This is a genomic window from Xanthobacter sp. DMC12, assembly GCF_056314105.1.
Window position 1 is genome coordinate 1,017,393 of record NZ_JBQUYZ010000002.1, and the last position, 57,671, is coordinate 1,075,063.

46 protein-coding genes and 1 tRNA gene (2 of these 47 cut by a window edge) are annotated in these 57,671 nt (G+C 68.4%); 26 read left to right on the plus strand and 21 right to left on the minus strand.

Translation table 11 applies throughout. The features are described from left to right. From ACT535_RS12850 to ACT535_RS12865, 4 genes are all read left to right on the plus strand, one after another. Positions 1-336, plus strand: partial view of an ABC transporter ATP-binding protein gene (locus tag ACT535_RS12850; protein WP_476324866.1) — the 3' portion only. It extends 489 nt beyond the left edge of the window; 336 of the gene's 825 nt are visible here — the last part of the coding sequence; the start codon falls outside the window, past its left edge; its stop codon occupies positions 334-336. Positions 337-369: 33 nt separating this feature from the next. After that, entirely contained in the window at positions 370-1,782 is a 1,413-nt protein-coding gene (locus ACT535_RS12855) for an enolase-like domain-containing protein (protein WP_476364661.1), read from the plus strand. Between the two features lie 30 nt (positions 1,783-1,812). Then, a complete protein-coding gene (locus ACT535_RS12860) occupies positions 1,813-3,006 on the plus strand; it encodes a dihydrodipicolinate synthase family protein (protein ID WP_476364662.1) in 1,194 nt (397 codons plus the stop codon). Positions 3,007-3,089: 83 nt separating this feature from the next. Further along, positions 3,090-4,058 (plus strand): hypothetical protein, encoded by a 969-nt coding sequence (locus ACT535_RS12865; RefSeq protein ID WP_476364663.1) that lies wholly within the window; start codon positions 3,090-3,092, stop codon positions 4,056-4,058. Positions 4,059-4,066: 8 nt separating this feature from the next. Here ACT535_RS12865 and ACT535_RS12870 read toward each other — a convergent pair whose 3' ends face one another. Beyond that, positions 4,067-4,783 (minus strand): SGNH/GDSL hydrolase family protein, encoded by a 717-nt coding sequence (locus ACT535_RS12870; protein ID WP_476364664.1) that lies wholly within the window; start codon positions 4,781-4,783, stop codon positions 4,067-4,069. A gap of 342 nt (positions 4,784-5,125) precedes the next feature. Here ACT535_RS12870 and ACT535_RS12875 point away from each other — a divergent pair, with 342 nt between their 5' ends. Further along, positions 5,126-5,557, plus strand: a complete 432-nt coding sequence (locus ACT535_RS12875) for an OsmC family protein (RefSeq protein WP_476324856.1) — start codon at positions 5,126-5,128, stop codon at positions 5,555-5,557. A gap of 62 nt (positions 5,558-5,619) precedes the next feature. Here the strand turns inward: ACT535_RS12875 and ACT535_RS12880 are convergent, their stop codons facing one another. Continuing rightward, complete coding sequence (locus ACT535_RS12880) at positions 5,620-7,260, minus strand: GMC family oxidoreductase (RefSeq protein WP_476364665.1); 1,641 nt, start codon at positions 7,258-7,260, stop codon at positions 5,620-5,622. A gap of 130 nt (positions 7,261-7,390) precedes the next feature. Between ACT535_RS12880 and ACT535_RS12885 the strand changes: the two genes are divergently transcribed. Further along, a complete protein-coding gene (locus ACT535_RS12885) occupies positions 7,391-8,284 on the plus strand; it encodes a LysR family transcriptional regulator (protein WP_476364666.1) in 894 nt (297 codons plus the stop codon). Here the strand turns inward: ACT535_RS12885 and ACT535_RS12890 are convergent. Next, positions 8,271-9,173 (minus strand): LysR family transcriptional regulator, encoded by a 903-nt coding sequence (locus tag ACT535_RS12890; RefSeq protein ID WP_476364667.1) that lies wholly within the window; start codon positions 9,171-9,173, stop codon positions 8,271-8,273. The genes ACT535_RS12885 and ACT535_RS12890 overlap by 14 nt on opposite strands. A 97-nt stretch (positions 9,174-9,270) precedes the next feature. Between ACT535_RS12890 and ACT535_RS12895 the strand changes: the two genes are divergently transcribed. The 3 genes from ACT535_RS12895 to ACT535_RS12905 all read left to right on the plus strand — a co-directional run bounded on the left by ACT535_RS12895 (position 9,271) and on the right by ACT535_RS12905 (position 12,013). Then, positions 9,271-10,770 carry a CoA-acylating methylmalonate-semialdehyde dehydrogenase gene (locus tag ACT535_RS12895; protein ID WP_476364668.1) on the plus strand — a complete coding sequence of 500 codons (1,500 nt, stop codon included), beginning with the start codon at positions 9,271-9,273 and terminating at the stop codon, positions 10,768-10,770. A gap of 255 nt (positions 10,771-11,025) precedes the next feature. After that, complete coding sequence (locus ACT535_RS12900; RefSeq protein WP_476364669.1) at positions 11,026-11,379, plus strand: hypothetical protein; 354 nt, start codon at positions 11,026-11,028, stop codon at positions 11,377-11,379. 88 nt (positions 11,380-11,467) lie between these two features. Continuing rightward, the gene (locus ACT535_RS12905; RefSeq protein ID WP_476324846.1) at positions 11,468-12,013 is read left to right on the plus strand and encodes a copper chaperone PCu(A)C; all 546 of its coding nucleotides are present in this window, start codon (positions 11,468-11,470) and stop codon (positions 12,011-12,013) included. A 15-nt stretch (positions 12,014-12,028) separates the two neighbouring features. On the opposite strand, the gene ACT535_RS12910 is transcribed toward ACT535_RS12905, so the two are convergent. The 7 genes from ACT535_RS12910 to ACT535_RS12940 form a co-directional block, all read right to left on the minus strand. Then, complete coding sequence (locus ACT535_RS12910) at positions 12,029-12,430, minus strand: VanZ family protein (protein WP_476364670.1); 402 nt, start codon at positions 12,428-12,430, stop codon at positions 12,029-12,031. A gap of 77 nt (positions 12,431-12,507) precedes the next feature. Continuing rightward, entirely contained in the window at positions 12,508-13,806 is a 1,299-nt protein-coding gene (locus tag ACT535_RS12915) for an LLM class flavin-dependent oxidoreductase (protein WP_476364671.1), read from the minus strand. A gap of 5 nt (positions 13,807-13,811) precedes the next feature. Next, the gene (locus ACT535_RS12920; protein WP_476324840.1) at positions 13,812-14,564 is read right to left on the minus strand and encodes an ABC transporter permease; all 753 of its coding nucleotides are present in this window, start codon (positions 14,562-14,564) and stop codon (positions 13,812-13,814) included. Next, positions 14,561-15,367, minus strand: coding sequence for an ABC transporter permease (locus ACT535_RS12925; protein ID WP_476364672.1), 807 nt, complete (start codon positions 15,365-15,367; stop codon positions 14,561-14,563). The genes ACT535_RS12920 and ACT535_RS12925 overlap by 4 nt, the downstream gene beginning before the upstream one ends. Next, positions 15,364-16,401 carry an ABC transporter substrate-binding protein gene (locus ACT535_RS12930; RefSeq protein ID WP_476364673.1) on the minus strand — a complete coding sequence of 346 codons (1,038 nt, stop codon included), beginning with the start codon at positions 16,399-16,401 and terminating at the stop codon, positions 15,364-15,366. Before ACT535_RS12930 ends, ACT535_RS12925 begins: the two co-directional genes overlap by 4 nt. A gap of 211 nt (positions 16,402-16,612) precedes the next feature. Next, positions 16,613-17,392: a class II aldolase/adducin family protein gene (locus ACT535_RS12935; RefSeq protein WP_168461334.1), complete on the minus strand. Its 780-nt coding sequence runs from the start codon at positions 17,390-17,392 to the stop codon at positions 16,613-16,615. Further along, complete coding sequence (locus tag ACT535_RS12940; RefSeq protein ID WP_476364674.1) at positions 17,389-18,240, minus strand: ABC transporter ATP-binding protein; 852 nt, start codon at positions 18,238-18,240, stop codon at positions 17,389-17,391. The genes ACT535_RS12935 and ACT535_RS12940 overlap by 4 nt, the downstream gene beginning before the upstream one ends. Positions 18,241-18,480: 240 nt before the next feature. On the opposite strand from ACT535_RS12940, the gene ACT535_RS12945 reads away from it, so the two are divergent. From ACT535_RS12945 to ACT535_RS12970, 6 genes are all read left to right on the plus strand, one after another. Further along, a complete protein-coding gene (locus ACT535_RS12945) occupies positions 18,481-19,185 on the plus strand; it encodes a GntR family transcriptional regulator (protein WP_168461331.1) in 705 nt (234 codons plus the stop codon). 93 nt (positions 19,186-19,278) lie between these two features. Then, positions 19,279-20,058, plus strand: a complete 780-nt coding sequence (locus ACT535_RS12950) for an SDR family oxidoreductase (RefSeq protein ID WP_168461329.1) — start codon at positions 19,279-19,281, stop codon at positions 20,056-20,058. Positions 20,059-20,121: 63 nt separating this feature from the next. Next, positions 20,122-21,255: a pyridoxal phosphate-dependent aminotransferase gene (locus tag ACT535_RS12955; RefSeq protein WP_476364675.1), complete on the plus strand. Its 1,134-nt coding sequence runs from the start codon at positions 20,122-20,124 to the stop codon at positions 21,253-21,255. A 166-nt stretch (positions 21,256-21,421) separates the two neighbouring features. Further along, positions 21,422-22,327 carry an alpha/beta fold hydrolase gene (locus ACT535_RS12960; RefSeq protein ID WP_476364676.1) on the plus strand — a complete coding sequence of 302 codons (906 nt, stop codon included), beginning with the start codon at positions 21,422-21,424 and terminating at the stop codon, positions 22,325-22,327. Between the two features lie 201 nt (positions 22,328-22,528). Next, entirely contained in the window at positions 22,529-23,779 is a 1,251-nt protein-coding gene (locus ACT535_RS12965; RefSeq protein WP_476364677.1) for a Zn-dependent hydrolase, read from the plus strand. Beyond that, complete coding sequence (locus ACT535_RS12970) at positions 23,776-24,729, plus strand: cupin domain-containing protein (protein WP_476364678.1); 954 nt, start codon at positions 23,776-23,778, stop codon at positions 24,727-24,729. Before ACT535_RS12965 ends, ACT535_RS12970 begins: the two co-directional genes overlap by 4 nt. On the opposite strand, the gene ACT535_RS12975 is transcribed toward ACT535_RS12970, so the two are convergent. Together ACT535_RS12975 and ACT535_RS12980 are read right to left on the minus strand one after the other, a co-directional pair. Further along, positions 24,713-25,342 carry a glycosyltransferase gene (locus ACT535_RS12975; protein ID WP_476364679.1) on the minus strand — a complete coding sequence of 210 codons (630 nt, stop codon included), beginning with the start codon at positions 25,340-25,342 and terminating at the stop codon, positions 24,713-24,715. The genes ACT535_RS12970 and ACT535_RS12975 overlap by 17 nt on opposite strands. A gap of 103 nt (positions 25,343-25,445) precedes the next feature. Next, positions 25,446-25,634 (minus strand): hypothetical protein, encoded by a 189-nt coding sequence (locus ACT535_RS12980; protein WP_168461308.1) that lies wholly within the window; start codon positions 25,632-25,634, stop codon positions 25,446-25,448. A 136-nt stretch (positions 25,635-25,770) separates the two neighbouring features. Here ACT535_RS12980 and ACT535_RS12985 point away from each other — a divergent pair, with 136 nt between their 5' ends. From ACT535_RS12985 to pbpC, 8 genes are all read left to right on the plus strand, one after another. Further along, entirely contained in the window at positions 25,771-26,844 is a 1,074-nt protein-coding gene (locus ACT535_RS12985) for an HAD family hydrolase (protein ID WP_476364680.1), read from the plus strand. Between the two features lie 298 nt (positions 26,845-27,142). Beyond that, complete coding sequence (locus ACT535_RS12990) at positions 27,143-28,135, plus strand: phosphate acetyltransferase (RefSeq protein ID WP_210254663.1); 993 nt, start codon at positions 27,143-27,145, stop codon at positions 28,133-28,135. A 2-nt stretch (positions 28,136-28,137) separates the two neighbouring features. Then, positions 28,138-29,337 carry an acetate/propionate family kinase gene (locus ACT535_RS12995; RefSeq protein WP_476364681.1) on the plus strand — a complete coding sequence of 400 codons (1,200 nt, stop codon included), beginning with the start codon at positions 28,138-28,140 and terminating at the stop codon, positions 29,335-29,337. Between the two features lie 10 nt (positions 29,338-29,347). Next, positions 29,348-31,642 carry a DUF3141 domain-containing protein gene (locus ACT535_RS13000; RefSeq protein ID WP_476364682.1) on the plus strand — a complete coding sequence of 765 codons (2,295 nt, stop codon included), beginning with the start codon at positions 29,348-29,350 and terminating at the stop codon, positions 31,640-31,642. 225 nt (positions 31,643-31,867) lie between these two features. Next, positions 31,868-32,995 carry an efflux RND transporter periplasmic adaptor subunit gene (locus ACT535_RS13005; RefSeq protein WP_476364683.1) on the plus strand — a complete coding sequence of 376 codons (1,128 nt, stop codon included), beginning with the start codon at positions 31,868-31,870 and terminating at the stop codon, positions 32,993-32,995. Between the two features lie 4 nt (positions 32,996-32,999). Then, positions 33,000-36,167 (plus strand): efflux RND transporter permease subunit, encoded by a 3,168-nt coding sequence (locus ACT535_RS13010; protein ID WP_476364684.1) that lies wholly within the window; start codon positions 33,000-33,002, stop codon positions 36,165-36,167. A gap of 451 nt (positions 36,168-36,618) precedes the next feature. Beyond that, positions 36,619-41,937 carry an alpha-2-macroglobulin family protein gene (locus ACT535_RS13015; protein WP_476364685.1) on the plus strand — a complete coding sequence of 1,773 codons (5,319 nt, stop codon included), beginning with the start codon at positions 36,619-36,621 and terminating at the stop codon, positions 41,935-41,937. After that, positions 41,934-44,018 carry a penicillin-binding protein 1C gene (gene pbpC / locus ACT535_RS13020; RefSeq protein WP_476364686.1) on the plus strand — a complete coding sequence of 695 codons (2,085 nt, stop codon included), beginning with the start codon at positions 41,934-41,936 and terminating at the stop codon, positions 44,016-44,018. The genes ACT535_RS13015 and pbpC overlap by 4 nt, the downstream gene beginning before the upstream one ends. Positions 44,019-44,136: 118 nt before the next feature. Here pbpC and ACT535_RS13025 read toward each other — a convergent pair whose 3' ends face one another. Continuing rightward, positions 44,137-44,343, minus strand: a complete 207-nt coding sequence (locus ACT535_RS13025) for a hypothetical protein (RefSeq protein ID WP_024277617.1) — start codon at positions 44,341-44,343, stop codon at positions 44,137-44,139. A 268-nt stretch (positions 44,344-44,611) separates the two neighbouring features. On the opposite strand from ACT535_RS13025, the gene ACT535_RS13030 reads away from it, so the two are divergent. After that, positions 44,612-44,685, plus strand: a tRNA-Gln gene (locus ACT535_RS13030). 1,683 nt (positions 44,686-46,368) lie between these two features. Next, positions 46,369-47,580, plus strand: coding sequence for an ABC transporter substrate-binding protein (locus tag ACT535_RS13035; protein WP_476364687.1), 1,212 nt, complete (start codon positions 46,369-46,371; stop codon positions 47,578-47,580). Between the two features lie 76 nt (positions 47,581-47,656). Here ACT535_RS13035 and ACT535_RS13040 read toward each other — a convergent pair whose 3' ends face one another. The 3 genes from ACT535_RS13040 to ACT535_RS13050 form a co-directional block, all read right to left on the minus strand. Continuing rightward, positions 47,657-48,547 (minus strand): MBL fold metallo-hydrolase, encoded by an 891-nt coding sequence (locus ACT535_RS13040; protein ID WP_168461294.1) that lies wholly within the window; start codon positions 48,545-48,547, stop codon positions 47,657-47,659. Beyond that, positions 48,544-49,701, minus strand: a complete 1,158-nt coding sequence (locus ACT535_RS13045; RefSeq protein WP_168461292.1) for an NADH:flavin oxidoreductase/NADH oxidase — start codon at positions 49,699-49,701, stop codon at positions 48,544-48,546. The genes ACT535_RS13040 and ACT535_RS13045 overlap by 4 nt, the downstream gene beginning before the upstream one ends. A 94-nt stretch (positions 49,702-49,795) precedes the next feature. Beyond that, entirely contained in the window at positions 49,796-50,938 is a 1,143-nt protein-coding gene (locus ACT535_RS13050; protein WP_168461290.1) for a zinc-binding dehydrogenase, read from the minus strand. Positions 50,939-51,218: 280 nt separating this feature from the next. Between ACT535_RS13050 and ACT535_RS13055 the strand changes: the two genes are divergently transcribed. Then, positions 51,219-52,673: an NAD-dependent succinate-semialdehyde dehydrogenase gene (locus ACT535_RS13055; protein ID WP_168461288.1), complete on the plus strand. Its 1,455-nt coding sequence runs from the start codon at positions 51,219-51,221 to the stop codon at positions 52,671-52,673. Here the strand turns inward: ACT535_RS13055 and ACT535_RS13060 are convergent. The 5 genes from ACT535_RS13060 to ACT535_RS13080 form a co-directional block, all read right to left on the minus strand. After that, positions 52,661-53,647: a LysR substrate-binding domain-containing protein gene (locus ACT535_RS13060; RefSeq protein ID WP_476364688.1), complete on the minus strand. Its 987-nt coding sequence runs from the start codon at positions 53,645-53,647 to the stop codon at positions 52,661-52,663. The genes ACT535_RS13055 and ACT535_RS13060 overlap by 13 nt on opposite strands. A gap of 110 nt (positions 53,648-53,757) precedes the next feature. Beyond that, positions 53,758-54,564 (minus strand): N-acyl homoserine lactonase family protein, encoded by an 807-nt coding sequence (locus ACT535_RS13065; RefSeq protein ID WP_168461286.1) that lies wholly within the window; start codon positions 54,562-54,564, stop codon positions 53,758-53,760. Next, positions 54,561-55,976: an MmgE/PrpD family protein gene (locus tag ACT535_RS13070; RefSeq protein ID WP_168461284.1), complete on the minus strand. Its 1,416-nt coding sequence runs from the start codon at positions 55,974-55,976 to the stop codon at positions 54,561-54,563. Before ACT535_RS13070 ends, ACT535_RS13065 begins: the two co-directional genes overlap by 4 nt. 10 nt (positions 55,977-55,986) lie before the next feature. Continuing rightward, the gene (locus ACT535_RS13075) at positions 55,987-56,877 is read right to left on the minus strand and encodes an NAD(P)-dependent oxidoreductase (RefSeq protein WP_476364689.1); all 891 of its coding nucleotides are present in this window, start codon (positions 56,875-56,877) and stop codon (positions 55,987-55,989) included. Between the two features lie 75 nt (positions 56,878-56,952). Continuing rightward, positions 56,953-57,671 carry the 3' portion of an ABC transporter substrate-binding protein gene (locus tag ACT535_RS13080; RefSeq protein WP_476364690.1) on the minus strand. 490 nt of this gene lie beyond the right edge of the window, so the window shows 719 of its 1,209 coding nt (coding positions 491-1,209); its start codon lies beyond the right edge, outside the window; its stop codon occupies positions 56,953-56,955.

Sequence of the window (57,671 nt, forward strand, 5' to 3'; positions counted from 1 at the left end):
ATCTGCCGGGCGCTGGTGCACGACCCGAAGATCGTGCTCATGGACGAGCCGTTCGGCGCGCTCGACGCCATGACGCGCGAGAAGATGAACCTGGAGCTCCAGCGCATCCAGTACGAGACGGGCAAGACCATCCTGCTCATCACCCACTCCATACCCGAGGCGATCTTCCTCGCCGACCGGGTGGTGGTGATGACCGATCGTCCCGGCTCGGTGGCCGCCATCTACGACGTGCCGCTGCCCCGCCCGCGCTCGCTCGACATGATGGCGAGCCCGGTGTTCGCCGAACTCGCCAAGACCATCCGCGGCCATTTCTACGCCCAGGGCCATCTGGACTGAAGTCTCAGGCTTCAGAGGATTGAGAGGACGAACATGCCCTTTCCGCGCGTCACCATCCGCGAGGTGGAGATCGGCGAGCGGCTGATGCCCTTCGTCCGCCCGTTCCGCTTCGGCCCCTCGGTGGTGGAGACGGCGCCGCAGGCCTTCGTGAAGGTGGCGGCGGAGGTGGAGGGCTTCGGCCCTGCGACCGGCATGGCCGCCGAGATGATGATGCCGCGCTGGTTCGACAAGGCGCCGGCGAAGAGCCCGCTCCACACGGTGGACGACCTGCGCCGGGGCCTCGCCCAGGCGGCACGCATCTATGCCAATGCGCTCCCGGCCAGCGCCTTCGGCCTGTCGGTAGCGGCGCGGGCGCCGCAGCTCATGTGGGGCAAGCGCGAGGGCGTGCCGCCGCTCGCCGCCGGCTTCGGCCCGGCGCTCCTCGACAAGGCGGTGCTGGACGCGCTGCTGCGCGCCATGAGGCTCGGCCTCGTCGCCGGCCTCAAGGCCAACGTGATGGGCCTCGATGCGCGTCTCTCGCCGGACCTCACCGCCGGCCAGATCGGCGCCTTCCTCTCGGCGCTGGTGCCCGCCCCGGCGGTGGCGCTGCGCCACACGGTGGGGCTCATGGACCCCCTCGACGGCCCGCACGGCCTCGCCGCCGAGATCGCCGCCGCGCGGCTCGCCTTCTTCAAGATCAAGATCGGCGGCGACCTTGCCGCCGACATCGCCCGGCTGGAGGAGATCGCCGCCATCCTCGCCTCATCGGCCCCCGGCTATGTGGCGACGCTCGACGCCAACGAGCAGTACGATCCCGACCGCCTCATGGCCCTCGCCGAAGCCCTGAACGGCCCGCGCCTCGCCGCCTTCCGCGCCCGGCTTCTCTACATCGAGCAACCCTTCGACCGCGCCGAGACCTTCGCCGCGCCCCTGCCGCCGCTGGATGGCCTGCCCGTCATCATCGACGAGGCGGACGACGCGCCGGATGCTTTCCCCCGCGCGGCGGCGCTGGGCTATCGCGGCGTGTCGTCGAAGAGCTGCAAGGGGCTCTACAAGGCCATCCTCAACGCGGCGCGGGTGAAGGCGTGGAATGCCGGCGGGGCGCGCGCGCCCTTCCTCATCTCGGCGGAAGACCTCACCTGCCAGCCGGGCCTCGGCATCGAGCAGGACACGGCCCTCGTCGCTGCTTTGGGCCTCGCCCATGGCGAGCGCAACGGCCACCATTATGTGGACGGCTTCGGCCCCGCGCCGGAGGGGGAGGCCCGCGCCTTCTTCGACGCCCATCCGGACCTCTACACCCAGCGCAACGGCCGCCTCGGCCTCGACGTCTCGCGCGGCCTCCTGCCCACCCGTAGCCTGCTGGAGGCGCCGGGCTTTGCCCGCGCGGCGGAGCCCGACTGGGCGAGCCTCACCCCCATCGCGCCGGCCGCGGTGCCCGAACCCATCCCGCACGGGACGCTCGCCTGAGCGCCCGCGCCGCCTTTTCAGGATCGCCCCATGAACGAGCACGCCCGCACCACCGCTTTGTCCCTGCGCCTGCCGGTCAGCGGCGGGGGGCTGGAGACCTTCCGCCTCTCCGCCCCGCGCGATTATCCCGCCCGCGCGTCCGGCCCCATGAACCGCATCGCCTTCTCCGCTGCCCATGTGGTGGCGGACCCGCTTAGGGACTGCGACCCGTGGCTCGATGCGGCCATCGACTGGGACAGGACCATCGCCTACCGCGCCCGCCTGTGGGACCTCGGCCTCGGCGTCGCGGAGGCCATGGACACGGCGCAGCGCGGCATGGGGCTCGACTGGCCGACCTCGCTGGAGCTGATCCGCCGCTCTGTCGAGGCCGCGAAGGCGCACGGGCCGGAGGCGCTGGTCTTCTCCGGCGCCGGCACCGACCATCTCGCGCCCGAGGTGGCGACCTCGCTGGACGACGTGATCCGCGCCTATGAGGAGCAGATCGCGGCGGTGGAGAAGGTGGGCGGGCGCATCATTCTCATGGCGTCTCGTGCGCTGGCCCGCGTGGCGAAATCGCCGGAGGACTATGAGCACGTCTATGCCCGCGTTCTCTCGCAGGTGTCGGCGCCGGTCATCATCCACTGGCTCGGCGACATGTTCGATCCCGCGCTTGCCGGCTACTGGGGCACGCGCGACCTCGACGCCGCCATGGACACGGCGGTGGCCGTCATCAACGCCAACACGGCGAAGATCGACGGGGTGAAGATTTCCCTCCTCGACAAGGACAAGGAGATCGCCATGCGCCGCCGGCTGGACCCGGCCGTGCGCATGTATACGGGCGACGATTTCAACTATGCGGAGCTGATCGCGGGGGACGCGCAGGGCCATTCGCACGCGCTGCTCGGCATCTTCGACGCCATCGCCCCGGCCGCCTCCGCCGCGCTCACCGCGCTGGCGGCGGGAGACACGGCGCGCTTCCACGACATCCTCGGGCCGACCGTGCCGCTGTCGCGGCACATCTTCAAGGCGCCGACGCGCTTCTACAAGACGGGCGTGGTCTTCATGGCCTATCTCAACGGCCATCAGGACCATTTCACCATGGTGGGCGGTCAGGAGAGTACCCGCTCCACGCTCCACCTCGCCGAGCTGTTCCGCCTCGCCGACGCGGCCGGGCTGCTCACCGATCCCGACCTCGCGGTGACCCGCATGAAGGCGGTGCTCGCGGTGCGCGGCGTCGCGGGCTAGCCCCGCTCCGCAAGCGCTTCCGCCGCGCTTGCGCTTGTGCCACCTTCCCCATCGCCATCGAAAGGCGCAGGGGAGGGAGCATCGTGCGCATCAACCTTGATGCGGATCAGCAGGACGCAGCGCTCGGCGCCATGCTCTGGGTGGCGCAGGCGAAGGGCTCCGGGGCCGTGACCGAGGCCGACCGTCACACCATCGCCGCCGCCGCGGAAGTGGTGTTCGGCCGATCGTCCGGCGGTCCGTTGCCAGGTCCCGTCGAGCCTGCCGGCCTCGCGGCGCGCCTCTCCGCCCCGGCCGCGGCTGAGGCCATGCGGCTCATCACCGTGGTGGCGCTGGTGGACGGCAGCATCGATGCCGCGCGCATCGACCGGCTCGTCGCCTGCGCGCAGGCCACCGGGCTGGGCGGCGCCGAATATGTGCGCGATCTCGCCGAGGCCGCCCATGGTCATCTTCACGCTGCGCTCGGGTGCATGATCCGGGCGAACATGGAGAGCGTCACCGGCCGTCCCTGGAACGGCAACGTCACGAGCGACGTCGCCGCCTATCTTCTGCCCTACAACGAAAAGCCGGACCCTGCGCTCGCCGCCCGCTTCCACGCGCTGGAGCAATTGCCGCCGGAGAGCTTCGGCAACCACTTCTTTCACCACTTCCGCGACAACGGGTACGCGTTTCCCGGCGAGCCCAACGGCCTTTCCGCCGTGTTCAGCGTGCCGCACGATTCCTGCCACGTCCTCGCCGGCTACGACACCACACCGCCCGGCGAAATCCTCGTCTCCACCTTCACCGCTGCCATGCACCCGAAGAATTCCATGGCGGCCCATGTGCTGCCGGTGATCGTGAGCTGGCACCTCGGCATCAAGCTGAATGACGTCGCCGCCTCGGCCACCGGCGCGCTCAAGCCCGGTGCCTTCTTCGAGGCGTGGCAGCGCGGGGCGGGCATGAACACGGACCTGTTCGCGCCGGGCTGGGACTTCTTCGCCGTGGCGGCGGAGGATCTCGAAGCCCTGCGGGCGCGCTACGCGATCGCGCCCCGCCGCTTCTCCCTGGACGCCTGAGCGCGCGCCTAGCGACACGCGGCCGAGAAGAGGCGGGCGCGCCACAGCAGGGCGCCGGCGCGGCTCGGGTGGATGCCGTCCGTGGTGGAGACCGATTGCGGCGCCGGCACCACCACGGCGCCGGTCTCGGCTCCGATGGCGCGGATGGCGGCGTTCTGCTGCGCGACGTAGGTCTGGTCCAGCATGTCCGCATAGGGCGAGCGGCCGTGCTCCACCGGGTTCACCTCCACCAGCACCAACTGGCTGCCGGGAAAGCGGGAGATGATCTCGCGATAGAGCGTGCGCCACTCGGCGATGGAATGCTTCGGCTTCACCGCATCGTTGGCGCCGATGGCGATCACCACGCGGGCGGGCTGGAGGTGGCTTTCGAGGGAGCCGGCGCGGGAGACGAGATCGTCGATCTTGTCGCCCGGCACCGCGGCGTTCAACACCTCTTCCCCGCACAGGCTGCGCGGGGCGGCCTGATAGGTGATGCTGTCGCCGATGGCGAGCACCGGGGCATTGCTGAAGCGGGCGCGCAGATCGGCCTCCAGGGCGATGCGGGCGCGCAGGGGAATCTGGTTGATGGCCAGCGCCACCAGAGCGGCCGCGCCACCCGCCACCGCGAGGGTCACGAGCCAGGGCTTGAGGCGCGCCCACTGGCGCTGCGAGAGCGCCGGCACCAGCCGTCGGAGGGCGGGCAGGCTGCCGGTGCCGGCGTCGGGCCGGCCGGGATAAAAGCTCATGGGGCTTCACCTTTCATCTGGAAGGCAACGCCCGGAACACCTTTCGGTGCCCGGTCGCAGCGCCGGGTGCCGCCCCTCGCTGTGGTCCGAACCAAGGTCCCTCTTTGGAACGCTCCTTTGCCCCGTGCCCTGCCGCAGCGCGCCGGGGACGTTGGCAATCTTCCCTCTCCGCATGTCGCAAATTGGACCGTGCTGCGTCTTTTGGTGTCACGGGCGTTAACAAGTGTTTCCGGGTTGCGTGCATCGGAAATGAACGTTTTTGCCCTTTCGGACGTTCCTGTCCTCGCATGCACTGCAAAGCCCAAGCGCCATTGCGCGGGCCATCAGACCGAGGAGACCACCATGGCGATCATCCGCAGCGGTTCGGCGGAGTGGAGCGGCGGCATCAAGGACGGGCGGGGCAAGATCTCCACCGAGAGCGGGGCGCTGGCCGGCTTCCCCTACGGCTTCGCCAGCCGCTTCGAGGGCCAGCGCGGCAGCAATCCCGAGGAGCTGCTCGGCGCCGCGCATGCCGCCTGCTTCACCATGGCGCTCTCCCTCATCCTCGGCGAGGCCGGCCTTACCGCCACGCGGATGGAGACCACGGCGAAGGTGTCGCTGGAGAAGCAGGATGCCGGCTATGCCATCACCGAGGTCAATCTCGCCCTCGTCGGCACCGTGCCGGGCGCGAGCGCCGAGCAGTTCACGAGCCTTGCCGAGAAGGCCAAGGCCAACTGCCCCCTTTCCAAGGTCATCCGCGCGAAGATCACGCTGGAGGCTCGGCTGGAAGAGTAGGGCCCTTCACCGCGTCATCGCCGGGCCGCCCACGGCCCGGCCACTCCGGGGGGAGACGCCGGCTATGCCGCCGCCGAGGTCGCCCCTGCGCGGGCGTCTTCCAGCGCCAGCCGCGCGCCCTTCTCGGCGATCATCGCCGTGGGCGTGTTGGTGTTGCCGGAGGTGATGGTGGGCATGATCGAGGCGTCGATCACCCGCAAGCCCCCCAGCCCGATGAAGCGCAGGCGCTCGTCCACAACCGCCATGGGGTCATCCACCCGGCCCATCTTCGCCGTGCCCACGGGATGGAAGATGGTGGTGCCGATGTCGCCCGCTGCCTTGGCGAGCGACGCATCGTCGTCGCCCACCGAGGGGCCGGGGAGATACTCCTCCGGCCGGTAGGGCGCGAGGGCCTGCTGGCGCATGAGGCGGCGGGTGACGCGGATGGCGTCGGCGGCCACCTGCCGGTCTTCCTCGGTGGTGAGATAGTGGGGGGCGATCTGCGGCTTCGCCTCGGGATCGGCATTGGGAATGCGCACGATGCCGCGCGAGGTGGGGCGCAGGTTGCACGCAGCCACCGTGATGGCCGGGAAGCGGTGCAGCGGCTCGCCGAATTTGTCCAGCGAGAGCGGCTGGACATGGAACTGGATGTTCGCCCGCTCCTGATGCGGATCGGACTTGGTGAATATGCCGAGCTGCGAGGGCGCCATGGTGAGCGGCCCACGCCGCCGCAGGGCATAGTCCACGCCCATCAGGGCGCGGCGGGGCAAAGAATAATAGGTCTCGTTCAGGGTGCGGATGCCGGTGACCTTGTAGATGGCGCGTTGCTGGAGATGATCCTGCAGGTTTCGCCCTACGCCCTGCCGGTCCAGCACCGTCGCAACGCCGCGCTCGGCAAGCCACTCGCCGGGGCCGACGCCGGAGCGCTGGAGGATCTGCACCGAGCCGATCGAACCTGCGGTGAGGATGACCTCGCCGCGCGTGCGCGCCTCGATCCAGCGCCCGTTCTGGCGATAGCGCACGCCCACCGCGCGGCCGTTCTCGATGATGAGGCGGTCGGCCAGCACCTCGGTTTCCAGCCGGAGGTTCGGACGGCCGAGGGCGGGCTTGAGGAAGCCGCGCGCGGAGGACCAGCGGCGGCCGTACTTCTGGTTCACATGGAAATAGCCGACGCCCTCGTTGTCGCCGGTGTTGAAATCCGGAACCTTGCGGATGCCCAGCTCCGTGGCGGCATTGGCCACCGCGTTCAGCACCGGCCATTCGATGCGCGGCGGCTCGATGCGCCAGCCGCCGCCGACCCCGTGCATGTCGCTGGCGCCGAGGAAGTGGTCCTCCAGCGACTTGAAGGCGGTCAGCACGTCCGGCCAGCCCCAGCCGGAGAGGCCGAGCTGGCGCCAGTGGTCATAATCCGCCGCCTGGCCGCGCATGGAGATCATGGCGTTGATGGCCGAGCAGCCGCCGATGACCTTGCCGCGCGGATAGTTGAGCGCGCGCCCGTTCAGCCCCGGCTCGGCGTCGGTCTTGAACATCCAGTCGGCGCGGGGATTGCCGATGGCGAAGAGATAGCCGACGGGGATGTGAAACCAGATCCAGTTGTCCCGCCCGCCGGCTTCCAGCAGCAGCACGCGGGTGCGCGGATCGGCCGAGAGGCGGTTGGCGACGATGCAGCCGGCCGTGCCGGCGCCGACGACGATGTAGTCGTAATCCCCTTCGAGCCGTTCCACCGGCGCCTCCCGCTTGTTTCTCTCCGCTGGTGATCCCAGCTTGGATTTCTGCACGCAAGAACGATAGCTTCCGATCCATCCTGCAATTTTGCAGGAACAGCATCAACCGTCGCAGGGACTTCACCGCATCATGGATTGGGACGACCTGCGCATCTTCCTCCAGCTCGTCCGCACCGGGCGCATGGCCGGCGCCGGGCGGGCGCTGGGGCTGGACGATACCACGGTGGGCCGGCGCGTCGCGCGGCTGGAACGGGAGGTGGGCGCGCCGCTCGTCGCCCGGGCCGGGCGGCGCACGCTCATCACCGAGGAGGGGCAGAAGCTGGCGCAGGCGGCGGAGGAGATGGAATCCCTCGTGCTGCGCAAGATCACCGGTCTCGGCGAGGGTGAGCGCCAGCCCACCGGGCGGGTGCGTGTCGGCGCGCCGGAGGGGCTCGGCGTCGGCTATCTGGCGGCGCGGCTCGCCGCACTCTCCGCCGACAATCCCCGGCTGGAGACGGAGCTGGTGGCCCTGCCGCGCTCCTATTCGCTGGCGAGCCGGGAGGTGGACATCGCCATCACGCTGGACCGGCCCATCGCCGGGCAGGTGAAGGTGCGCAAGCTCACGGACTACACGCTCGGGCTCTATGGCACGCCCGCCTATCTCGACCGGCGCGGGCGGCCGGCGGCGGCAGATGATCTCAAGGACCATGTGCTCGCGGGCTATATCCCGGAACTGCTCTTCACCCGCGCCCTCGATTTCTCGCAGCTCGGCCCGGGGGTGGAGCTGAAGCCGGTCATCCGCTCCACCAGCGTCATCGCGCAGGTGAATGCGGTGCTCTCCGGCGCAGCCATCGGGGTGCTGCCGGCCTTCCTCGCCGCGCCCCATCCGGCGCTCGTGCCACTGCTGGAGGACGAGGTGCGGCTCACCCGCAGCTACTGGCTCTCCGTGCACGACGATCTCAGCCACCTCGCCCGCGTGCGCGCGGTGCTCGATGCCATCACCGCTGCCGTGCGGGCAGACCGGGCGCAGTTCATTCGCAGATGAAACGGGCGCGCTCCTCGCGGAAGCGGCGGGCGAGGAAGGCGCGCACGGTGGCGATGCGGCGCACCTCCACCGTGTCGGGATGGGCGAGCAGGAAGTAGCTGCGGCGGAAGGCGATGCGCGGCAGGATGCGCACCAGCGCGTCGCCATAATAGGCGGCGGCGAAATCGTGCAGCACGCCGATGCCGGCGCCGGAGCGCACCGCCTCCATCTGGCCGGTGACGCTGGCGCAGCGGAAGGGCTGGCCGCCGTGCTTCTCCAGCACGCCGGAATAATCCAGCGCCGAGGCATAGGCGAGGTCTTCCACCCCCGTCACCACCCGTCGGCCGGCCAGATCCGCCTCGCTCTCCGGCGCGCCGAAAGCCGCGATGTAGCTGCGCGCGGCATAGGCGCCGAGCGTGTAGTCGGTGAGGCGCGAGACGGTGAGGCGGCCCTCGGTGGGCCGGTCGAGCACGATGGCGAGATCCGCCTCGCGCCGGGAGAGGGAGAAGGTGCGTGGCAGCGGCACTAGCTCCACCACCAGATGGGGGTGAAGCAGGGCGAGCCGCCCCAGCTCGGCGGCGAGGAAATAATTGCCCAGCCCGTCCGGCGCGCCGATGCGCACGGTGCCGGAAACGTCCGCCTCTTCCGCCCGGAAGCGCTCGGCGATGCCCAGCATCTCCGCCTCCACGCGCTCCGCCGCCGGAAGCAGCCGCTCGCCCGCCTGGGTGAGCACGCAGCCGGTGGGGCGGCGGTCGAACAGGGGGCTGCCCAGCGCCGCCTCCAGCGCATCGAGCCGCCGGGCGATGGTGGCGTGGTTCAGCGCGAGTTGTTTGGCGGCGGCGAGCAATTGCCCGCGCCGGGCGACGGCGAGGAAGACGCGCAGGTGGTCCCAGTCGAGGGTGAGGTCCATGGGCTACAATATCCGCACAACAGATGCTCGGACAATGGCGTTGCTGCGCGTCGTTTGAAGCGCCATCACGGGGCCATACCCAGCCCGGAGGCGCATCATGCCCACGCAGATTTCCCACTTCATCGGCGGCAAGCTCGTCGCCGGCACTAGCGGCCGCACGGCGCCGGTCTACAATCCCGCCACCGGCGCGCAGACCGGCGAGGTTCCGCTCGCATCCGCCGCCGAAGTGCGCGCGGCGGTGGAGATCGCCAACAAGGCCGCGCCCGGCTGGGCCGCCACCACGCCGCTGCGCCGCGCGCGCATCCTCAACGCCTTCCTGCGCATCCTGGAAGAGCGGGTGGACCAGATCGCCGAGGTGGTGAGCGCCGAGCACGGCAAGGTGTTCTCCGACGCCAAGGGCGAGGTGCAGCGTGGCATGGAGGTGGTGGAGTTCGCCACCGCCGCCCCGCAGCTGCTGAAGGGCGAGATCACCGAGGATGTGGGCACCCGCATCGACAGCCACGCGGTCCGTCAGCCCCTCGGCGTGGTCGCCGGCATCACGCCGTTCAACTTCCCGGCCATGGTGCCCATGTGGATGTTCCCGGTGGCGCTGGCCTGCGGCAACTGCTTCGTCCTCAAGCCCTCCGAGCGCGATCCCTCCGCCTCCCTGCTGCTCGCGCAGTGGCTGAAGGAAGCCGGCCTGCCGGACGGCGTGTTCACCGTCATCCACGGTGACAAGACCGCCGTCGATGCGCTGCTCGACGATCCGGACATCCAGGCCATCAGCTTCGTGGGCTCCACCCCCATCGCCCGCTACATCTACGAGACCGCCGCGCGCACCGGAAAGCGCTGCCAGGCCCTCGGCGGCGCCAAGAACCACATGATCGTCATGCCCGACGCGGACATGGACCAGGCCGTGGACGCCCTGATGGGCGCCGCCTACGGCTCGGCCGGCGAGCGCTGCATGGCCATCTCGGTGGCCGTGCCGGTGGGTGAGGCCACCGCCGAGGCGCTGATGGCGAAGCTGGAGCCGCGGGTGCGCGCGCTCAAGGTCGGCCCCGGCACGGACCCCGAGTCCGAGATGGGGCCGCTGGTCACCAAGCAGCACCTCGACAAGGTGTCCGGCTATGTGGACCAGGGCGTCGCGGAAGGCGCCAAGCTGGTGGTGGACGGCCGTGGCCTCAAGCTCCAGGGCTATGAGGACGGCTATTACATCGGCGGCACCCTGTTCGATCACGTGACGCCGGACATGCGTATCTACAAGGAGGAGATCTTCGGACCCGTGCTCTCCGTGGTGCGCGCCGACAGCTACGACACCGCCGCCGACCTCATCAACAAGCATGAATTCGGCAACGGCACCGCCATCTTCACCCGCGACGGCGATGCCGCCCGCGAGTTCGCGCACCGCATCAAGGTGGGCATGATCGGCATCAACGTGCCGATCCCGGTGCCCATGGCGTTCCATTCCTTCGGCGGCTGGAAGGCCTCGCTGTTCGGCGACCACCACATGCACGGGCCGGAGGGCGTGCGCTTCTACACGCGCCTCAAGACCATCACCACCCGCTGGCCCACCGGCATCCGCGCCGGCGCCGAGTTCGTGATGCCCACCATGAAGTGAGGCCAACGGAGGGGTCTCAGGCCTCTCCCGTCCTCCATGAGGTGAGCCGCAGGGAGGGGTCTCAGGCCCCTCCCTTTTTTGTTCAGGCCGGCGCGTTCCCGAATTGGGGGGAGCCGGCCCATGCGTCCATTGCGGCGTGCGTCAAGGCGCGCAGCAAGGTGCCGTAACGACGGTGCTTTTCGTTCGGTGCCGAGGGTGGCAAGCTCTGTGGCGCGTGATGTAACGCGCGCGATTTGCGCCGCCTGAGGCCTCCACATGGCTGTCCCGCGTCCCGCCGCGCGCGTGACGATCGCGATCCTGAGCGCCTATGTGCTGGTCCTTCAGCTTCTGCTGGCGGGGCTGGCGGGCGGGGCCTTTGCCGCCGTCGATGGCGGACTGTGCGCTGTCGCCGCGCAGGCGGACCCTGGCGGGGCCTCGGGCCACGCCGTTTCCGGCGAGGATTGCTGCGTCGGCGCCTGCGTCATCCTTGATGCGCTGGAAGGCCCCGTTCCGCCTGTCCCCCACCTTCCTGAACGTCGCTGGGCGCCCGCGCGGCGAAGCGCCGATGGGGTCGCCATCCGGCTGGCACCGGGGCGCCCGCTGCCGCCCGCCCGCGCGCCGCCGGCCTGAGGCTTCCGTGGCCGGAGGCATCCACGCCTCGGCCGCCGACCCGGCACCCCCTTCAACCTCGAAGGGGACATAACCTCAGGGAGCAGACATGACCCAACGTCCGCAGCCGCGGCGCCGCCGCCTTCTTGCCCGTGTCCATGGCGAGGAAATCCTCGCCGCGACGCTGTTCGCCCTGTGCCTTCTCATCGTCTCGGCGCAGCATCTGCTGGCCCACGAATACAAGGTCGGCGGCCTGCTCATCGACCATCCCTGGACGCGGGCCACGCCGCTCGGCTCGGACATGGGGGCGGGCTTCCTCGCCATCCACAATTCGGGTGACACGGCCGATCGCCTGCTCTCCGCCGCGGCGCCCTTCACCCGGCGTGTGGAGCTTCAGGAGATGACGATGAAGGACGGGCTGATGCGCATGATGCCCATCAAGGGCGGGCTGGAGATCCCGGCCGGCGGCACCCTCGTGCTGGAGCCGAGCGGCCACCACCTCGTCTTCATCGACCTGAAGGAGCAGCTCAAGGAGGGTGAGATGCTGGACGCCACGCTCACCTTCGAGAAGGCCGGCAAGGTCAAGATCCAGTACAAGGTCGAGGCCATCGGCGCGACCGCCATCGACAAGATGCACCACCCGCTGGGCCAGTGAGCGGGGCGCCCGCTCTCAGCGGCGGGCGAACCACCCCTGCATCAGCGGAAGCACGATGTAGTGCGCGGCGAGGGCGCCGATGAGCGCGCCCAGCGTGCTCGCGACCCAGTTCTCGACCAATGACGTCCGGCCGGGAATCCAGATCTGGCAGATCTCGAAGAAGGCGGACGCGGCCGAGAAGGCGAGGACGATCGTCGCCACGCGCCATCGCAGCAGCGCCAGCGCGACAAAGCCGGCCGTGCCGATATAGGCGGCGACGTGCTCGATGTTGCCGGAATAGCCGGTGTGCGGCCGCTCGGTCCCCGGCAGCAGCGACAGCACGGTGATGACGATGCAGCAGGTGGCGGCCAGCACTTTCAGCACCGGTCCGCCCGGCTGGAGCCAGTGCAGAAGCGTGCGGGGAAAAGCGGAGGACATGGGCGACCCCTGCGGCGCGGCGACGGACCTGTTTGGCCCATCCCCGCGGCGAAAGGAAGACCCGATCCGCGTCGAACTCAGAAGTTCGGATTGGCCGGCCGCTCCAGCCCCAGCAGGTGCCGCAGCGTCGGCCCCTCGTAGGCCGTGCGGAACAGGCCGCGCTCCTGGAGGATGGGGATGACCAGATCGACGAAATCGTCGAACGCGCCGGGGAAATAGGGCGGCATCACGTTGAAGCCGTCCGCCGCGCCGCTCTCGAACCAGAGCTGGAGCGTGTCGGCGACTTCCTCCGCCGAGCCCACCAGCACCCAGTGGCCGCGGGCGGCGGCGACCATGTTGTAGACGTCGCGGAGCGTCCCGCCCTCGCGCTTGGCCTTGGCCAGCATGACGCCGGTGAACGACTTGTAGGTGTCGGCCTCGGGCAGGTCGGGGATGGGGCCGTCGAGGTCGTAGGCGCTCATGTCCGTGCCGAAGCGCTCGGAGAGCATGCCCAGCGCGTTCTTGGCGTCCACGAAGCGCATCAGCTCGGCCAGCTTCTCGCGCGCCTCCTGCGCCGTGCGGCCCACCACCGGCATCACGCCGGGCAGCACGCAGACGTCCTCGGGCTTGCGGCCGAGGGCGGGGAGGCGGTCCTTCAGCGATTTGTATCCCGCCTGCGCCTCCGCCATGTCCTGCACCACGGCGAACACGATGTCCGCCGTGCGTGCGGCGAGCTGCTGGCCGGGCTCGGAGCCGCCGGCCTGGGAGATGATCGGGTGCCCCTGCGGCGCGCGGGAGATGTTGAGCGGCCCCTTCACCTTGAAGAATTCGCCCTCTTGATCGAGCGCCTTCACTCTGGTGGGGTCGATATAGAGGCCGGTCTCCCGGTTGGCGACGATGGCGTCGTCCGCCCAGCAGTCCCACAGGCCCTTCACCACATCGAGGAACTCGCCGGCGATCTCGTAGCGCCTGGAATGGTCGGGGTGGATCGTGCCGAAGTTCGCGGCGGCGGCCGGGGCGGCGGTGGTCACCGCGTTCCACACCGCGCGCCCGCCGGAGATGTGGTCCAGCGAGGCGAAGGCGCGGGCGACCGTGTAGGGGTCGGAATAGGTGGTGGAGACCGTGCCGCCGAGGCCGATGTGCTTGGTCGCGCCAGCGACGGCGGAAAGCAGCGTCAGCGGTTCGAGGCGGGCGGTGTAGGAGGGGTGGGCGGCCGGGTCGGCGTTGAGGTTGTCGCCCATGAAGATGAGGTCGAACAGCCCGCGCTCGGCGGTGGCCGCGATGCGCCGCACCGCCTCGATGTCCTCGAAGGTGTCGACGGCACCGGGCACGCGCCAGCCGGCGATGTGGCTCCCCGTTCCGAGCAGGAACAGGCCGAAATGCATCTTGCGGGTCATTTTCTCTACTTCCAGAACACCAGCCGCCGTTCGGCGAGGCCGACGAGGCCGAAGAAGGCGAGGCTTGCGGCCGAGGCGATGAAGATGGCCGACCACACCTTCACGAAATCCACCTGCAGCACCGCCTGGTAAATCACCCAGCCGAGGCCGTCGTAGGCGCCCAGCATCTCGGTGACGATGGCGACGATGACTGCGCGCACGGTGGAGACGCGCAGGCCCGCCGCGATCAGCGGAAGCGCGGTGGGCAAGCGCAGGCGGAACAGGATGGAAAGCCGTCCCGCCCCGAACGAGCGCATGAGATCCACCGAGCGGCGGTCCACCCGGTCGAGGCCGGCCAGCGCCGAGAGGAAGACGGTGAAGGAGACGGCGAGCGCCACCATCACCACCTTCGAGGGCATGCCGATGCCGAACCACAACAGGATCAGCGGAGACCACGCCACCACCGGCACCGAATTGATGGAGGTGGCCACCGGCACGATGGCGTTGCGCGTCATCGGGATGAGGGTGATGACCACCGCCAGCGCGATGCCGATGAGCGCGCCGATGACATAGCCGGAAAACGCCTCGACGAGGGTGTAGGCGCCGGCGAGGAACAGCGTCGCGCGGTGATCGAAGATGCTGCCGAGGATCGCGCTGACCGAGGGCAGCGTATAGGCCGGCAGGTTGAAGCCGCGGGCGATGCCTTCCCAGGCGACGACCAGCAGCACCATGCCGAGGGCGCCGCGCTGGATCGCGCGGGAGGATTGGGTCGCGCTCATTGCTCGGCCCCCCAGAACACGAGGGCGCGCTCGGCCGCCGCGACCACGGCATAGAAGCCGGTGCCCAGCAGCGCGCACATGGCGATGGCGGCCCAGATGGCGACGACGTTCTCGTTGTACATGCCCTGCAGCAGCAGCACGCCGAGGCCCACCGTGTCGCCGAACCATTCGCCGACGATGGCGCCCACCAGCGAGAGGGCCGAGGCGAGGCGCAGCGCCACGAAGATCTGCGGCAGCGCCGCCGGCAGTTGCAGCCGCGTGAGGAGCTGGAAGCGGCTGGCGCCGAAGGAGCGCATCAGCGCTTCCTGGCGCGGGTCCACGCTCTCGAGGCCCAGCAAAGCGTTCACCGTCACCGGGAAGAAGGTGAGGTAGAAGGAGATGGCGGCCTTGGCGATGAGCGTGTTGCCGAACCACAGCACCACCAGCGCGCCAAAGGCGATGACCGGGATGGTCTGCGAGACCACGAACACCGGGAAGATGAGTTCGCGCAGTACCCGCGCGCGGAAGAAGACGATGGCGATGCCCACGCCGAAGATCGCACCGGACGTAAATCCCATCAGCGTCTCGGTGAGGGTGCGCAGGAAGCCCTGAATGTAGGGCTCGGGCGTCGCGAGGATGGCATTCAGCACCAGCGTCGGCCGCGGCACGTACCAGGGCTTCACGTTGAGGACGATGACGAGCCCTTCCACCGCCGCCAGCACGGCGAGGAGGATGGCGAGCCCGCGCACGGCGCGAAACAGCGCCGTGAGGAGCGGGGAGGTCCCCGGCCGTGCGGCCGGGGACTGAAGGGTTGCCGCGCTCACGGACGGCGGTCCGCCACCGGGATGGCTTCGAGGAAGGAGCGGTTGAAGGTGGCGTCGAGGTCGACGGGCTTGGAGATGACCTTGGCGTCGAGGAAGAGCTGCTGGGTGATCTTCACCGCGTCCATGTCGATCCAGAACAGGCCGTTTTCCTTCACCGTGCCGGCCGTCATCAGCTTGGCGGCCTCGGTGAGCTGGAATTCCTGATGGGCGCGGTCCAGCGTGGGGGCGGCCTTCATGATGGTGTCCACGGCGCCCTTGGGATCGGAGAAGGCATCCTTCCAGCCCTTGATGGAGGCGCGCAGGAAGGCCTTCACCAGCTCCGGCTTCTCCTTGGCGGTGGTCTCCGAGATGATCAGCGTGTCACGCGGGAAGGTGATGCCGGAATCTTCCGCCACGAAGGTGCGGAGCTTCTCTTCGCCCATGCGGGTCTTGATCGTGTAGTATTCGTTGTAGCGCGTGGCGGTGATGACATCGACCTGCCCGTCCACGAAGGGCGTCACGCTCACCTGCTGGGGCTGGATGTCCACCAGCGCGGGGTCGATGCCGTTCTTGGTCAGCATCGCCTTCAGCACATGGTTGGCGCCGGTGAACCAGGTGGTGACCTTCTTGCCCTTGAAGTCCTGGAGCGTCTTGATGGGGCCGTCCGCGCGCGCCACGAAGACGAAGGGCGTCATCTGGTGGGAGATGCCGACGCACACCACCGGCAGGCCCTTGTCGCGGGCGGCGAACACGCTGTCGAGGCCGCCCGAGAGGCCGAAGGTGTCGGCGCCGGTGGCGACGAGGTTTTCCGCCAGGATGTTCGGGCCGCCCGGATTGATGGTGAGGTCGAGGCCCTCGGCCTTGTAATAGCCCTTGGCCACCGCGACGTAGAAGCCGGCGAACTGGGCCTGCGGCAGCCACTTGAGGCGCAGGGTGACGGGCACCGGATCGGCCGCGCGCGCGGGGAGCGCCGAGAGGAACGTGGCGCCCATGGCGGTGGAGAGAAGCGCGGCGCCGGCCGCGAGGGTGGAGAGGAAAGTTCGGCGAGGGATCATCAGGTGGTCTCCGCTGGAAGGGGGTGTTCTTGGTGTTGTGTCGGGGGAAAGGGGACGGTTCTATCCGCTCGTCATCCCCCGCCTTGTGCGGGGGATCCACGGTGCGGCCGGGCTGGGGTCAGGGCTTCCAGCACCGGACACGCGACGGGGTGGATCCCCCGCACAGGGCGGGCGATGACTTTGCAGTGGGAAATGAGCCGCACCATCCCGCTCAGCTCCGGTAGCTCGGATCGGCGCGGTCGAGCTGGCGCATGAGGGCGGGCCATTCGCGCTCGCCGGGAACAAGGATGTCGCCCTGCATCTCCCAGAACTGGCGGGCGGCCTTCTCGCACACCTCGGGGGGCGGCATCACCAGCTTCACGCCGGAGGCGCAGGCCGCCTGCATGGCGAGCTGGATGCGCGCGGCGCGCTCGAAATAATAGAGCAGCATGAAGGCTTCGCCGGGCGTGCGGCCCACGGTGAGGATGCCGTGGTTGCGCATCAGCATCACCTTGTGGGGGCCGAGGTCCGCCACGAGGCGCGCCTGCTCGTCCATGTCGATGGCGACGCCCTCGTAATCGTGGAAGGCCTGCCGGTTGTAGAAGCGCATGGCGAACTGGGAGAGCGGCAGCAGCCCCTCCTCCTGCCCCGAGACGGCGACGCTCGCGTCCGAATGGGTGTGCAGCACGCAGGCGGCGTCCGAGCCGGTCTTGTGGATGGCGGCATGGATGACGAAGGCGGCGAGATTGATCTCGTAGGGGGTGTTGTCGATCTTGCGGCCGTCGATGTCGATCTTCACCAGGCTCGATGCGGTGATCTCGTCGAAGAGGAGGCCATAGGGATTGAGGAGAAACTGTTCCTCGTGCCCCGGCACGCGCAGGGAGATGTGGTTGTAGATGAGATCGTCCATGCCGAGCTTCGCCACCATGCGGTAGCAGGCGGCAAGGGCGACGCGGGCCTCCCACTCGGAGGCGTCCATGGCGGCCGGCTTTTCAGCAAGAGAAGCCATCATTTGCCCTCCGCGGTGAAGGACTTCATGGCTTCCTCCTCGATCGCCTCCAGCAGCGTGCGCTTGAGGCGGATGAATTCGGGGGAGATGACGATCTCGGCCGGGCGGGGGCGCGGCAGGTCCACCTTCTGCGTGAGCTTCACCTTGCCGGGCCGCGCGCTCATCACCAGCACGCGGTCGCCGAGGAACAGGGCCTCGTCCACGTCGTGGGTGATGAACAGGATGGTCCGCTGGTGCTTCTGCCACACGTCCAGCAGCCAGCGCTGCATCATGGTGCGGGTGAGGGCGTCCAGCGCGCCGAACGGCTCGTCCAGCAGCATCAGGTCGCGCTTGAACAGGAAGGTGCGCATCAGCGCCACGCGCTGGCGCATGCCGCCGGAAAGCTGGTGCGGATACTGCTGGCCGAAGCCGGCGAGGCCGAACTCGGGCAGCATCCTCTCGGCGAGCGCGCGGGCCTCCTTGCGGGGGGCGCCTTCCACCTCCAGCGCGAGGATGGCGTTGTCGATCACCGTGCGCCACGGCAGCAGCAGGTCGCGCTGGGGCATGAAGGAGACGCGGCCGAGGAGGTCGGAGGCGATCACGCTCTTGCCCTCGAAGCGCAGCGCGCAGCCGGGGTCCGGCTCCTCCAGCCCGGCGACGATGTTGAAGAGCGTGCTCTTCCCGCAGCCGGAGGGGCCGACCACGGTGACGAACTCGCCCTTCTCGATGGTCGCCGAAAATCCGTCGAGGGCACGGGTGGCCCCGAACGTCTTGGTGACGCCGGTGAGGGAGAGAATCTGCGCGGCGTCGGAAGCACCCGCCGCGTCGGCGGCGAGGACAGCCTCGCCGGGCCTGTGTGTGGAAGCCGGCAAGCCTGCCTCTTTCTTCTTTGTATAATGAGCGCCCATCGGCGCATGCGAAAGAACGGTGGTCATGCCTTCCCTGCTAGCAATCGACATGCCACACTTCTTGCAAGGACACTCTATGGACGGCGCGCCGGGCGTCAACCAGTGAAGGTAACGGAACGTAGCGCCTTCCGGAGCCCTCAGAATGGATGCCGCGGACGCGTTGGTGTATACTGAACTGCAATTTTGAGAATGCAAATGGCTATCATGAGTGCACAAGAAGGCAGCAGCTGCCTGCCCCTTGACCAGAATGGGCGCTCCAGCGTGCCGGGCGAGACCCTGGCCGATCGCATTCGCCGGGCGCTGGAGGCGGATATTTCCTCCGGCCGGCTGGAGCCCGGCTCCAAGCTGGACGAACAGGAACTTGCCGAGCAGTTCCGCGTGTCCCGCACCCCCGTGCGGGAGGCGTTCCGCCTTCTGGCGGCGAGCCATCTGGTGGAATTGCGTGGCCGGCAGGGCGCCGTGGTGCGCACCATTTCGGCGCAGATCCTGCTGGAGATGTTTCAGGTGATGGCGGAGCTGGAAGGCCTGTGCGCCCGGCTTGCCGCACGCCGGGCAAGCCCGGCGCAGCTCGGGCGTATCGATGCGATTCACAAGCGGCTGGAAGAGGTTAGCGCGTCCGGCGACATCGACCTCTTCTATGATGTGAACCAGGAGTTCCACGAGGCTGTCTACGAGGCCTCCGCCAACGGCTTCCTTGCTGACCAGACCCGCCGCCTGCGCAATCAGGTGGCCGCCTATCGCCGCCGGGTTACCCACCGCCCGAGCCGGATTCCCAAGACATTGAAAGAACATGGCGAGGTCATCGCCGCCATCCGCGCGCACGATGACGAGGCCGCCCAGCGCGCCATGCGTGACCATGTGAACCTGCTCGGCGACGATCTCCTGGACTTCCTCGCCGCCTACGGGTGAGGGTGCTGCATTTTCGTGGTATGCAAATTGCTAGAGTTTGTATATCCAATTTGGCGACCTCATCGGCGCCATCTGCCCAGCGGAGATGCAAACTTGAAGCTCGACCTCACCGACAAGACCGCCCTCATCACCGGCGCCTCCAAGGGCATCGGCCTTGCGACGGCCCGCGTGTTCGCAGGCGAGGGCTGCCATCTCCATCTCGCCGCGCGCAACGGCGAGGCGCTGGCCGAGGCCAAGGCCGAGATCGAGGCCGCCCACGGCGTGAAGGTCTCGATCTATCCGGTGGACCTCGGCTCCACGGACGCCATGGAGAAGCTGGCGGCCGACGTGGGCGACGTGGACATCCTCGTCAACAATGCCGGCGACATCCCGGCCGGCTCGCTGGACGTGGTGGACGACGCCGCCTGGCGGCGCGGCTTCGACCTCAAGGTCTTCGGCTACATCACCCTCTCGCGCGCCTATTATTCCCGCATGCGCGGCAAGGATGGCGTCATCGTCAACGTCATCGGCAATTCCGGCGAGAACTGGGATGCGAGCTACATCGCCGGCTCCACCGGCAATGCCGCGCTCATGAGCTTCACCAAGGCGCTCGGCGGCGCGAGCCTGAATGACGGCGTGCGCGTGGTGGGCGTGAACCCCGGCCCCGTCGCCACCGACCGCATGCTCAAGATCATGAAGCGCAAGGCCATCGACATGCTCGGCGCCGAGGAGCGCTGGGAGGAGCTGTTCGACAAGTATCCCGGCAAGCGCCCCGCCACGGCGGAAGAGGTGGCCGATCTCGTCGCCTTCCTCGCCTCGCCGCGCGCCGGCTACATCACCGGCACCAACGTGACCATCGACGGCGGCATCTCGGCCCGCGGCTCGGTCATCTGACGCACCCGTTCGCCGGCGCCGCCGCAAGGGCGCGCCGGCCTCCCCTTCGAGGAAACCGCCTTCATGTCCTCCGCCCGGCTGCGCAACCGCTATTTCGACACCTTGTTCTCCACCCCCGGCCTCATGTGGATGGGCCAGAACACCAACCACATCGCCGCCCATCCCGCGGTCGAGGAGGCCATGATCGCCTCCATCCGCGCGCAGGAATACAATGCCTACGCGCCCCCGCTGGGCTTCGAGGCGCTGCGTGCCGCCATCGTGGACGACCTCGGCACGCCGGGCGCGGAAGCGCTCATCACCGAGGGCGGGGTGAATGCGCTGGCCCTCGTGTGCCGCGCCCACTGCCGGCCGGGCACCACCTTCGTCACCACCGATCCCACCTGGAAGTGGCCCTGCCTGTTCGCCGCCCAGATGGGCGCCGAGGTGATCGAAATCCCGATCTACGATCCGGCCGTGGACTACAAGCTGACCCCCGAGGCGCTGCGCGCCAACGTGGATGAGCGCACCGCCATCATCTACCTGGTGGACCCCAACAATCCCCTCGGCATCCGCTACACCCGCGAGGAGATCGAGGCGTTCTGCGAGATCGCCAAGGACTGCGGCGCGCTTCTGGTGCACGACTGCACCTATCGCGACTTCGCCGACGGCCATTATCCCGCGCTGCTGGCGGCGCCGGATCGCGCGCTGGTCTCGCTCTCCTTCTCCAAGTGGCTGGGCCTCGCCGGCATGCGCATCGGCGCGCTGGTGGGCGCACCGGACCTGCTCGACGCCTGCTCGGCCCGCACCACCTCCGTGCTCGGGGCGAGCGTGCTCGCCCAGCGCGCGGCGGAGGCCGGTCTCAAGGTGAAGCCGGAGTGGATGCAGACGGTGCGCCGCATCGACCGCGCCAACAAGGCGAAGATCCACGATGCTGCCCTCGCCATCGAGGGCCTGAGCATCCCGGTCTATCCCTCCCACGGCAACTTCCTGGTGATCGAGACTGAGGCCGCCGGCATCCGCCCCGAGGCGCTGGTGGAGGCGGCCCGCCGCAAGGACCTGATGATCCGCCAGGGCACCTACCACACCGCCCGCTTCGGCGACCGCTTCATCAAGGTCTCCACCTCGGTGCCGGAGGAGTGGGCCGACCGCTTCGTGGAGCTGCTGCCGTCGCTGGTCGCCGAGGCCCGCACGCTCAATGACGTGCCGGCGCAGTTCTGAGGTCGCGTTATCAGGACCGTCATCCCCCGGCTTGTCCGGGGGATCCACGGAATGGCTTGTTTGGATTCGCGGACAGCGCACCAGCGGCGGAGTGGATGCCCCGGACAAGCCGGGGCATGACGGCATCAAGGGTTTGAGACCATTCCCCCCAAAAGGGACCCATGCCATGACCTACGCAGACCTCACCGCCACCCACAAAATCCCCGCCAAGGACGGCGTGAAGCTTCACGTGGAGGAGGCGGGGCAGGGCACGCCCATCCTGTTCATCCACGAATTCGGCGGCAATCACATGAGCTGGGAGCCGCAGATGCGGTTCTTCGCCCGCCGCCATCGCTGCATCACCTACGCCGCGCGCGGCTATGCCCCCTCCGACATCCCGACCGACGTGGAGGCCTATTCGCAGGCCATCGCGGCGGATGACGCGGTGGCTGTGCTGGATGCGCTGGGCATCGAGAAGGCGCACATCGTCGGCCTTTCCATGGGCGGCTTCTGCACCGTCCATTTCGGCCTGCGCACGCCCGAGCGCGCGCTCTCCCTCACGGTTGCCGGCGCCGGATATGGCTGCGAGAAGGAGCATGAGGAGTATTTCCGCGGCGTCTCCCTCGCCGTGGCGGAAAACTTCGAGAAGTTGGGCGCGAAAGAATTCTCCAAGATCTACGCGCTGGGCGCGAGCCGCGTGCAGTTCGAGGTGAAAGACCCGCGCGGCTGGCGCGAGTTCGCCGACCGCCTCGCCACCCATTCGGACATCGGCGCGGCGCTCACCATGCGCGGCGTGCAGGCGCGCCGCCCCTCCTTCTGGGATCTGGAAGAGGGCCTGAAAAAGATGATGGTCCCTACCCTCGTGATGGTGGGCGATGAGGACGATCACTGCCTCCAGCCGGGCATCTATCTCAAGAAGATGATCCCCGCCTGCGGCCTCAGCGTCTTCCCCAAGGCCGGCCATACGCTGAATTTGGAGGAGCCGGCGCTGTTCAACGCCCAGCTCGCCGAGTTCATCGCGCAGGTGGAAGCCGGCAAATGGCTGCCGCGCGATCCGCGCGCCATCCCCGGCCAGATCATGCGCACGGCCTGAGGCGATGATGGACGGCGCACCCACTCGTGTCCCGGACAAGCGACGGCAACGCCGGAGCGCTGAGCCGGGACCCAGGGGAAAAGTCCGCGCAGCGGGCAAGACCCCTGCGGCGGCAGGGGTGTCGCGCCTTCGGCATGTCCTTGCGCTGGGTCCCGGCTCTCCTTGCGCTGCGCTCCAGTCGGCCGGGACGCGAGGCTCCGCATGACGACGACACCGATCATCTCCCCCGACCGCCTCATGGCCCGCCTGATGCGGCTCGCCGAGATCGGCGCGCTGCCCAAGGGCGGGGTGGACCGGCAGGCGCTGACCGATGGCGAGATCGAAGCGTGGCGGCTCATCCTGACATGGGCCGGGGAGGAGGGGCTGGAGGCGGCGTGCGACGATGCCGGCAGTCTCTACCTCACTCTGCCCGGCACCGACCGGGCATTGGCCTCCATCCTCGCCGGCAGCCATATCGACACCCAGCCCACTGGCGGCAAATATGACGGCGCGGCCGGGGTGATGGCGGCACTGGAGGCGGTGGTGACGCTGAAGCGCGCGGGCGTGACGCCCCGCCGCGATCTGACAGTCGTCGCCTGGATGAACGAGGAAGGCTCCCGCTTCGCCCCCGGCATGATGGGCTCGGAAGCCTTCGCCGGCGTGCGTAGCCTTGCCGATATCCGCGCCGTGACCGATGCGGAGGGCGTGAGCGTCGCAACCGCGCTGGATGCGCTCCACGCGGCTTTCCCCGACCTGCCGCGCCGGCCGCTCGGGTTTCCCGTCGCCGCCTATCTGGAACTGCACATCGAGCAGGGGCCGGTGCTGGAGGCTGAGAGCAAGGTGGTGGGCGTCGTCACCGGCATCCAGGGCAAGAAGACGTGGGAAGCCGTTATCGAAGGCGCCCCCGGCCATGCGGGCACTTTGGCCATGGCCGAGCGGCGCGACGCGCTTGCCGCCTTCGCCCGCATGGCGCATCGGCTCTATCCCGAGGTCGGGGGCCACGACGACCAGGTGATGTTCACCATCGGCCGGCTGGTGATGGAGCCCAACGCCCCCTCCGTGGTGCCCGCCCGCGTCACCTTCCGGGTGGACCTGCGCCATCCCGACGGCGCGGCGCTGGACTTGCTCGGCGCGCGCTTCGAGGCCGTCTGCGCAGAGGAGGCGGCGCCCTGTGGCCTCGCCCTGACCCGCCTCGTGGATGCGCCACCCAACGGCTTCGATCCCGGCCTGATGGCGAAGATCACCGCGGCGGCGGAGCGTCACGCCATCCCGGCCATGCCCATCCTGTCGGCCGCGGGACACGATGCGCGCCACCTCGCCAAGGTGTGCCCCAGCGCCATGATCTTCATTCCCTGCCGCGATGGCGTGTCCCACGCCGAGCATGAATTCGCCGAGCCCGCCCACATCGCCGCCGGCACGCAGGTGCTGGCCGACGTGCTGGGGGAACTGGTTGCCGAGGAGACTGCATCATGAGCCAGCCCGCCGCCGTGCTTCAGAAACCCGATATGGCCGACCTGCCGGCCCAGCATCCCGCCGCGCCGAACAGCCCGGCCGAGGCGCGGGCGCGCTATTTCAACTCCGGCAACGCCTTCAACATCAAATTGCCGCCGGTGCCGAGCCGTCTGTTCACGGACGAGCCGGCCCGCGCGCTGGCGGAGGGGACGGGCACCGGCTTCATCCCCTGCGACCAGTCGGACGCGCTCACCTGCGGCTTCCCCGCCACCACGCCGCTCATGCTGGCGCGCTATGCGGTGGTGGCGGCGGACGCGTGCTTCACCGTGGACCTCAGGGCCACCGGCTCCATCTGGTACGTGATCGCGGGGGAGGGTCGGGTGGACTGCCTTGGCGAGAGCCTGGGGGTGGCGCCGGGCGACGTGTTCCTGCTGCCGGGCTCCCCCGTGCGCATCATCGCCGGGGCGGAAAAGCTGGTGCTGTGGGTGGTGTCCAACGAGCCGCAGCTCGCCCTAAACGGCGATCTGCCGCCGGACGAGGCGCGCCGGCCGGTGGCTGTGGTGCATTATCCGGCCGCCGAGATCGCCCGGCAGGTGGACATCATTTACGACCATGCGCAGAACGCCGAGACCTCGGGCATAGCCCTCATCTTCTCGTCGGAGCCGCAGGCGGCCGCGCGCAACATCCTGCCGAGCCTGACGCTCTCTTTGAACACGCTGCCGCCCGGCGAGCACCAGCGGGCGCACCGGCACAATTCGGCGGCCATCACCCTCGTGCTCCAGGGCGAGGACTGCCATTCCATGGTGGATGGCGTCCGCTGCCCCTGGCGCCAGTGGGCGACGCTGGTGACGCCGCCCGGCGCCCCGCACTCGCACCACAATGCGGGCAACGAACGCGCCCTGTTCCTCATCGTGCAGGATGGCGGGCTGCACTACCACGCCCGCACCATGGGTTTCAGCTTTCTGGAGTGATCTCGGGCGCCTTGCCCGTCTCGGGCAGCAGCACGCGGGGGCGCAGCACGTGGATGTGGCGCCGGCCGATGCGGGCGACAAGGCGGCGCTCGGCCTTGGGGCCCTGCGGATGGCCGCCGAGCCGCTCGTAATACCGGCGGGAGATCAGCAGGCCCTGTCCCGGCACCGGCAGGCCGATGACGGCGAGGCGCGCCGCGGCCATGGCCTCGCCGAGGCGCGGACGCAGGCCGTAGCCGTCCACGGCGAGGCGGAAGGTGGCGGCGAGCCGGTCCGCCTGTCCGCGCCTTTGGGCGGTCTCGATGAAGGCCAGCACCTCGCGTGGCCAGCCTTCCTCCAGCATGGAGCCGTCGGTGAGGAAGAGAAGCCAGGAGCCCCGGCCCTGCGCCGCGCCCTGCTTCAGCCGGAGGCCGAGATCCTGCGCGCCCTTGAGGAAATTGCAGCCGGCCGCGTCCGCAATGGTGGCGGTGCCGTCGGTGGAGCCGGAATCCGCCAGCGTTACGTCGCTCAGCACGCCCGCCGTCACGCCCTGGACGAGCGCGGACAGTACCGGCACGAGCCGGCGCTCGGAATTGTGCGTTGCGATGACGGCGGACAGCACGGGAAACGTTCTCACAGGGACGTTCCCAGCTATACCGCTACCTGCGCGCGGCGTCGATGCGGCAGTGCAACATTCCTTGCGCCGGTAGCCGGGGATGGGGCAGGCGGGTCGCTGCCCCCTATTTCGGGCAGGGCACGACCTTGTAGACCGCATCCGCGAACTGCTTCACGCCCACATTGATGCGCAGCGGCGACGTCCAGGTGACGTAGGTGACGATGCCGCGGGTCATGGAGATGACCTTGTAATTGTCGAGGCCCTTCGTCTTGTAGCACTTGCCGGGCTGAATATCCTCTTCCTTCAAAGGCATGGCAAAAAATCCACTGGCGATGACAATGCCGCCAGTATGGGTTCGCCCACCTGACGAATCAAGAATGGCCGTCGCACGCGCCGCGGAGAATCTGGCAACATGCGGGTGGCGCGTCGGGGCGCCGGGGACTCGATTCATGGTGCCGATGAGATTTTCCGCCGGGCTCAGGCCGCTCGCCAGTTCCACCGTCCGCTCCGCCTTTCTGGCCACCTTCCTTGCCGCCGGCCTGTTCTGCGCGAGCCTTGCCGGCCCCGCCTTTGCGCAGGCGGCCGATCCGCTCCCCTCTTGGAACGCGGGGGCGACGCGGAGCGCCATCCTCGATTTCGTCAAGGCGACCACCACCCCCGGCGGACCGGACTTCGTGGCCCCCGCCGACCGCATCGCCACCTTCGACCAGGACGGCACGCTCTGGGTGGAGCAGCCGGTCTATACGGAGGTCGCCTTCGCCGCCTCGCGCATCAAGGCGCTGGCCGAGAGCAATCCGGCGCTGAAGACCGAGGAGCCGTTCCGCACCGCCGTCTCCGGCGACGAGGCCGCGATGGGCAGGCTCTCCTTCCCGGACCTGAAGAAGATTCTCATGGTGGCGCTGGAGGGCCTCACCGTGGAGGAGTTCCGCGCCGCCGCCGAGGCGTGGATGGCGACCGCCCGCAATCCGGTGCTGAACCGGCTGCGCAGCGATCTCACCTACCAGCCCATGAAGGAGGTTCTGGAGCTGCTGCGCGCCAACGGCTTCCGCACCTATATCGTCACCGGCGGCGGGCAGGAGATGGTCCGCACCTATTCGGACCGGCTCTATGGCATCCCGCCCGAGCAGGTGGTGGGTACGCCGGACGCGGTGCGCTTCGGCTACGACGCCTCGGGCCGCCCGGTGCTGCGCATGGAGCCCGGCGTGCTGTTCGAGGATCTGTTCGGCGGCAAGCCGGAGGGCATCCACCTCGTCATCGGCAAGCGGCCCACGGCCGCCTTCGGCAATTCCACCGGCGACCGGCAGATGCTGGAATATGCCAAGGCCGGCAAGGGCCTGCGCTTCGCCGCTTTGGTACTGCACGATGATGGCAAGCGCGAATTCGCCTATGGCCCGGCGCAGGGCCTGCCGGCGTCGGACGTGGGCACCTTCACCCAGAAGCTCTATGACGAGGCGAAGGCGCGCGGCTGGTCGGTCATCAGCATGAAGGACGACTGGAAGAAGGTGTTCGCCTTCGAGCCGTGAGGCGACGTAACGGTCTCCTCCGTTTTGGGGATGCGGCGCGCCCGCCGGCGGTGGACCATGGCGGCGCGCTGAACCGAGACCTCCCGGGAAGCGCCGGCCGGGCCGCCGCTTCCCCGCAGGCGCCCGGCCGGTTTTTTTCGTTCGCCCCACACCTGGGCACCATCTTGCAGCGCACGCACACGCCCCTTGATCTGCATCATGGAAGGCGGGAGGCTGCGGGCCGACAGCTTGGGGCGAGCATCCGCCCGGAGGCCCTGCCCCTCGGCCGGCCCGGGCGCCGGCACGAGGGAGAGCGCACATGACCGCTCATTTGGCCGCAGCCGCGGCTCAGGACGCCCAGCACACCCGACATGCCAAGTACGATCGCCTGATCGCGGCGGCCCAGGCGCTGCCGAAGCTGAAGGTGGCGGTGGCCCACCCCTGCGACGACGTTTCCCTGCGCGCGGCGCTGGAGGCGGCGGACCTCGGGCTGATCGAGCCCATCCTCGTCGGCCCTCCGGCCAAGATCGCGGCGGCGGCGGCGGCCGGCCAGCTCGACATTTCCGGCGTGCGGCAGGTGGCGGCGGCGCACAGCCACGAGGCGGCGGCGAAGGCCGTGGCCCTGGTCCGCGCCGGCGAGGCCAACGCCTTGATGAAGGGCAGCCTCCACACCGACGAGCTGATGAGCGCGGTGGTCGCCCGTGACACCGGCCTGCGCACCGCGCGGCGCATCAGCCACTGCTTCGTCATGGACGTGCCGAGCCATCCGGACGCCCTCATCATCACGGACGCCGCCATCAACATCGCCCCCTCGCTGGAGGACAAGGCGCACATCGTGCAGAACGCCATCGAGCTGGCGCAGGCGCTGTCCTTCCCCGAGGTGCGGGTGGCCATTCTCTCGGCCATGGAGACGGTGAACCCCGCCGTGCCCTCCACCATCGAGGCGGCGGCCCTGTGCAAGATGGCCGATCGTGGCCAGATCACCGGCGCCATCGTGGACGGGCCGCTGGCGCTGGACAATGCCATCGACCTCGGCTCGGCGGCCATCAAGCACATCTCTTCCCCCGTGGCGGGGCGGGCCAATGTGCTTGTCGTGCCGGACCTCGAAGCCGGCAATATGCTGGCCAAAAGCCTCTCCTTCCTCGCCGGCGCCGATGCGGCCGGCATCGTGGTGGGCGCGCGGGTGCCGATCATCCTCACCAGCCGGGCGGATTCCGCGCCGACGCGCCTCGCCTCCTGCGCCGTGGCGGCCCTGCTCGCCGCCGCCCAACAGGCTTCCGCGCGGGCGGCGGCCAAGGCGCTGGAGGGCTGAACATGGCGAAGGTGCAGCTTGTCCTGAATGCCGGCTCCTCCAGCCTCAAGTTCCAGGTGTTCCTGGACGATGGCGCAGACGTGCCCAACCGCATCTATCGCGGCCTGTTCGAGGGGCTGGGCACGGACCCCCACTTCAAGGTGAAGGACCATGAGGGCGTCACCGTCGGCGATCAGCGCTGGGACGGCCACGCGGCCTTCGGCTTCGAGGAGGCGCTGGCCTATCTCTCGGACTGGCTCGGCGCCCACCGGGGCGGCCACCAACTGGCGGCGGTCGGCCACCGCGTGGTGCATGGCGGCCCGCACTACACCCATGCGGTGGAGCTGACGCCCGCCATCATCAACGAGCTGGACACGCTCTCCCCGCTGGCGCCCCTGCACCAGCCGAAGAGCCTGGAGCCCATCCGCATCATCGCCCGCCGCGTGCCGGGCCTGCCGCAGGTGGCAGCCTTCGACACCGCCTTCCACCGCACCCAGCCGGAACTGGCGCAGATGTTCGCCATTCCCCAGTCGATGACCGACGCGGGGGTGAAGCGCTACGGCTTCCACGGCCTGTCCTATGCCTATCTCGCCACCCAGTTTCCGAAGGTGGACCCGCGCCTCACCAAGGGGCGGGTGGTGGCAGCCCATCTCGGCAACGGGGCGAGCCTGTGCGCCTATGAGGCGTCGCGCTCCATCGCCACCACCATGGGCTTCTCCGCCCTCGACGGGCTGGTAATGGGCACGCGCAGCGGCTCCATCGATCCCGGCGTCGTCTTCTATCTCCAGCGCGAGATGGGCATGAGTGCCGAGGAGGCGGAGCACTTCCTCTATACGAAGTGCGGGCTCGTCGGCGTCTCCGGCCTCTCCAACGACATGCGCGTGCTGCGCGAGCGGTGCGAGACGGATGCCGGGGCGCGGCGGGCCATCGACCTGTTCATCTACCGCATCAACCGCGAGTTCGGCTCGCTGGTGGCGGCGCTGGGCGGCATCGATGCCCTCGTCTTCACCGCCGGCATCGGCGAGAACGATGCCGAGACCCGCGCCGAGGTGCTCCGCGCCGCCGCCTGGGCAGGCTTCGAGCTGGACGCCGAGGCGAACCGCGCCGGCGCCACCCGCATCACCCGTGGCAGTGGCCCGCAGGCCTATGTGATCCCCACCGACGAGGAATGGACCATCGTGCGCGAGATGCGCCAGGTCCTGTCCCATACGGCCGTAGCCTGAGGAGGCTGCCATGCACCCCATGGACATGATGAAGGTTTACGGCCGGGTGGCGGAAATCTACCGCCTGCGCGTCGGCGAGGCGGTCTCGGCCTATGGCGCGGCCATGCGCGAGGCGGCCTCCGCCTTCGCCGGGGCGGGCCGCCCGCAGACCCCTGCCGAGGCGTGGCGCGACAGCGTCTCCTACGCCTTCGACGCGGCCCAGCGCTCGCTGATCTTCTGGGACACGCTGCGCCAGCGCGGCAACACCTGGATCGAGCACGAGAAGGCCGGAAAGCCGCCGCTGCTCGCCTTCGACTACGAGATGGTGGCCGACGCCCGCACCTTCGCGCGGCCCTGCAACTACGCCCTCGTGCGCATCCTGCCGCCGGACGGCGTGACGCTGGACCCGGAAAAGCGCGCCTTCCTCATCATCGATCCGCGCGCCGGCCACGGGCCGGGCATCGGCGGCTTCAAGAAGGAGTCGGAGGTCGGCTTCGCGCTGAAGGCGGGCCATGCGGTCTACATGGTCATCTTCTTCCCCGAGCCGGTGCCGGGGCAGACGCTGGCGGACGTGTCGCTGGCGGAATCCGAATTCGTCCGCCTCGTGCGCGAGCGCCACCCCACCCGCGAGCGGCCGGTGGTGATGGGCAATTGCCAGGGCGGCTGGGCGGCCATGCTGGTCGCGGCGCTGGACCCGGACAATGTGGGGCCCATCGTGGTGAACGGCGCGCCCATGTCCTACTGGGCCGGCAACGATGCCGAGAACCCCATGCGCTATGCCGGCGGCGTATTGGGCGGGGCGTGGACCGCCTCGCTCGCGTCCGACCTCGGCGGCGGCACCTTCGACGGCGCCTATCTGGTGGACAATTTCGAGTATCTGAACCCGGCCAACACCTATTTCACCAAATACTATTCGCTCTATTCCAAGATCGACACCGAGCCGCCGCGCTTCCTGGAATTCGAGCGCTGGTGGGGCGGCTACTTCCTGATGAACCGGGAAGAGATCAAGTGGATCGTCGAGAATCTGTTCGTCGGCAACCGGCTCGCCGCGGGCAAGGCGGAATGGGCGCCGGGCAAGGCCTTCGACCTCAAGGCGGTGCGCTCGCCCATCATCGTCTTCGCCTCGCTGGGCGACAACATCACCCCGCCCCAGCAGGCCATCAACTGGGTGGCGGACATCTACCCCACCACGCAGGCGCTGAAGGATGCGGGCCAGGTCATCGTCGGCCTCATGCACGAGAGCGTGGGCCATCTCGGCATCTTCGTCTCGGGCGCCATCGCCCGGCGCGAGCATGCGCAGATCGTCGACCTGCTCGACTATGTGGAGGCGCTGCCCCCCGGCCTCTATGGCATGACCATCGAGGAGGACCATTCGGGCCCCGAGGTGAAGTACGACGTGACCCTCACCGAGCGCCGGGTGGAGGATATCGCCGCCCTGCAGAAATACGACCGCGCCGACGAGATCCCGTTCGAGGTGGTGGCCAACGTTTCGCAGACCAATTCGCGGCTGTACGAGACCTTCGTTCATCCCGCGCTCGCCGCCGTGGTGACGCCGGAGATGGGCCGCCTCGTGCGCGCGGTGCATCCGCTGCGTGCGGTGCGCTGGGGCCTCTCGGATCTCAACCCGTGGCTCAAGGCCATGGCGCCGCTCGCCGATTTCGCCCGCAGCCAGCGCACCCCGCGGGACGAGAAGGGGGTGCACGTGGCCGGCGAGCATTTCGCCGCCACTGCCATCACCGCCGGCTGGGATCTCTACCGGCGCCTGCGTGACGCGACGGTGGAGACGGAGTTCTTCCGCCTCTACGGCACCGCCGCCATGCTGGACCCGGACCTCACCGCGCCGGCCACCGCCGCAGCGCTGGTGGAGCAGCCGCCGGCCGAAGTGGCGGCCGCGCTCGCCGGCATCCGCGAAGGCGGCTTCACCGACGCCGGCGTGCGCGTGGCGCTGATCGGCTTCAAGCGCGGCGGCAACGAGCGCCGGCTCTCCACCCTGAAGCAGATCCGCGAGCTGGTGGGCTATGAGCTGGGGCTCATGTCCCTGCCGTCCGACGTCGCCCAGGCCATCATCCGTCGGCAGTCCATCATCGTGGACCGCGACGAGGCGGCAGCCATCGCGACGCTGCCCGCGCTCCTGAAGACGCCGCAGGAGCGCTCGCGCCTGCTGGCCCTGCTCGACCGACTGCTCGCCAACATGGACATCGCCCCCGAGGCTGCCTCGGTGGTGGACGAGGTGCGCCAGGTGCTGGCGGCGGACGGAGCGGTGCCGCAAGGTGCCGTGCAGGGTGTGGGCGCCCAGGTGGTGCCGTTCCCGCTCAGCGTCGCCTGAAACTTCGGCACAGCCGTCGGCCGGCTGGCGCCAAAAGGTAATTGGCCGATGGCGTCCTCTATGCCAAGCGCAGCGGGCGCCATCGGGGCGTTGCTGGACGCGGCTGGGGTGTTAGTGTGCGCGAACGCGCCGCTGCGGGGCTCAGATCAGCGTTGCGCGACAAAGTTGCGGGGCATCGGGCGAGGCCGCCGGGCGGCATCGACGAGCCGATCAGGGGGAACAGCCATGAGCATCGTCGCTCGTCGGAAGCCGGCGCGTTTCAATTCCGTTGGTCCTGTCCTGTGGACCACCGCGCTGCTGCTTTGCGCGGCACCGGCGAGCGCCCAGCAGGGTCCGATCCCCGTCGGGGTTGTCGCGGCGCAGCTCAAGCCCATCGCCGATTCCATGGAATTCGTCGGCCGCGTGGAGGCGCCCGAGCGGGTGGACATCCGCGCCCGCGTGAAGGCCATGCTGGAGGCGGTGCTCTTCAAGGACGGCGAGAGCGTGAAGGAGGGCCAGCCCCTCTACCGCATCGAGAAGCCGCCGTTCGAGGCCGACGTGCAGCAGGCCGCCGGCGACGTGGAACGGGCCAAGGCCGCGCTCACCCTCGCCAAGATCCAGCGCGAGCGCGCCGAGGAACTGCTCGCCAAGAATGCCGGCACGGCAGTGGCGCGCGACCAGGCGATCGCCAACGAGGATTCTTCCAAGGGCGCGCTCCTCACCGCCGAGGCGGCGCTGAACACGGCGAAGATCAATCTCGGCTACACCGACATCGTCTCCCCCATCACCGGCCGCATCGGCCGCACCGCCTTCACCCGCGGCCACATCATCGGCCCGGAGAGCGGCCCGCTGGCCACGGTGGTGAGCCAGGACCCCATGTATGTCACCTTCCCGGTGAGCCAGCGCGACTACCAGGAAGCGCAGAAGGAAGAGGGCAAGGTGGACCTCTCCAACGTGGAGGTCCGCATCAAGTTTCCCGATGGCGGCTTCTACGGCGAGGTTGGCCGCATCAACTTCATCGACGTCTCGGTAAGCCGCACCACGGACACCGTGGTGATGCGCGCCGACGTGCCCAACCCCAAGGGACAGCTGGTGGACGGCCAATTGGTGCGGGTGGAGCTGAAGGCCGGCAAGCCGGAGGAACGCATCGTCATCCCGCAGGCGGCGCTCATCGCCGACCAGGCCGGCGTCTATGTTTTCGTGGTGGAGGACGGCAAGGCGGTGGTGCGGCGGGTGAAGCCGGGCGGCAACGTCGGCAGCAACATCATCGTGGACGGCATCAAGGCCGGCGAGCCGGTGGTGGTGGACGGCTTCGAGGCGCTGCGCCCCGGCGCCCCCGTGCGCGCGACTCCCGTCGTCGGTCTGAAGGGCTGAGCCGATGCTCTCCTCCGTCTTCGTCGACCGCCCGCGGCTCGCCATCGTCATCGCCATCGTCACGGTGATCGCGGGCCTGCTCTCGCTCCTCGCGATCCCGGTGTCGCAATATCCCGACATCATCCCGCCGCAGGTGTCGGTGACCACCTTCTACCCCGGCGCCTCCGCCGAGGTGGTGGATTCCACCGTCGCCCAGCCCATCGAGGCGCAGGTGGTGGGCGTGGACAAGCTCATCTACATGAAGAGCGTGTCCGGTGACGACGGGTCGTACACCCTCACCGGCTCGTTCGATCTGGGCACCGACCCTGATATCAACACCGTCAACATGAACAACCGGGTGCAGGTCGCGCTCTCCAAGCTGCCGGAGGACGTGAAGCGCCAGGGCGTGACGGTGAAGAAGAAGTCGTCCGCGCTGCTCGGCGTGCTGGCGATCTATTCGCCCAAGAAGACCTGGGACCCGCTCTACATCTCCAATTACGTCACCATCAACATCCTGGACGAATTGAAGAGCATTCCCGGCGTCGGCGACGCGGCCCTGTGGGGTCCGCAGGACTATGCCATGCGCGCCTGGGTGAAGACCGACCGCCTCACCGGCCTCGGCCTCACCGCCGAGGACGTGGTGAAGGCCATCGGCTCGCAGAACATCCAGGCCGCGGTGGGCCGCCTCGGCGCGCGTCCGGTGGCGGACGACCAGCAATTGCAGCTGAACCTGCGCACCAAGGGCCGGCTCTCCAGCGTCGCGGAGTTCGAGAACATCGTGCTGCGCACCAACGACGACGGCTCGGTGCTGCGGCTCGGCGACGTGGCGCGCCTCGAGATGGGGGCGGCGAACCTCGACCGCGAGACCCTGTTCAACGGCGGCCCCTCGGCGGTGCTGGCGCTCTACCAGTCGCCCGGCGCCAACGCCATCACCACCATCGACGCCGTGCGCAAGCGCATGGACGAGCTGGCGAAGGCCTTCCCCGAAGACCTCGCCTGGAAGGTCACCTACGACCCCACCGTGTTCGTCACCGACACCATGCACGAGGTGGAGAAGACGCTGATCGAGGCGTTCATCCTCGTGGTGCTGGTGGTCTATCTCTTCCTCGGCTCCTTCCGCGCCACCCTCATCCCGACGCTTGCGGTGCCGGTGAGCCTCATCGGCACCTTCATCGTGCTGAACGCCATCGGCTATTCGGCCAACACCGTCTCGCTGCTCGCCATCGTGCTCGCCATCGGCATCGTGGTGGACGACGCCATCGTCGTGGTGGAGAACGTCGAGCGCGTGATGGAGGAGCATCCGGAGCTCTCCCCCGCCGACGCCACCAAGAAGGCCATGGCGGAGATCACCGCCCCCATCATCGCCATCACCCTGGTGCTGCTCTCCGTGTTCGTGCCGGTGGCCTTCATCCCCGGCATCTCGGGCGAACTGTTCCGCCAGTTCGCCATCACGGTGGCGGTGGCCATGTTCCTCTCGGCCATCAACGCGCTGACCCTCTCGCCGGCCCTGTGCGGCATCCTCCTGAAGCCCTCGCACGGGCCGAAGAAGGGGCCAATCGGCTATGTCATGCGGGCCATCGACAAGGTGCGCGACGCCTACGGATCGGTGGTGGCACGCCTCGTGCGCTTCTCGCTCATCGGCCTCGTCTGCGTGTTCGTTGCTTCGGGCGGCATCTTCGCCCTGGCGAAGCTGACGCCCACGGGCTTCCTCCCCGAGGACGACCAGGGCGCCTTCTTCGTCATCGTGCAACTGCCCGGCGGCGCCTCGGTGGGCCGCACCACGGAGGTGATCCGCAAGGCCGAGGCCCTGCTCAAGGAAGAGCACACGGTGGAGGACTACACCTCCGTCATCGGCCTCAACTTCATCGACAGCTACTCCCAGCCCAACGCGGCCTTCATCGTCGTCACCATGAAGCCGTTCGAGGAGCGCAAGGGCAAGGACGAGAGCGCCAACGCGGTGATCGCCCGCCTCGGCGAGAAGATGCGGATGATCCCCGGCGGCACGGTGGTGCCCCTCGGCCCGCCACCCATCGTCGGCCTCGGCTCCGGCGGCGGCTTCTCCTTCGTCCTGCAGGACCTGCGCGCGGGCGACCCGAAGGTGCTGGCGCAGGTGCTGCGCGGCCTCCTCATCGCCGCCAACCAGGACCCGCAGCTCACCCGCGTGTTCTCCACCTATTCCGCCACCAATCCCTCGCTCCAGCTCGACATCGACCGCGACAAGGCGCAGGTGCTGGGCGTGCCGCTCGACAGCGTGTTCACCGCGCTGCAGACCTCGCTGGGCGGCATGTACGTGAACGACATGAATCTCTACGGCCGCACCTGGCAGGTGCAGGTGCAGGCGGAGGGCGAGGACCGCAAGGATGTGGAGGACATCTACCGCATCCATGTGCGCAACAACAAAGGCGAGATGATCCCGCTCCGCTCCATCGTGGAGGTGCGGGTGGAGGTCGGCCCGCCGGCGCTCATCCGCTACAACAACAAGCGCGCGGTGACGGTGCAGGGCAATCCGGCACCCGGCGTCTCCTCCGGCCAGGCCCTCGCCGCCATGGACGCGGTGGCGGCCAAGACCCTGCCGCAGGGCTTCTCCGGCGCGTGGACGGACACCTCGTTCCAGGAGAAGAAGGCGGAGGGCAAGACAGGCATCATCCTCGCCTTCGCCGTGCTGTTCGCCTTCCTGTTCCTGGTGGCGCTCTATGAAAGCTGGTCCATCCCGGTGCCGGTGCTGCTCTCCGTCACGGTGGGCATGCTCGGCGCCTATGCGGCCATCGTCATCGGGCAGCTCACCCTCGACCTCTATGGCCAGATCGGCATGATCGTGCTCATCGGCCTTGCGGCGAAGAACGGCATCCTCATCGTCGAGTTCGCCAAGGAGCGGCGCGAGCATGGCGAGGACCTGCTCGCCGCCGCCACCGAGGGCTCGCGCCTGAGGTTCCGTCCGGTGATGATGACCTCGCTCGCCTTCATCCTCGGCCTGTTCCCGCTGGTGGTCGCCACCGGCGCGGCGCAGATGGCGCGGCAGAACGTGGGCACGCCGGTGTTCGGCGGCATGATCGCCGCCTCATTCCTCGGCATCTTCGTCATCCCGCCGCTCTACGTGATGTTCCAGGGCCTGCGCGAGCGCCTGCGTCCCGGCGCCCGGCCGAAGGTCTCAGCGCCCCCCGCGCCGGAGGCGGGAGCCGGCGGCGGCCACTGACGGCCGCTCGCCCTTCCGGTGAATGGTCATCCCCCGGACGCGCCGGGGGATGCTGGAAACATGCCTGCCGCCCGCGCCGTCCGCGCCGTCCGCTCCTTCGGGGACCGGATCGCCGCGGCGCGACGGCGCAGCGGGAATCGCTGACGTTCCGCAAACTCCCTCTTGGCGAGCGGCCCTCCTTGCGCATAGATGACGATGCGGGGTCGGGCTGCGTCGTTCCGGGACACGGGATGACGGGCGCCGGTCGGTCATTTCTCGTCAGAGCGTTTTCGTCCGTTGCGGGCGGGAACGCGTCCACGCCAAGAGATGGATCGCCCCTCGCTCCGACGTGCGGGGACGCGATCCAGGGGGCCGGTCGAACGATCTGCGGGCTGGAGCCTCTTCGGAGCTTCCGCGGCCGCATCGCACGCCTCGCCTCCCGCAACGGTGCCGCGCACCGAGGGAGCGGTCCATGGACCTTCGCCGTCGTCTCCTCAGCTTCCCCCCCATGGGCGCGCGCCTTGGCCTTGCCGTCGCCCTGACGGCCGGCGTGGCCCTCGCGCCCGTGTTGGCCCTCACGCCCGCCTTTGCCCAGCAGGCCCGGCCGCAAGCGCCCGCGGCCCAGCCCGCGCCGGCCCAGCCGGCGCCCCCGCTGCCGCCCCGCGCGGCCAGCCAGAAGACGTTCCAGCGGCAGGATCTCGTCGCCGGTGCCCGGCGCTACGAGCGCCTGCTGCGCCGCGAGGCCACCGCCCCCACCGGCCCCCTCGACAAGGCCCGTCGCGACGCCGCGCAGGCCTTCCAGCGCAACGATGCCCGCGCCGCCGCCGAGCTTTATGCCGGCCTCGCGCTGGTGCAGGCGCAGGATTCCGGCATCTGGATGCGCCTCGCCCGCTCGCTCGCGGCCATCAAGCCCACCGACGACGAGGACGCCTCCACCTTCATCGACAATGCGCTGGCCGCCGCCTTCATCGCCTACCGCCGCGCCACCACGCGGGCGGAGGAGGGGGAGGCGCTCTCCTTCATCGGCCATGTCTATGCCGACCGGCGCCTGTGGCAGCCGGCCATCGACACCATGAAGCTGGCCCTCGACCTGCGCGACACCCCCGCCGACCGCAGCTTCTACGACAAGCTGAAGGAGGAGCACGGCTTCCGGCTGGTGGACTATTCCGTCGAGTCCGACGCGGTGACGCCCCGCGCCTGCGTGCAATTCTCCGAGGACATCGCGCCCGGCACCGACTTCGCTGCCTTCGTGCAGGTGGGCGGCATGGACAAGCCGGCCATCACCGGCGAGGCGCGGCAGATCTGCGTGGAAGGCCTGAAGCACGGCTCCCGCTACACCATCGCCGTGCGGCCGGGCGTGCCCTCGGCCAATGGCGAGAAGCTGAAGAAGGCGACCGAGCTTTCCATCTATGTGCGCGACCGCCAGCCCTCGGCCCATTTCTCCGGCCGCAATTATGTGCTGCCGCGCACCGGGCAGAAGGGCATTCCCGTCACCTCGGTGAACACGCGAGAACTGAAGATCAAGGTGTTGCGCATCGGCGACCGGGGGCTCGTACCCACCGCCATCCAGGGCGAGTTCCGCCAGGGGCTCGACGGCTACGTGCGCCAGCGCCTCGCCGAGGGCGCCGCCATCGAGGTGTTCTCCGGCACGCTGGAGGTGGACGGCGCGCTGAATGCCGACGTCGTCACCGCCATTCCCGTCAACGAGGCGGTGGGCAAGCTGGAGGCGGGCGTCTACGCCATGACCGCCGAGCCGCGGGAAACCTCGGGCGACGACGATTACGGCAGCCTCGCCACCCAGTGGTTCATCGTCTCCGACCTCGGCATGACCGCCCTCGCCGGGCCAGATGGTGTCCACGTGCTGGTGCGCTCGCTCGGCAGCGCCGAGCCGGTGGCCGGGGCGGACGTGACGCTGGTGGCCCGCTCCAACGAGGTGCTGGGCACCGCGAAGACCGACGCCAGCGGCTACGCCCGCTTCGATGCCGGCCTCTCGCGCGGCCCAGCCGGCATGGGGCCGGAGGTGGTGACGGCGCGCGCCGCCAATGGCGACTACGCCTTCCTCTCCATGAAGGAGAACGCCTTCGACCTCACGGACCGGGGCGTCTCCGGCCGCGAGGCGCCGGGGGCGCTCGATGCCTTCCTCGCCACCGAGCGCGGCGTCTACCGCTCCGGCGAGACGGTGCATCTCACCGTCCTTTTGCGCGATGCGGCGGGCAATGCCGCGCCCAACGTGCCGCTCACCGTGCAACTGGTGCGGCCCGATGGCGTCGCCGACCGGCGCGTGGTGGTGCAGGACCAGGGCGCGGGCGGGCGCACGCTGGACCTGCCCATCCTCAAGGGCGCCATGACCGGCACCTGGCGGGCCAAGGCGCTGACCGATCTGAAAGCACCGGCCATCGGCGAGGTGACGTTCCTCGTGGAGGATTACGTCCCCGACCGGGTGGAGTTCGACCTCACCGCCCGCGCGCCGCGCCTGCCGCGTGACAAGGCGGTGGAGGTGCTGGTGGACGGCCGCTTCCTGTTCGGCGCACCCGCCTCCGGCCTCGACGTGGAGGCGGAGACCGAACTGCGCGCCGCCGCCAATCGGCCGGGCTTCGCCGGCTACGCCTTCGGCAATGCGCAGGACGAGGTGCTGGCCGAGCGCCAGCCCACCGCCGACGCCCCCGTCACCGACGCGCGGGGCCGCGCCACCCTCCGCCTGCTGGCGGGCGAACTGCCCAAGACCGCCCGTCCGCTGGAGATGGAGGCCTTCGTGCGCCTCGTGGAGGCGGGCGGCCGCGCCGTCCAGCGCACCATCGTGCTGCCGCTCGCCCCGGCCGGCAGCCAGATCGGCGTGAAGCCGCTCTTCGCCGATCGCGTGCGCGAGGGCGAGACGGCGAATTTCGACGTGGTGGTGGCCGGCGTGGACGACAAGCTCCTCGCCTCGCCGGGCCTTTCGTGGAAGCTCTCGCGCATCGAGACGCGCTACCAGTGGTACCGCGTGAGCGGCTCGTGGGATTATGAGCCGGTGAAGACCGTGACCCGCGTCGGCGAGGGCACCATCGCCACCACCGCCGACGGGCCGGCGCGCCTCTCCGTGCCCACCCAGTACGGCCGCTACCGCCTCGACCTCACCGGCGACGGCCTCCCGCTCACCTCCCTCACCTTCGAGGCCGGCTTCGGCGGCGACGGCAATGCGGACACGCCGGACCGTCTCGAACTCACGCTGGACAAGCCCGCCTACGCCGCCGGCGACATGCTGGAAGCCACGCTCACCGCCCGCACCGCCGGCACCGCCACGGTGATGGTGGTGAATGACGGCGTGCGCGCCCAGCAGGTGGTGCAGGTGCAGCCGGGCGCGGCGAAGGTCAGCTTCAAGGTGGACGGAAGCTGGGGGCCGGGGGCCTATGTGGTCGCCTTCCTCCACCGCCCGCTGGATGTCCAGGCGAGCCGCATGCCCGGCCGCGCCGTGGGGCTCTCGTGGTTCTCGGTGGACAAGGAGGCGCGCACCCTGAAGGTGGAGCTGTCCCCGCCCGCCGACATGCGCCCGAACACCACCCTCGCCATTCCGGTGAAGGTGTCGAACCTGCCGGCCGGCGAGAAGGCCTATGTGACGGTGGCGGCGGTGGATGTGGGCATCCTCAACCTCACCGGCTACAAGCCGCCCGCGCCGGACAATGTGGTGTTCGGCCAGCGCCGCCTCGCCGCCGATATCCGCGATTTCTACGGCGCGCTTATCGACGGCATGCAGGGCGCCGCCGGCCGGCTGCGCTCCGGCGGCGACGGCAATGAGACGGCCATGATGGCGAGCCCGCCGCAGGGCCCGCCCGTGGCGCTGTTCTCCGGCCTCGTGGAGGTGGGGGCGGACGGCACCGCCACCGTCTCCTTCCCGGTGCCCGCCTTCGACGGCACGCTTCGGGTGATGGCCATCGCCTGGAGCCAGAACCGCCTCGGCCATGCCGCGGCGGACGTGGTGGTGCGCGACAAGGTGGTGATGCTCGCCACCCTGCCGCGCTTCCTCGCCTCCGGCGACCGCTCCAGCTTCAATCTGGACCTGACAAACGTGGAAGGCCCGGCGGGCGACTACCGGCTGGAGGTGACCGCCACCGGCGCCGCCGCCGTCACCGGCACCGTGCCGGCCCTCACCCTCGCCCAGAAGCAGCGCCAGTCCGTCCGGCTGGCGCTGGAGGGCCGGGGCGTCGGCCCCGCCACCCTCACGGCGCGGCTGACGGGGCAGGGCATCGACATCACCCGCAGCTTCCAGATGCAGGTGCGCCCGGCCTATCCCGACATCGAGCGGCGCACGGTGCGCAATCTCGCCCCCGGCGAGAGCATCAGCGTGTCGCGCGATCTCCTCGCCGACCTCCTGCCGGGCACCGGCAGCGTGGCGGTGAGCGTGTCGCCCTCCAGCGCCATCGACGTGCCGGCGCTGCTGGCGGCGCTCGACCGCTATCCCTACGGCTGCACCGAGCAGGTGACGAGCCGCGCCCTGCCGCTGCTCTCCTACAACGACCTCTCCGTCCTCGTGGGCCGGGCGGCAGACCCGGAGGCCGACCAGCGCATCCGCGACGCCATCGTCCGCGTGTTCTCGCGGCAGGGCTCGGACGGCTCCTTCGGCCTGTGGGCCGCAGGCGGCAGCGATACGTGGCTCGACGCTTACGTGGTGGATTTCCTCACCCGGGCGAAGGAGAAGGGCTTCGCGGTCCCCGATCAGGCCTTCTCCTTGGCCCTCGACCGGCTGCGCAACACGGTGAACCTCGCGGGCGCCGACATGCGCTCCGCCAGCGAAGGGCTCGCCTATGCCCTCTATGTGCTGGCCCGCAATGGCCGCGCGCCGCTGGGTGATCTGCGCTACCTCGCCGACACGCGGCTGAAGGACCTCGCCTCGCCCCTCGCCCGCGGGCAGGTGGGCGCGGCCCTCGCACTGCTCGGTGACCGCACCCGCGCGGAACGGGCGTTCAACGTGGCGCTGGAAGGCATCCCCGCCAGCGCCACCGCGCCGGAGATCGGCCGCGCCGACTTCGGCTCGGTGCTGCGCGATGCCGCCGCCTTGACCGTGCTCGCCCGCGAGGCGGGGTTGGACAAGGTGGCCGCCGTGGCGCTCGCCCGCGTGGATGCGGCGCGGGTGCGCACGGAGCGCACCTCCACGCAGGAGAATGCGTGGCTGCTGCTCGCCGCCCGCACGCTCGTCGCCAGCGCCGCCAACATGACGCTGGAGGTGGACGGCGGCCTCGTGCGCGGACCGTTCGGCAGCAAGCTCTCGCGCGCCGATCTGGAGCGCGGCCCGCTCACGGTGCGCAACGTGGGCACCGAGGGGGTGAAGGTGGTGCTGGGCGTCAACGGAGCCCCCGTGGCGCCCGAGCCGGCCATCGCCAAGGGCTTCTCGCTGGATCGCAAGTATTTCACCCTGGACGGCAAGCCGGCGGACCCGACGAAGGCGGTGCAGAACCAGCGCTTCGCGGTGGTGCTCACCTTCTCCGAGGAGAAGAGCGCGCTCGCCGACGTGCTGCTGGTGGACTACCTGCCGGCGGGCTTCGAGATCGAGAATCCCAACCTCATCAAGGGCGGCGACGGCGGCTTCACCTGGCTCGACGAGACCAGCGAGGCCGGCCATGTGGAGTTCCGCGACGACCGCTTCGTGGCCTCGGTGACGCGGGAGGAGGGCGATGGCCCCTTCGTCGTCGCCTACACGGTGCGGGCCGTCTCGCCCGGCCGCTATGCCCATCCGCCGGCCATGGTGGAGGACATGTACCGCCCCGACCGCTTCGCCCGCACGGCGGCCGGCAGCATGGAGGTCGCGCCCGCGCGATGAGCGAGCTGCCCGCGCCCACTCCCTCTCCCGCCCGCCGGCGCCGCTGGCGCTGGCTGGCGGGCGCGGCGGCGCTCGGGCTGGTGCTGGCGGCGGGGGCGGGTGCGGCCGGCCTCGCCGTCCTTCGCGCCAATGCCCCGCCGCCGCCCGAGCCCAAGGTCTCGGCCGAGGTGGTGGACAAGGAGGGCCGCCTGCTGCGCCCCTTCGCCTTGCCGGACGGGCGCTGGCGGCTCGCCGCCTCAGCGGGCGACGTCGACCCGCGTCTCGTCGCCATGATCCTCGCCTATGAGGACCGGCGCTTCCGCGAGCATATGGGCGTCGATGCCCTCGCGCTGCTGCGCGCGGCGGGGCAGGCGGCGGGGTCGCTGCGCGTCGTCTCCGGCGGCTCGACCCTGACCATGCAGGTGGCGCGCCTCACCTTGCCGCCGCGTGCACGCACGCTCGACGCCAAGCTCGCCCAGATGCGCCGTGCGCTGGAGCTGGAGGCGCGGCTCTCCAAGGACGAGATCCTCTCCCTCTACCTGACGCTTGCCCCCTATGGCGGCAACATCGAGGGGGTGCGCGCGGCCTCGCTCACCTATCTTGGCAAGGAGCCGCGCCGGTTGACGCTGGGCGAGGCGGCGCTGCTGGTGGCTCTGCCGCAATCGCCCGAGACGCGCCGGCCGGACCGCTATCCCGCCCGCGCCAAGGCGGCGCGCGACCGCGTGCTGGACCGCCTCGCCGCGCAGGGGATCATCGCGCCGGACGAGGTGCGCGTCGCCAAGGCCGAGGCCGTGCCAACGGCGCGCCGGCCCTTGCCGCAGATCGCGCCGCACCTCTCCGAGGAGATGGCAGCGGAGCGGCCGGACCTGTCCCGCCACCTCTCCACCCTCGATGCCCCCTTGCAGGAGCGGCTGGAAGAGCTGGTGCGCGAGCGCACCCGCACGCTGGGGCGGGGGCTCTCCGCCGCCATCGTGGTGCTGGACAATGAAAGCGCGGAGGTGCGCGCCTACGTGGCCGCCGCCGACTATTTCGACAAGGATCGGGCCGGCGCCGTGGACCTCGCCCGCGCCGTCCGCTCGCCGGGCTCCACGCTCAAGCCCTTCATCTATGCGCTGGCCTTCGAGGACGGCATCGCCCATCCCGAAACGCTGATCGAGGACCGGCCCGCCCGCTTCGGCGCGTGGCGGCCGGAGAATTTCGACCGCACCTTCCAGGGCACCCTCTCCGTGCGCAAGGCGCTGCAGATGTCGCTCAACGTGCCGGCCGTGCGCCTGCTGGAGGCGGTGGGACCGCAGCGCCTCGCGAGCCGCATGCAGCAGGCGGGCGGGCGGCTGGAGCTGCCCCCCGGCGCCGCGCCGGCCCTGCCCATGGGATTGGGCGGCGTGGGCATCCGCCTCATCGACCTCAGCACCCTCTATGCCGCGCTGGCGCGGGGCGGGGAGGCCCATGCCCCGGTCTTCCGCCGGGGCGACGGGGCAGTGGCGGCGCCGCGCAAGGCCCGCCTCGTGGACGAGGTGGCCGCCTGGTATGTGGGCCAGTGCCTGCTCGGGACCCCGGCGCCGGAGAATGCCTTGGGCGGGCGGATCGCCTTCAAGACCGGCACCTCCTACGGCTATCGCGACAGCTGGGCGGTGGGCTTCGACGGCCGGCGCACGGTGGGCGTCTGGGTCGGCCGGCCGGACGGGCAGGCGGTGCCGGACCTCACCGGCCGCGCGGCGGCTGCGCCCCTCCTGTTCGACGCCTTCGCCCGCATCGTTCGCACCCCCGCCAGCCTCGCCGCCGCCCCGCGCGGGGCGGTGATGGCCGGCAACGCAAGGCTGCCCCCGCCCCAGCGGCATTTCGGCCGGGCGCGGCAGGAGCAGGCGCTGGAGGTGGTCTATCCCCCCGACGGCGCGCGCGTCGCGGCCGAGGGGGCGGAGACGCTGGCGCTCAAGGTGGACGGCGGGACTTTCCCCCTCACCCTGCTCATGGACGGCCGTCCCGTGGCGCGGGTAGAGGACCGCCGCACTTTGTTCTGGACCCCGCCCGGCCGCGGCTTCGCCCGCCTCACCGTCATCGACGCGGACGGCCGCAGCGACAGCGTGACGGTGAAGGTGGAGTAGAGACAAAAGAAAACCCGCTGCCTTGCGACAGCGGGTGGAGGGCACTGGGAGGAAACGCGGAAGACAGGGACTTAAGACCGGCCGCCGCGAAACCGCGCGGCCGGGCTTTCAGGAATTCTCAGAAGCCGCGGGCAACGGCCTGGGTGATGCGCTGACGGTCGAGGCCCATCTCGGCAAGCTCGCTGTTGGAGCGGCGCGAGAGGTACTCATAGCGCTCCGACATGGCGCGGGCTTCGGCGACGGCGTCGAGGAAGTCGCACACCGCATTGCCGATGCGACCGAAGAAGCCGGTTTCGCGGGGAGCATGTGCAGTGATCGTGACCATTTTCGCCTCCATTTGATGAAGGGAAGATAGGCCATCCGCGTGCGATGCAATATAGCGGATTGTGCATGGCACCATTGCGTATGTCGTATACCAAGCGGATGTCGGGGCTGACTCGTGCCGAACCCCGCCGATACCCCTGGTGCTACCCCCTCGAACAGGGGGGTGTGAATGATGCTGAATCGGGAGTTGAACCCGGCGATCGAATTGCGTATAGAGCCCACCTGCCTCGGCAGACCCACCCGCCCCGCGCCAGCGGCCGTCCGGGTGTTGGGGGATAGTTCAACGGTAGAACCGCGGACTCTGACTCCGTTAATCCTGGTTCGAATCCAGGTCCCCCAGCCAATGGCCAATTTTGCAATAAAATCAATGACTTAAACTTTTGCGGGTGTAGCAGCTCGTAACAGTCTGGCGGCGCTATCCTCCGTAGCACGCCGCGCCATATTTTCTGTGAGGTGTTGAAAATTGTGATGCACAACGAGTCTCTCCTCGCTTGGGGACTCGGGTGGGGTGCGCTACGGTTAATTAACGACTTCGGTGGCAAGATCGCTGGAAGCCACCATATGAAAACGGCGCCAACTTGCGTCGGCGCCGTCCGGGGCAGGCATAAGGCTAGTTGTCGAGACCGGGCCTTTCCTGTCGCACTGAGTGGGCTGCTTGGTCGCTAGCGGCTAGGCAGCCCGCGACAGTGAGCACACACATGTTCCCAGTTCCCGAACCGGAACCGCGTGTAGTTGCGGACGGCGACGGACTTAGGGTACGTGCAGCGCAATAACCTCACCTCCTCTCTCCGGCAGTGGCCGGGAAACCACGCTTGCCCGTGCAAAAAACACGCTAGTGCGAGTCCGGGAGAGGGGTCAAACCCCCGTTTGTCACCTTTTGGGGCATTTGAACCCCACTTCCTACTACATATGGTGCCCGCCCGCAGGTTATCAAATTCCTAATGGGCCTTACGCCAGCTTGGTTTTCACCCCAGCGTGACGACTATCAACTTCTACGATTTTGACGTCTTCGCCATCACCGTCATCCACAGTCGGAGAACGTTGGGAGAACGCGCTCACTCGCCAGCGGCGAATCGCCCGGCCTCGGTCATGTCGTGGGGAATCACCTTCTGAACACGCCGGCTCCCGCATTCGCCGCGGCGTAAGCGCAGGGAGCTAATGGCTGACATAGCGCCGCGCAGGAGGCGTCGGCTGGCAAGCTGGTGGCCGGAAATGAGCGTGCGATGGCCGCAGTCCTCGCACGCCACGCATAGCGGTACATTCAACACTATTAGAGTGTGAATGGTCGGGTTCTCGACCATAGGCGAGAGTGAGAACAAAAAGTGAACATACTCAAGCTGAAAATAGCGGCACAGGGTGATGGGTGGCGTTGCAACTGGATCACGAAAAAGACGCGCGAAAGGGTCACTCGCGAAAATCGCAACAAGGCGCCTTGTGCGGGATATTTACCGCGCGCATGTGTTCGATTACATCGAGATGTTCTACAACCCCACCCGCAAACACGCACGCAACGGGATGCTGTCGCCCATCTAGTTCGAACGGCAGCACAATGCGACCCCCGAAGGCGTCTAGAAAAATCGGCGCGGTTCAGAGCGGGGTAGGGAATTGTCGGCATAAAGGCCTGATAAATCGTGCCTTTTCAATCGCGGAGCCGCTCTGGCGGGCCCGTGCGCGGCGGAAATTCCCTCAAATTCCCGCAGAGCAGGGAATTTCCGCCGGAGACTGGTTCGCCGCACCCTGCCTCGTCAGCCATATCGATGCCCACCGACGATCAGACCCGATCAAGTTCAGCCACCGAAGCATTGAGTTCGCTCGCTTCTTGGCGTTCATCTCGCCGAAGAGGCACGTCACTTGGCGCGAACGGCCCATCATTCCCAAAAGTTGGGTCGGGCTTCGGTTTAGGAAGTTGTTGCCCTTGTCCATTGGTGTGAAGCCTTCGAGGCGTCCGTGGCTCCATGCGCGGCTGACGCACGCGGCAACAATATTCATGGGCAGCCGCGCCTAGAGGCTCTGGGGAGGGTCTTCGATGAGGGCTAAGTTTTCCATCGCTATAGCGTTCGCGGCGTTATTCCTCGCCGCTCCGGTGCAAGCGGAGGTCAGCGGCGGCAAAATCAAGATCGGCGTTCTGACTGACCTGTCTGGGCTCTACACCGACAATACGGGACTGGGATCGGTTCTGGCCGCGCAGATGGCGGTCGAGGACGCGGGTGGCAAGGTCGGCGAGACACCCGTGGAGCTGATTTCAGCGGACCACCAGAACAAAGCGGACGTGGGCGCGGCGATCGCCCGGCGGTGGTACGACACTGAGCAGGTGGATGTCATCGTCGACGTTCCGAACTCGGCGGTGGCGCTGGCCGTTCAAGCGATTGCGCGTGAGAAGAACCGCATCGTCATCTTCTCCAGCCCCGGGACATCCGAGCTGACCGGAAAGGCCTGCTCCCCGGTGGGCGCACATTGGACCTATGACACCCACGCGCTGGCCCAGGTCGTAGGGCGGGCGGTGGTCGCTAACGGTTACAAGGACTGGTTTTTCCTGACCGCCGACTATGCCTTCGGCCATGCCCTGGAGACCGACACCTCGACGGTGGTGAAGTCTGCAGGCGGCAAGGTCGTCGGTAACATCCGCGCCCCGGCGAACACGCAGGACTATTCGTCCTTCCTGCTGCAGGCGCAGGCGTCGAAGGCGCAGGTGATCGCGCTGGCCACCGCCGGCGCCGATACGCAAAACGCCATCAAGCAGGCGGCCGAGTTCGGTATCGTGCAATCGGGCCAAAAGCTCGCCACCCTTCTGCTGGCCATCAACGAGGTCAACGCCCTCGGTCTGAAAGCAACCAGCGGCATCATGCTTGCGAGCCCCTTCTATTGGGATCTCGATGAAGAGACGCGGGCCTTCGCGAAGCGGTTCTTCGCGCGTCACAAGGCGATGCCCTCACTCTACCAGGCGGGGGTCTACAGCGCCGTGGCCCATTATCTCAAGGCGGTGAAGGCCGCAGGCACGGACAGCGCTCTCCCCGTCATGGCGAAGATGCGCGACATTCCCATAAACGACTTCATGACCAAGAACGGGACGCTGCGGATCGATGGCCGCGTGATCCGCGATATGTATCTGTTCGAAGTCAAATCGCCTGCCGAAAGCAAGGTGCCATGGGACTATTACAAGAAAATCGCGACAATCCCCGGTGGCGAAGCGTTTCGGCCGCTGGCCGGATCACCTTGCCCCTTGGTGGCGAACAACTGACGAACGAACGCCGCGTACAGGAAAGAGCCGGGTGTATCGCCCGGCTCTTGTCGTTGGACGTCTAGCAGAGCGGGGGTCACACGAAGCGGAAGCGATCCTCGAAGCGGCGGACCTGCGCCATAGACCGGAAGGGAATGTGGCCCGCAAGCAGCCAGGTGCCAGTGTCGGCACAGTGGGCAAGCAAGTTCCGGCGTGTCGTTGCAGCCAGATTGGGATCGAGGTCAGCACGCATGTGCAACTGGGGGAGGTCCAGCTGAATGGGGTGGTGCAGGGCATCTCCGCAAATCAGTGCCTCCTCCCCACCGCCGCGCGTGCGCACGCAGCAATGTCCGAACGAATGCCCTGGGGCCGGCATCAGGGAGACCTCGCCGCCGACATCGGAAACGACGAGGTGGGTCTCGTCGACGAAGTGCGCCAGGCCCGCCTCCACCACCGGCAAGACGCTGTCCGCGAATGCCCCGTGATTAACGGCGGCGGCGCCTTCCTGCTGAAAGCGAGCGAGGGCATGCTCATACTCTTTGCGCCCGAAGAGGTGGCGGGCATTGGGAAAGGTCGGCACCCACCGCCCATGGTCCAGTCGCGTGTGCCAGCCCACGTGATCGCAGTGGAGATGGGTGCACACCACGATGTCCACGTCTTCGCAGCGCAGACCGAGGCCAGCGAGATTTTGGAGGAAGGCGTTCGATCGCAGGTCATGCTGCCAGGGCGCGGTGGGCCGCTGCTTGTGGTTGCCGTTGCAGGAATCGACCAGGATCGTCAGTCCCCCGGTGCGCACCACATAGGCCTGAAAGGCTATGCCCAGCGTCATCGCGCAGGGATCGAGATAGCGGGTGTCGAGCCAAGACGCATTCGCCTCCATCTGGGCTCGCGTCAGGTCATTGAACAGGAACGAGACCGGCATCATGCGATGCTCGATCTCGGGAAGCAGGTGGATGGTCAGGCCACCGTGCCGCAGTGCGCAGGTCATGCGGCCGGTCGCTCCCCGTTGACGCGCAGACCGCTCGACCACTTGTCCAGCCACCACGCATAAGGTTGAGGCCAAGCCTCGAAGGCACCCGTCACGCCCAAGGCCTCCGCGGCATGATGGGCCCAGAAGGGATCGAAAAGCATCTGCCGGCCAATGGCGATGATGTCCGCGGCGCCGTCCTGCAACAGGCTTTCAGCGAAATCCGGCGTGCGGATGAGGCCCACCGCCTGGCTCATGATGCCCGCCTCCTCTCTCACCCGCCGTGCGAAAGGAGCCTGGTAGCCGGCATGGCGGGTGAGGTTGGAGTTGGTGGCGCCACGCAGCAGATTGCCACCCGAGGAGCAGTCCACGAGATCCACACCTGCGATACGCAATTCCCTGGCGAGCGCGACGCTGTCATCCATGTCCCAGCCGCCATCGATCCAATCCACGGCCGAGATTCGGCTGAAAAGAGGGGTCTCGTCCGGAATGGCGGCACGCACCGCGCGTGCGATCTCGAGGGGAAAACGCATGCGGTTCTCGCGGCTGCCGCCATAAGCGTCGGTACGCCGATTGGCGACGGGCGAGAGGAAGCTCTGCAACAGATAGCCATGAGCCATATGCAGCTCGATCACCTTGAAGCCGGCGCGAAGCGCGCGCTTGGCGGCGGCCACGAAGGCATCGCGGATGTCGTCCATGCCGGCGCGGTCAAGGGGGATCGGCACCGGCCAGCCCTCGGCGAAGGCATTGTCCGAGGCGCCCACGGGCTGCCAACTCTCATCGCCGTTCGCGAGGTTCGCCGGGGTGAGTACGCCATTGCCTTCCCACGCCCGTTGGGCACTGCCCTTGCGGCCGGAATGGTTGATCTGGATGGCCGGCACGGCCCCCTGCTCGGTCAGGAAGGCGGCGATGAGCGCAAGGGCATCGGCTTGCGCATCCTCCCACAGGCCGATGCACCCATTGGTGATGCGGCCGGTGCGGGTGACCGCCGCCTGCTCGATGTAGACGAGGCCAGCGCCGCCCATGGCGAACTTGCCGTAGTGCACATGATGAAACAGAGTCGGGTAGCCATTTCGAGCGCAGTACATGGCCATGGGCGAAACGGCGATCCGGTTGCGCAACGTCACACCGCGGACCGTGAGCGGCTGGAAGAGTAGCGGTGTCACAGCAGACATCTTGGATTGCACTCCCTGGATTTGCGTGCCGTGGCTTCGGCGCGCGTTTGGTTATTAAGCGTTACAAACCAGCCGGTTTTCCCGCGCGCTGAACTTACACGCCGTGCGGCGCGAGGATCTGGCGCAGCGCGCCGCCGGTCGCGAGGCGATCAAAGCCGATGTTCAATTCGTCAAATCCGATCACCCCATCCAGCAAGGCGTTCACCGGCAGGTGTCCCTTGCGATAGAGGTTTACGAAACGGGGGATGTCGCGCACCGGCACGCAGGACCCCATGTAGCAGCCGCAGATGGACTTCTCGTTCGAGACGAGATCGCCCTGTTCCACGCACATGAGGGCGCGCAACGGCGCCAGGCCTGAGGTGGTCACGCGTCCGCCGCGGATCGTGACCCCATAGGCGGATTGAATCACCGCGGGGGCCCCCACGAAATCGAGCGCATGATCGACGCCGCCGTCCGTGGCCTCACGGATCTTGGCGTCGAGATCCGGATCGCTGCCATTGAAGACGTGGGTGGCACCAAGGCTCGCCGCCTTGGCGAGCTTGGCATCGTCAAGATCGACGGCAACGATGACGTCCGCTCCGGCGACGCGCGCGCCCATGACGCCGCACATGCCGACACCGCCGACCCCGAAGACAGCCACCCGCTCGCCTGGCCCCACGCGGGCGCTGTTCACCACGGCTCCGACGCCGGTCATCACTGCGCATCCAAATACGGCGGCCTCGATCAATGGCAGATCCTTTGTGATCACCACCACGGAGCCTCGGTCTACGACGCTGTATTCGGCAAAGCAGGAGACCCCCGCCTGATGCCGAAGGGGGCGCCCATCGGCATCGCGGATGCGGGAGCCGCCGGACAGGAGTTCTCCCTTGCTGCGCGCCGCCGGTGCCGCCTCGCAGATATTCGGGCGGCCGGCGAGGCAAGCCCGGCAACGACCGCAGGAGACGGAGAATTGAAACACCACATGGTCGCCCAGCTTGACGTCGGTGACAGCTGAACCCACCTCCACCACTTCTCCGGCCCCTTCATGGCCCATGACCATGGGCACACCGCGACCGCGCGAGCCGTCGATGACCGAAAGGTCGGAATGACAGAGGCCGGCCCCCATCACCTTCACCACAACCTCCATGGGGCCGGGTGGATCGAGCGTGATGTTCTCGATGGAGAGCGGGCGACTCTCCGCATAGGGCTGCGGCAGCCCCAGCGTGCGCAGTACTGCGCCCTTGCACGTGATGGTCATGACGTCCTCCCCGCTTCTCCACGGGACACGTCCTGCATCGCCCCGCTCTTTCGCCAAGATTAACGTCCTTGGCCGCGACCTGTCCGCTAAGGGATGGTCATGCCACCCAGATCGGAAGTTCGTCTCACTCGGGCTTAACCCGGCAAAGCCATAACCGGAGGTTAAGCTGGTCTAAAGAGGCGCCGACTGTCGCCTGCCGCCCGCTCATGCTCTGATCATCCTGATCGAGAACCCGTTACGGGCGCGAAAGCAGCGAGCGAAACGCGGCAAGGGCAGGAAAATGCAGACAAGATCCGAGGCGAAGACCCATTATCCCGAGATCGGCCAACTCATCGGGGGCTCGTATGAGGTCGCCGGCGGCCGGGTGATGCGCGACGTCGTCGATCCCACCACCGGACAGGTGTTGGGGCAGTTCTGCGAAGCCACGGAATCGGACATCGCGCGCGCGCTCACCGCCGCGGAGCGCGGCTTCTCCGTGTGGCGCAGAATGTCCGCATTCGACCGCGCCAAGGTCCTCCGCAAGGTGGCAGACACCATGCGCGAACGCGTCAACGAACTGGCGCGCCTCGTCACGCTCGAACTCGGCAAGCCCTGGAAGGAGGCGGTCGCTGAGGTGGAGCAGGCTGCGGGCATGTGGGAATGGTACGCCGAAGAGGGTCGCCGAGCCTATGGCCGGATCATTCCCGCCCGCGAGCCTCACGCTCGCCAGATCGTAGCTCCGGAGCCGATCGGTATTGTCGCCGCCTTCGGCTCCTGGAATGCGCCACTGATCACCCCGTCGCGAAAAATGGCGGGAGCCCTCGGCGCCGGTTGCGCGATCATCATGAAAGCGGCGGAAGAGGTGCCGGCATGCGCCATGGCGATCGGCCGGATCGCGTACGAATGCGGCCTCCCCGAAGGGGCTCTTTCCATCCTGGTCGGTGACGCGGTGCTCATTTCGGAGCGGTTGATCGATGCGCCCGCCGTGCGGGGCGTGACGTTCACCGGCTCCACGCAAATCGGCAAGCAGCTCGCCGCGCGCGCAGTCGCGCAGATGAAGCGCCCCATCATGGAACTCGGCGGCCACGCACCGGTGCTGATTTTCGATGACGTGGATATCGCCGCCACCGCCCGCGCCGCAGCCGCAGCGAAGTTCCGCAATTCCGGCCAGATCTGCATCGCGCCCACCCGCTTCTTCGTGCAGCGCAAGGTGTATGACGCCTTCAACGCAGCTCTGGCCGAGGCCGCGAATGCGCTCGTGCTTGGCTGCGGGTTCGAGGATCGCACCACCATGGGCCCGCTGGTGCGCCCCCGCCGGGTCGGTGCGATCGCAAGCTTCGTCGCCGATGCTCGGGCAAGGAAACTTCGGATCATGGCCGGCGGCGACGCGATCGAGAGGGAGGGCTCGTTCTACGCCCCCACCGTGATCGCGGACATCACCCCCGACGCGATGGTTTCCAACGTGGAGCCCTTCGGCCCCATTGCGGCAACGGCCGCCTTCGACACCTATGAGGAGGCAATCTCCCTCGCCAACCGCCTGCCTTTCGCCCTGGCGGCCTATGTGCAGTCGAGCAATGTTCACATCATCAATCGCGCCATCGACGACGTGGAAGCCGGAAGCGTCATCTGCAACGGATGGCGTGTCTCCCTGCCGGAGACACCGTTCGGCGGACACAAGGACAGCGGTCTGTTCTCCGAGGGCGGAATGGAAGGGCTGCAGGCATTCCAGAACGTGAAATACGCCTACATGGCGTAACGGGCGGCCCCCTCACTGGGGCCCGCGCTCCGCTTCACGGCCTTGGCCCGCAACTGGGTGACTTTCCCGCTGTCGGGCGTTGCATCGTCGGCGGCGATTGAAACGAGCCAATCGATGAAGCGGCGGGTCTTGAGGCCGACGGACTTTGTCGTCGGCCACACGGCATAGAAGGCGGCGCCCGTCGCCACCTCGCAGCCGAACGGCCGCACCAGCGCCCCGATAGTGAGTTCCGGCTTGAGCAGAGCGAGTTGGCCGATGGCAAGGCCGAAGCCCTGCTTGGCGGCGCTATAGGTCAGAAGGGATGAGTCGAACTCGGTGCTGTTGCAGGCCCCCAGCGAGACGCCGGCGCCGGTAGCCCAGATGCCCCACTCCTCCCGCCGATACTTGGACTGGAGAATGTCTGTCTCGTCGATGCGTCGCTCCGCAACCTGCTCCGTGATCCGCTCCGCATAGGCCGGGCTGCACACGACATCGACACGTTCCTCGAACAGCAATTGCGATCGCGCCTCGCGCCACCCGCCCTGGCCGAGCTGAATGGCAAGATCGAGATAAGTGCTACGGAAGTCGAGCGGCTCCACCGTGGTGTCGAACCTGACGCGGTATTGCGGGTGAAGCGCGGTAAAGGCCGCGAGACGCGGCATGAGCCAGTGGTTGAGAAAGCTCGGATAGACGCGCACGCTGATGGTGGCATCACTCTCATCCGCGAGAATCTGGCTGGTGGCGCGCTCAATACCGTCGAACAGCCCCGCGATCTCGTGCCCGAAACTGCGGCCGACGTCGGTGAGCTTCACCGCGTGGGAGGAGCGCTCGAACAGCTTCACGCCGAGATAGGCCTCCAGGATGCTGATCTGGCGGCTGATGGCGACCTGGCTGACGCCCATGTGCCGGGCGGCCGCTGTGAACGAGCGATGGCGCGATGCGATGGCGAAGGCGCGCAGCGGGTTCAGCGGCAAGCTTCTATAGTGCTTTTCCAACGGGGTCTCTCCCTGGCGTCGAGCCCTGCCATGACATCAGGCGGTCGCGTCCGCGTCCAGGCACCATCACCGCTTCCTTGCTCCACGCCGGGGGCACCAAAGCCCGCTGATCAGGGGAATGCGTGTGGCGGTACATGCAGGCAGACCACATCTCCCTGTCCGTCTGGATGAGGACTGAACCGCTTGAGCACCTCAGGGTCGTGGCTCGGGATCAGGTGATCGAGATCCCCGGCGAGCGCCATGAGACGGCGATAGCTGTTCAATTCCGCCACCACGTCGGCTACGGCTGGGAACGGGTTTTCCCGCTCGATGTTCGCATAATAATGAACTGCGTCCGAGCAGAGGACGACAGGTCCACGCTGCGTGGAGACCCGGACGGCTTGCATCCCCGCCGTGTGACCCTCCGCAAGGTGAACGTCAACCCCGGGCGCGATCTCGCCCTCTCCATCATGGAAACGGACGCGACCGGCGTGTACGAGCCGCAGCACGGCTGCGAGGTCTTCAACCTCGTAGTGCTCGCGCAGCAAATGGTGCGACATGGCCGCGCCGGTGACGAACGCCATCTCCCGCGTTTGAAGATGGAACGTGGCCATCGGGAATACGTCGGTGTTGCCCGCATGGTCAAAATGCAGGTGAGTGAGAATGACGTCGCTCACCGTCTCAGGCGCGATGCCGATCTGCCGAAGCAGGTCCACCGGCGCGTGGCGCTGCGGGCGCTTGCGTTTTTGGGCCGAGTACGCGCTGAAGCCGGTATCGACCACAATTGTCCGGCCGGCGCCGCGGACGGCCCAGAAGAAGAAATCGAGAGGCACCGGGTGGTCTGCCCCCTGCCAGACAAGGTAGGTGTTCGATGCCCGTCGCTCGACCGTTGCATAGCGGAGCGCAAAGATTTCGTAGGCCGGCGCGCAGACGATCATTGTGCGGTTCCTGCCGGGCGTGCGGCTGCTTCAATGAGGGGGGTGACGTCCGCGAAGGTATCGATCTGCCACAGGCGATCCAAGAGCCGTTCCGCCGCATCAGAGCCGAGGACCGGCGACGCGAGGCGGAGGAATTTGCGCCCGAGCCCCGCATCATCCAGCGGCAGGAGACGCGATCCCAGGGCCTCCTCAGCTGACCGGGTGAACGTGCCCGATGAACTTGTCACCGTCACGCGGGCCGGCCGCAGATTGGGATAAAGCCGGTCCAGTTCGGGATCGGTCGTCACGCTCACACGTGCGCAGATTGCCGCAAGCCCCGGATCAGTCAGGATTTCGGGCGCGAAATGGGCGAGATCGATCTCCCCGTAGCGAAGACCCAGCGCGAGGATGAATGGGAACGAGAGTTGGGCACTGGCGAAATCCGCCCATCGTGTTTCGGCATGGGCGGCCGCGATCTCGTAAGTGGCGACCTCGATCGAATGGACCGTGTCAGGGGTCAGAGCGTGCTCGCATGCGAGCGCGATGAGCGCTTCCACCGCCGGCTGAAGATGGCGGCAGCAGGCATAGGGTTTGATATAACAGTCGACGATGCCGAAAGGGACATCGGGCGGCAGGGTCAGCCGGAGCGGGCGTTCCGATTTGCCGAAGGCTAACGCCTGGAAAAATCCGTCGCTCGTCTCAAGCACCTCGTTCGGCGCCGCGACACCTTCGGCGGAAAGGAGCGCCGCCATAAGACCCTCGCGAGCGGCGTGCCCGGCGTGGAGGCGTTTGACGTCACCGCCTCCCCCGAGGAAAGCGAAGAGGCCGGCCGCTCCGCTGGCGGCGAGCCCCAGCGCTTGGGCAAGGCGGCCAGCATCGAGACCCACGAGGCGTCCGGCTGCCATAGCGGCACCGAGCACCCCCACCGTGCCGGTGGGGTGAAATCCCCGCTGGCGCAGGGCCGGGTGGCACGTCCGCGCAACGGACGTCACCGTCTCATATCCGGCAACCATCGCTTCCAGCAGCCGCACCCCGCTCACGTGCCGCCCGTAGGCAGAGGCCAGAAGGGCGGGCACCACGGCGACGCCCGGATGGACAGAGCCTTGCCGATAGCCGTCGTCCAGCTCAATGCCGTGGGCTCCCGTGCCTCCGATATAGGCCGCATCGAGGCGATCCGCCCGCCGCGCCCGCCCCGGCACGGGCACATCGCCCGCCGGACGCACCGCGGCCAGAACATGCTCCAGCTTTCCCGCCACGTCGCCGGCGCAGCCGGAGATCATCACACCCATCGTATCGAGCAGATGGCGTCGCGCCGCGTGGCGGACATCGTCGTCGACCGCGTCCCAGCGTATGTCGCGGATCAGGGTGATCAGCGCGCGCGTTTCGCCAGTGCCGAAGGACGTGGGAGGAAGCGGGGCGTGCAAAGGCGACATCGTTGGCCTTTCAAGCCGCTGCGACCTCAATGAGCCGGATCATTGCGGGATAATAGGCGCGACCGAATCCTGCCTTGCTGGTCTCCTCGAGCAAGGACCACGTCAGCTTGGCGGCCTGCGCGTCGATGCCTGCCTGCTCGGCGAGTTCCAGTGCCAGCTTGATGTCCTTGATGGCGTAGTCGGTGGGGAAGGTCTGCTCCGGGAATGTGTTCGGCACCAGGGCTTTCTGGCCGGGCGTGCGAAGGGCGAAGCTGTCGGCGGAGCCCATCGACATCACGTCGAACAGCAGGCCACCGTCCACCCCGGCCTTGCGACCGATGGCAAGCGCCTCGGCCAAGGCGTGAACAGTCATGAAGACCACCATGTTGTTGAGGATCTTCACCACTTGCCCGGTGCCGACGCCGCCGCAATGGGTGACGTCGGTGCCCATGGTGGAAAGGAACGGCCGTATGGCTGCAAAGCCTTCCCGCGTCCCGCCGACCATGATGGAGAGTGTGCCGTCCTTCGCCGCCTGACGCATGCGCGCCACAGGAGCGTCCATGAAGGTGATGCCATGCTCCGCCATGCGCGCGGCGAGTTCGCGGGTGAGCTTCACGGGGCTGGTGCTCATGTCCACCACGGTGTGCACCCGCCCGCCGGCCTCGACAATGCCGCTGGATCCGAAGCAGACGTCCTCCACTTGGACGCCGCTCGGCAGCGAAAGGAAGATCACGTCGCTCGCACGCGCGACATCGGCGATGCTGCGCGCGGGGTGGAGGCCAAGAGCGGAGAGCCGCTCCACCGGATCGGGGTTCATGTCGGTTCCACTGACGGGCAAGCCCGCTTTGCGGACAAGGTTGGCGCACATGGCCTCGCCCATCACGCCCAGCCCGATGAAGCCGAGGGCTTCTATGGTTTTCACGGCCAGCTTCCTTACCTGATTGAGGCCGGCGGCCCGGTTGCCGCCAGCTGGAGGCGCGCTCGCGACGCGCTTGTCTCAATTGGACTTCTGCACGAGTGGGCATTCGCTCTGGGACAGTGGTCGGAAGGCGTCCTTGCCGGGCGTCGTCGCGAGCAGGGTGTAGTAGTCGTATGGGCCCTTGGATTCGGCCGGCGACTTCACCTTCATCAAGTACATGTCGTGAAGGACCCGCCCATCGGCCCGAATAGCCACGTCCGTGTTGTAGGCGTCGTTGACCGGCAATTCGTGCATCTTCTTGGCGACCACCGCGGAGTCCGTCGTGCCCGTGGCCTTCACGGCCGAGAGATAGTGGCGCACACCGCTATAGACGCCGGCATGCACCATGGTGGGCTCACGTCCGTTCATCTGCTTGGAGAAGCGCGCGGAGAGCTTGCGGGTGCTGTCGTTCAGGTCCCAGTAGAAGGACGTGGTGAGGATCAGGCCCTGGGCGACCTCCAGGCCCATGGCGTGAACGTCCGAGATGAAAACGAGCAGGCCGGCGAAGTTCTGGCCACCCTGAACGATGCCGAATTCCTTGCCCTGCTTCAGCGAGTTGATGGTGTCGGTACCAGCATTGGCAAGGCCGATGATCTTGGCTTTGGAGGCCTGCGCCTGCAGCAGGTAAGAGCTCAGATCCTGGCTGCCTGTCGGATATTTGACGGACCCCAGAACCTTGCCGCCGGCTTCCTCGACGAACTTGGTGACGTCGCGCTGGATGGAATGACCGAAGGCATAGTCGGCCGTGATGAAGTACC

What these genes read in the sequence shown, in the direction of transcription:
- ACT535_RS13010 (WP_476364684.1), top strand. Translation starts at nt 33,000, where the DNA reads ATGCTCTCCTCCGTCTTCGTCGACCGCCCGCGGCTCGCCATCGTCATC.
- ACT535_RS13005 (WP_476364683.1), top strand. Translation starts at nt 31,868, where the DNA reads ATGAGCATCGTCGCTCGTCGGAAGCCGGCGCGTTTCAATTCCGTTGGT.
- ACT535_RS13050 (WP_168461290.1), bottom strand. Translation starts at nt 50,938, where the DNA reads ATGACCATCACGTGCAAGGGCGCAGTACTGCGCACGCTGGGGCTGCCG.
- ACT535_RS12855 (WP_476364661.1), top strand. Translation starts at nt 370, where the DNA reads ATGCCCTTTCCGCGCGTCACCATCCGCGAGGTGGAGATCGGCGAGCGG.
- ACT535_RS12870 (WP_476364664.1), bottom strand. Translation starts at nt 4,783, where the DNA reads ATGAGCTTTTATCCCGGCCGGCCCGACGCCGGCACCGGCAGCCTGCCC.
- ACT535_RS12995 (WP_476364681.1), top strand. Translation starts at nt 28,138, where the DNA reads ATGGCGAAGGTGCAGCTTGTCCTGAATGCCGGCTCCTCCAGCCTCAAG.
- ACT535_RS13065 (WP_168461286.1), bottom strand. Translation starts at nt 54,564, where the DNA reads ATGATCGTCTGCGCGCCGGCCTACGAAATCTTTGCGCTCCGCTATGCA.
- ACT535_RS12985 (WP_476364680.1), top strand. Translation starts at nt 25,771, where the DNA reads ATGGTGCCGATGAGATTTTCCGCCGGGCTCAGGCCGCTCGCCAGTTCC.
- pbpC (WP_476364686.1), top strand. Translation starts at nt 41,934, where the DNA reads ATGAGCGAGCTGCCCGCGCCCACTCCCTCTCCCGCCCGCCGGCGCCGC.
- ACT535_RS12905 (WP_476324846.1), top strand. Translation starts at nt 11,468, where the DNA reads ATGACCCAACGTCCGCAGCCGCGGCGCCGCCGCCTTCTTGCCCGTGTC.
- ACT535_RS13070 (WP_168461284.1), bottom strand. Translation starts at nt 55,976, where the DNA reads ATGTCGCCTTTGCACGCCCCGCTTCCTCCCACGTCCTTCGGCACTGGC.
- ACT535_RS13055 (WP_168461288.1), top strand. Translation starts at nt 51,219, where the DNA reads ATGCAGACAAGATCCGAGGCGAAGACCCATTATCCCGAGATCGGCCAA.
- ACT535_RS13000 (WP_476364682.1), top strand. Translation starts at nt 29,348, where the DNA reads ATGCACCCCATGGACATGATGAAGGTTTACGGCCGGGTGGCGGAAATC.
- ACT535_RS12900 (WP_476364669.1), top strand. Translation starts at nt 11,026, where the DNA reads ATGGCTGTCCCGCGTCCCGCCGCGCGCGTGACGATCGCGATCCTGAGC.
- ACT535_RS12965 (WP_476364677.1), top strand. Translation starts at nt 22,529, where the DNA reads ATGACGACGACACCGATCATCTCCCCCGACCGCCTCATGGCCCGCCTG.
- ACT535_RS12960 (WP_476364676.1), top strand. Translation starts at nt 21,422, where the DNA reads ATGACCTACGCAGACCTCACCGCCACCCACAAAATCCCCGCCAAGGAC.
- ACT535_RS12915 (WP_476364671.1), bottom strand. Translation starts at nt 13,806, where the DNA reads ATGACCCGCAAGATGCATTTCGGCCTGTTCCTGCTCGGAACGGGGAGC.
- ACT535_RS12990 (WP_210254663.1), top strand. Translation starts at nt 27,143, where the DNA reads ATGACCGCTCATTTGGCCGCAGCCGCGGCTCAGGACGCCCAGCACACC.
- ACT535_RS12920 (WP_476324840.1), bottom strand. Translation starts at nt 14,564, where the DNA reads ATGAGCGCGACCCAATCCTCCCGCGCGATCCAGCGCGGCGCCCTCGGC.
- ACT535_RS12935 (WP_168461334.1), bottom strand. Translation starts at nt 17,392, where the DNA reads ATGATGGCTTCTCTTGCTGAAAAGCCGGCCGCCATGGACGCCTCCGAG.
- ACT535_RS12980 (WP_168461308.1), bottom strand. Translation starts at nt 25,634, where the DNA reads ATGCCTTTGAAGGAAGAGGATATTCAGCCCGGCAAGTGCTACAAGACG.
- ACT535_RS13025 (WP_024277617.1), bottom strand. Translation starts at nt 44,343, where the DNA reads ATGGTCACGATCACTGCACATGCTCCCCGCGAAACCGGCTTCTTCGGT.
- ACT535_RS12970 (WP_476364678.1), top strand. Translation starts at nt 23,776, where the DNA reads ATGAGCCAGCCCGCCGCCGTGCTTCAGAAACCCGATATGGCCGACCTG.
- ACT535_RS12945 (WP_168461331.1), top strand. Translation starts at nt 18,481, where the DNA reads ATGAGTGCACAAGAAGGCAGCAGCTGCCTGCCCCTTGACCAGAATGGG.
- ACT535_RS12910 (WP_476364670.1), bottom strand. Translation starts at nt 12,430, where the DNA reads ATGTCCTCCGCTTTTCCCCGCACGCTTCTGCACTGGCTCCAGCCGGGC.
- ACT535_RS13035 (WP_476364687.1), top strand. Translation starts at nt 46,369, where the DNA reads ATGAGGGCTAAGTTTTCCATCGCTATAGCGTTCGCGGCGTTATTCCTC.
- ACT535_RS12875 (WP_476324856.1), top strand. Translation starts at nt 5,126, where the DNA reads ATGGCGATCATCCGCAGCGGTTCGGCGGAGTGGAGCGGCGGCATCAAG.
- ACT535_RS12955 (WP_476364675.1), top strand. Translation starts at nt 20,122, where the DNA reads ATGTCCTCCGCCCGGCTGCGCAACCGCTATTTCGACACCTTGTTCTCC.
- ACT535_RS12860 (WP_476364662.1), top strand. Translation starts at nt 1,813, where the DNA reads ATGAACGAGCACGCCCGCACCACCGCTTTGTCCCTGCGCCTGCCGGTC.
- ACT535_RS12890 (WP_476364667.1), bottom strand. Translation starts at nt 9,173, where the DNA reads ATGGACCTCACCCTCGACTGGGACCACCTGCGCGTCTTCCTCGCCGTC.
- ACT535_RS13045 (WP_168461292.1), bottom strand. Translation starts at nt 49,701, where the DNA reads ATGTCTGCTGTGACACCGCTACTCTTCCAGCCGCTCACGGTCCGCGGT.
- ACT535_RS13040 (WP_168461294.1), bottom strand. Translation starts at nt 48,547, where the DNA reads ATGACCTGCGCACTGCGGCACGGTGGCCTGACCATCCACCTGCTTCCC.
- ACT535_RS12895 (WP_476364668.1), top strand. Translation starts at nt 9,271, where the DNA reads ATGCCCACGCAGATTTCCCACTTCATCGGCGGCAAGCTCGTCGCCGGC.
- ACT535_RS12930 (WP_476364673.1), bottom strand. Translation starts at nt 16,401, where the DNA reads ATGATCCCTCGCCGAACTTTCCTCTCCACCCTCGCGGCCGGCGCCGCG.
- ACT535_RS13015 (WP_476364685.1), top strand. Translation starts at nt 36,619, where the DNA reads ATGGACCTTCGCCGTCGTCTCCTCAGCTTCCCCCCCATGGGCGCGCGC.
- ACT535_RS12885 (WP_476364666.1), top strand. Translation starts at nt 7,391, where the DNA reads ATGGATTGGGACGACCTGCGCATCTTCCTCCAGCTCGTCCGCACCGGG.